Raw genomic sequence first — 57,671 nt, 5'->3', positions numbered from 1 at the left:
AACCGCCCGTGACCCCATGGAAGCTCGAAGATTTCGTCGTCGAGCCCCAGGAAGGCAAGACTCGCTTCCACGATTTCAAACTGGCCCCGGAACTGATGCACGCCATCCAGGACCTGGGCTTCCCGTACTGCACGCCGATCCAGGCGCAGGTGCTGGGCTTTACCCTGGCGGGCAAAGACGCCATTGGCCGCGCCCAGACCGGTACCGGCAAGACCGCCGCGTTCCTGATCTCGATCATCACCCAGCTGCTGCAGACGCCGCCGCCGAAAGAGCGCTACATGGGTGAACCGCGCGCACTGATCATCGCCCCGACCCGGGAGCTGGTGGTACAGATCGCCAAGGACGCCGCCGACCTGACCAAGTACACCGGCCTCAACGTGATGACGTTCGTCGGTGGCATGGACTTCGACAAGCAGCTCAAGCACCTCGAAGCCCGCCATTGCGACATCCTGGTGGCGACACCGGGCCGCCTGCTGGACTTCAACCAGCGCGGCGACGTGCACCTGGACATGGTCGAAGTGATGGTACTGGACGAAGCCGACCGCATGCTCGACATGGGCTTTATCCCACAAGTGCGTCAGATCATTCGCCAGACCCCGCCGAAAAGCGAACGCCAAACCCTGCTGTTCTCCGCGACCTTCACCGAAGACGTGATGAACCTCGCCAAGCAATGGACCACCGACCCGTCCATCGTCGAGATCGAGGCGCTTAACGTTGCCAGCGAAAACGTCGAGCAACACATCTACGCCGTGGCCGGTGCCGACAAATACAAACTGCTCTACAACCTGGTCAACGACAATGGCTGGGAGCGGGTGATGGTGTTCGCCAACCGCAAGGACGAAGTTCGCCGCATCGAAGAACGCCTGGTACGCGATGGTGTGAACGCTGCGCAACTGTCGGGCGATGTGCCGCAACACAAGCGCATCAAGACCCTGGAAGGTTTCCGCGAAGGCAAAATTCGCGTGCTGGTGGCCACTGACGTGGCAGGTCGCGGGATTCACATCGACGGCATCAGCCACGTGATCAACTTCACCCTGCCGGAAGTGCCGGACGACTACGTGCACCGCATTGGCCGCACTGGCCGTGCCGGGGCTGCGGGGGTGTCGATCAGCTTTGCTGGGGAAGATGACTCGTATCAGCTGCCGTCGATCGAGGCGCTGTTGGGGCGCAAGATCAGCTGCGAGACGCCGCCGACGCATCTGTTGCGCCCGGTGGAACGCAAACGCCCCTAAAGCTGGAATGCAGTAAACAAATGTGGGAGCGGGCTTGCTCGCGAATGCGGTGTATCAGTACCAGATTCATTGACTGACACTGCGCATTCGCGAGCAAGCCCGCTCCCAAATTGGGTTTTGTGTTTAGCCAGCTACTTCCAGCGGTCTGCAGCGGCGTGGTCGCTACTGCGCCCTTCCACCCAACGCGGCCCCTCACTGGTATTTTCCTTCTTCCAAAACGGCGCCCGCGTCTTCAAGTAATCCATCACAAACGCACAGGCATCAAATGCAGCCTGGCGATGGGCGCTGGCTGCCGCGACGAACACAATCGGCTCACCCGGTTCCAGCGCGCCCACACGGTGCAGCACCTCCAGCTTGAGCAACGGCCAGCGCTGCTCGGCCTCCACGGCGATCTTGAGCAAGGCTTTCTCGGTCATGCCGGGGTAGTGTTCAAGGAACATTCCCGACACGTCGCGGCCATCGTTGAAGTCGCGCACATAGCCGACAAAACTCACTACCGCGCCCACGCCGACATTGGCCGCATGCATCGCGTTGACTTCGGCGCCGGGGTCGAACGGCTCAGCCTGTACACGAATGGCCATGTTCAGCCTCCGGTCACGGGCGGGAAAAAGGCCACTTCATCACCGGCTTGCACCGGCTCATCGAGACCACACAATTCCTCGTTGCGCGCGCACATGAGGCTGCTCTCGTTGAGCACCGCGAACTCCGGATCACTGGCAAGGGCCAGGCGCACAGCCTCGACAGTGGCGAAATCGCCTTCCATCTCCAGCGAGTCAAAGCCCACCGCTTCGGCGTAACGCGCAAAAAACAATACGTTGATACTCATGCCTGGTCCGCCTTGAAGTGCCCGCTTTTACCGCCGAGCTTTTCCAGCAGGCGAATGCTTTCGATGGTCATACCGCGATCCACGGCCTTGCACATGTCGTAGATTGTCAATGCCGCGACGCTGGCGGCGGTGAGGGCTTCCATCTCCACGCCGGTCTGGCCGGAGAGTTTGCAGCGCGCCAGGATGTGCACAGCGTCCACGCCATCGGCACTCAGCTCGACCTTGACGCCCGTGAGCATCAGCGGGTGGCACAGGGGGATCAAGTCGCTGGTTTTTTTCGCCGCCTGGATTCCGGCAATACGGGCCACGGCAAACACGTCGCCCTTGGGGTGGGCGCCGTCGACAATCATTTTCAGGGTCTCGGGTAGCATGCGCACACGCGCTTCAGCCACCGCCTCACGGAAGGTCACGGACTTGTCGGTGACGTCGACCATATGGGCGCGGCCTTGGGAATCGAGATGAGTCAGCACAGGGATACTCCTGATCAGGAGCATCGATTGTAAACCCAACGCAGATCAAATGTGGGAGCGGGCTTGCCTGCGATGCAGGCACCTCGGTGTGTCAGTCACATCGCGGTGATGCTATCGCAGGCAAGCCAGCTCCCACAAAAGCCAGCTCCTGCACTGGCTGTGTTTTTACAGGTGAGACTCGGCGTATTCGGCCAGAATCGAACGTGGAACCCCTTGCAGCGCAATGTGCACGCCGTTCGGGAAGTCTTTGAAGCGTTCCGTCAGGTACGTCAGCCCGGAGCTGGTCGCGGACAGGTAAGGGGTGTCGATCTGTGCCAGGTTCCCCAGGCACACCACTTTGGAACCGGCGCCGGCACGGGTGATGATGGTTTTCATCTGGTGCGGGGTAAGGTTCTGGCATTCATCGATCAAAATCAGGCTCTGCTGGAAGCTGCGACCTCGGATGTAGTTGAGGGATTTGAACTGCAACGGCACTTTGCTGAGGATGTAGTCGACGCTGCCATGGGTGTTTTCGTCATCCATGTGCAAGGCTTCGAGGTTGTCGGTGATCGCCCCCAGCCACGGCTCCATTTTTTCCGCTTCGGTGCCGGGCAGGAAACCGATTTCCTGGTCCAGGCCCTGCACGCTGCGGGTGGCGATGATGCGGCGATAGCGCTTGGTCACCATGGTCTGCTCGATGGCGGCGGCCAGGGCGAGGATGGTTTTCCCCGAGCCTGCGGCGCCGGTCAGGTTGACCAGGTGAATGTCCGGGTCGAGCAGCGCGTACAGCGCCAGGCTCTGGTAGATATCACGCGGTTTCAGGCCCCAGGCTTCCTGGTGCAACAGGGGTTCCTGATGCAGGTCGAGGATCAGCAACTTGTCGACCTGGATCTCTTTGATCCAGCCCACGAAGCCCTGCTCGTCGATGATGAACTCGTTGATGTGCACGGCCGGCAGGTTGTCGATCAACTGCACCTGGTGCCAGGTGCGGCCATGGTCCTGACGGGTTTCGACTTTGCTGACCAGGTCCCAGAAGGAGCCCGTCACCGTGTGATACCCACGGGAGAGCATCGACACGTCGTCGACCAGTTGGTCGGTGCTGTAGTCCTCGGCAGCGATCCCACACGCTCGTGCCTTGAGGCGCATATTGATGTCTTTGGTCACCAGCACCAGGCGCAGGTCCTTGTCGCGTGCATGCAGGTCGATCAATTGGTTGATGATTTTGTTGTCGTTCAGATTTTCCGGCAGCAGGCTATTGGGCTCGCTGCGCTTGCTCATCAGAATCGACAGCAACCCCTTGGGTCCGCTTTTGCCGCGCTGGATCGGTACGCCGACTTCGACGTCCTCCGGCGACGCTTCGCCCAATGTCTTGTCGATCAGGCGGATAGCCTGGCGGCATTCGGCGGCAACGCTGTGGTGCCCGCTTTTGAGTTTGTCGAGCTCCTCAAGCACGATCATCGGGATGGCGACGTGGTGTTCTTCGAAGTTGAGCAGTGCGTTTGGATCGTGAATCAGTACGTTGGTATCAAGCACATAAAGGATTGGCTGGTCGGAAGAAGGGTTACGTCCATGATCATCCATACTCGGTCACCTTTGTGGGAGCCAGTCGACGCAATACCTGGGCGGTGCTGCGCCTCGATTCGACCACCGACTGCACCTGAGTGACGTCAAGCGCAGTGCCCACATGAGGAGTCTTGGAAGACGCCACCTGTGCTGCAGGTTTCGGCGATCTGACTTCGTAATACCGCAAAACCCATGACAGGAAAAAGCACTTTGACGCTTTTTTGAAGTTTATTTTTCAGGATGACGAATAGCACTAGTCGAGTGCCACGTACCCCGCTAAAGTCGGAAGTCCGCCTGCATCGAAATATCGTAAAAAATCACCCCAAAAAGGCCTCATCCCCAACAGGGCCGGGCATTTTCAGCGAAACGCCTCTCGGCAGTCCTGCCAACCCAGACCACTCTGCGCCGTCGCCTGCAACAAGATCGGCAACGCCACCCGTGCCTTGTCCTGGGTGTCATGAAAAACAATCACACCCTTGCGCCACAGCAGCATCAACGTCAGCACCCGTTGCGCCGATTCTTCGGCCTTGAGCTTGCCCGGTTCGTCCTGGGAATCAATGTCCCACAACGCCACTTGCAGGCCCTGTGCCTGGAAAAAGCCCTGGCTGTCCGCACGGCGTTGGCCATAGGGCGGACGGAACAGCGGCACGTAGTTTTCCGGCATCAGGTTTTGCGCCAGCGAGGCGCTGCGGGTAATCGAACCCTGCCAATCCACCCAATGGCTGTGGGAGCGATACTGCCAGCCCTGGGTGCCGACGCACTGGCCTTGGTACAACGCCTGCACATCGGCGACCGAACTACGCTCCACACGGGTTTGCAGGCTGCTGCCGAGGGCAAAGAACGTCGCATTCATCTTCTGCTTGCGCAAATAGTCGGTGAGCCAATCGGTGTTGCCGCTGACCGGTGCCGGGCCGCCGTCGAACGTGAGCAGGAACAAGCGATCGTTGAATTCGTCGCCATTACGTTCATGGTCGCCGAAGCGCGCGATTTCGCTGCTGATCTGCGGGAACAGCGCGGCCTTGCGCAGCAACTCGTCCAGATAACGTTCGTGGAAGACATGGCTGGGGCCGGCCCAGCCTATATAGAAGGAGTTTTCGCTGACCTCGAACTTGCCGGCCTGCTCGCGCAGGTCGTCCATGCTCTCGACCAGGTAGCAGAATGAGGCGTCCTCCTCGCAGCTTTGCTGGGCGAAGGTGTAGTTCTCCAGCAGACGCTGCCAGAGCTGGCGGCGCAGGTCATCGATGGCGGCCAGGTTGATGATCTTCAGGCCCAGGCGCTGCTTGAGCGCGGCCTCGTCCTGGTTCTCGCTGGCCAGCAGGCTGTGGGCGAACATGAGGATTTCCGCGCGCGAGGCCACATCGAACAGCGCCGGGCTGCCGAGTTTTTCCGGCCAGGTGCTGCGGTCCAGGCTGGCCACATCCACGGGCGCCGCGTGGGCATTGAGGCACAACAAGCAAGCCGACAACAAAAGCGCTATTCGCACACGGGGTCTCCCTCTCCAGAGTCACCGGCCATCATAGCGGATCGCGCCTATCGCCATCATAGGTGGAGTCAAACCGCCCAACCCCCTAGAATCCCCCCACGTTTACAGGAGACGACTTCATGCTGATGGTGATTTCCCCCGCCAAGACCCTCGATTTCGAGACCGCGCCAGCGACGCAGCGCTTTACCCTGCCGCAGTACCTGGACCACTCCCAGGAGCTGATCGAGCAACTGCGCACCTTCAGCCCGGCGCAAATCAGCGAACTGATGCACGTATCCGACAAAATCGGCGGCCTCAACGCCGCCCGCTTCGGCAGTTGGACCCCTGCCTTCACCCCCGCCAATGCCAAGCAGGCGTTGCTGGCGTTCAAAGGCGATGTGTACACCGGCTTGAATGCCGAAACCTTCAGCGATGCCGACTTCTCCTACGCCCAGGATCACTTGCGCATGCTCTCGGGCCTATACGGTCTGCTGCGGCCCTTGGACTTGATGATGCCGTACCGCCTGGAGATGGGCACCAAGCTGCCCAACGCCCGTGGCAAGGACCTGTACGCCTTCTGGGGCACGCGCATCAGCGAATGGCTCAACGAAGCGCTGGCCGAACAAGGCGACGACGTGCTGCTCAACCTGGCCTCCAACGAATACTTTTCGGCGGTCAAGCGCACTGCGTTGAATGCGCGAATCATCAATACCGAGTTCAAGGACCTGAAGAACGGCCAGTACAAGATCATCAGTTTCTACGCCAAGAAGGCGCGGGGCATGATGAGCCGCTTTGTGATCGAAGAGCGCATCAACGACCCGGCCAAGCTCAAGCAGTTTGACGTGCAGGGCTATCGCTTCAATGCCGAGCAGTCGAAGCCGGACAATTTGGTGTTCTTGCGCGATCACGCACCGGAATAAAGCGGCCGCTCCTTTCGCCGCACTGAATCTCAACTGTGGGAGCTGGCTTGCCTGCGATGGCGGTGCATCAGTCGATTCATTTCTGACTGATACACCGGCATCGCAGGCAAGCCAGCTCCCACATTTTTTTGCGCATTTCAACCAGGGAATCGTCATTATTTTGGCGTCAAAAAATATCCTGGCTCATCTCTAACAATTCTTTCACTCGACATTCGTCGATTTTTTTCGTAGTGGCACCACTTTTTTAAAACACTAGTGGCACAAAACTATCCCAGCGTGCCAACTCCCTATAACTACTGGCCCAAATAGCAAGTGCTATCAATATAGTACCAGTGCCATCTTTGCCAATATTTCAAGAAATTTCAGGAAACAGGATGAGTGGGCTGGAACTTCGTCCTAAAGCACCGCTCATACCACCGGTAACGAAATTCTCTGTTTCTGTAGGAGATGACTTACACGGCAGACCAACGGAAGTAGCGAAGTTGTCACATTAACTTTGACTCAGTGGTCACATTACCAACCGATTAGTTGAGAGCGGCGATAAGGATCAATTGCCACGAACTATAAGGCCAAGGCTGTGCTTACCCTAATGGGTCAGTGAGACAACCCAAGGCATTGATATTTAAGGCTTAAAGCCCCCTATCAAAGCCATGCGGCACTGGCGCCGAGCCCTTCTCCCAGGAAGGCTGGCTGCATTTCAGGGCAAGCCCCAATAACAAGGCCAAGTTGCGCACAACTTGAGTGCAATAGTTATTCACTCACTATTTAACATGCCTGTACGCGGTAAGTCGGCGTCTATTCGCTCAACTTCCGTGGCATCAGTGACGCTTGCAAACATGAACTCCGGCCATTAATTGGCATGATTAACACAGTCTTGAATGACAAAGAGGTAAATGCGATGCGCATCAGCATATTTGGTCTCGGTTACGTTGGCGCAGTATGTGCCGGTTGCCTGTCTGCCCGCGGCCACGAAGTGGTTGGCGTAGACATCTCCAAGGACAAGATTGACCTGATCAATGCGGGCAAATCGCCAATCGTTGAACCAGGTCTGGGCGAGCTGTTGAGCCAGGGTATCGAAACTGGCCGACTGCGTGGCACCACCAACTTCGCCGAAGCCATCCGCGATACCGACCTGTCGATGATTTGCGTCGGTACGCCAAGCAAGAAAAACGGCGATCTGGAGCTGGACTACATCGAAGCGGTATGCCGCGAAATCGGTCTGGTCCTGCGTGACAAAGCCACCCGCCACACCGTGGTTGTGCGCAGCACCGTACTGCCGGGCACTGTGGCCAACGTGGTCATCCCGATCCTCGAAGACTGCTCCGGCAAAAAAGCCGGCGTCGACTTCGGCGTTGCAGTCAACCCGGAATTCCTGCGTGAATCCACCGCCATCGCCGACTACGACCTGCCACCGATGACCGTCATCGGCGAGTTCGACAAAGCCTCAGGCGATGTCCTGCAGTCGCTGTACGAAGAACTCGACGCACCGATCATCCGCAAGGACATCGCCGTTGCCGAGATGATCAAGTACACCTGCAACGTGTGGCACGCCACCAAAGTGACCTTCGCCAACGAGATCGGCAACATTGCCAAGGCCGTCGGCGTCGACGGTCGCGAAGTGATGGAAGTGGTCTGCCAGGACAAGACCCTCAACCTGTCCCAGTACTACATGCGCCCAGGCTTCGCCTTCGGTGGTTCGTGCCTGCCTAAAGACGTGCGCGCCCTCACCTACCGCGCCAGCTCCCTGGACGTGGAAGCGCCGCTGCTCAACTCGCTGATGCGCAGCAACGAGTCCCAGGTACAGAACGCCTTCGACATCGTCTCCAGCCACGACAAACGCAAAGTCGCACTGCTGGGCCTGAGCTTCAAGGCCGGCACCGATGACCTGCGCGAAAGCCCGCTGGTCGAGCTGGCCGAAATGCTGATCGGCAAGGGCTACGACCTGAGCATCTACGACAGCAACGTCGAGTACGCCCGTGTCCACGGCGCGAACAAAGACTACATCGAAGGCAAGATCCCGCACGTGTCGTCCCTGCTCAACTCGGACTTCGACGACGTGATCAACAACTCCGACGTGATCATCCTGGGCAACCGCGATGAGAAGTTCCGTGCCCTGGCGCAGAACGCACCACACGGCAAGCAAGTGATCGACCTGGTGGGCTTCATGTCCAAGGCCACCAGCACGAGCGGTCGTACCGAAGGCATTTGCTGGTAACAGAAGAGCAGCGGCAAGTTTCGAGCCGCAAGCTGCAAGTAAACGCACTTCCACTTGCAGCTTGCGGCTTGCAACTTGCCGCTTTCATCACCTTCGGATGACGCTTATGTCCAAGTTAAAACACGTACTGCTCCAATCCGCCGGCTGGCTGTTCTTTCTGAGCCTGCTGATGGGACTCGCCCTGCTTTTGCCGGCGAGTACGTTCGACTCCGAGTCGAAGAATTTTATTTTCCTGATTGGCGCCGTCGGTATCTGGCGCTACTCGATGGGTGCTACGCATTTCTTTCGCGGCATGCTGTTCCTGTACGTGGTCTACCCGCACCTGCGCCGTAAAGTGCGCAAGCTGGGCAAGGCCGCCGACCCGTCCCATGTGTTCCTGATGGTCACCAGCTTCCGTATCGACGCGCTGACCACTGCGCAGGTGTACAGCTCGGTGATCCGTGAAGCCATCGAATGCGGCTTCCCCACCACCGTGGTCTGCTCGCTGGTGGAAATGTCCGATGAGCTGCTGGTGAAAAGCCTGTGGGAACGCATGAATCCGCCGGAGCATGTGAAGCTCGATTTCGTGCGTATCGCCGGTACCGGCAAGCGCGACGGCCTGGCCTTCGGTTTCCGCGCCATCTCCCGCCACCTGCCGGATGAACGCGCGGTGGTTGCGGTGATCGATGGCGACACCGTGCTCGCCGAAGGCGTGGTACGCAAGACCGTGCCGTGGTTCCAGCTGTTCGGCAATGTCGGCGGCCTGACCACCAACGAGTTCTGCGAAGTGCGCGGCGGCTACATCATGAGCGAGTGGCACAAGCTGCGCTTCGCCCAGCGCCACATCAACATGTGCTCCATGGCCCTGTCCAAGCGCGTACTGACCATGACCGGTCGCATGTCGGTGTTCCGCGCCAACGTGGTGACCGACCCGGGCTTTATCGCCGACGTGGAAAGCGACTCGCTGCAACACTGGCGCCTGGGCCGCTTCAAGTTTCTCACCGGTGACGACAAGTCCAGTTGGTTCAGCCTGATGCGCCTGGGCTACGACACCTTCTACGTGCCGGACGCGGCGATCCACACCGTGGAACACCCGCCGGAAAAGAGCTTCATCAAGGCCAGCCGCAAGCTGATGTTCCGCTGGTACGGCAACAACCTGCGCCAGAACTCCCGTGCCCTGGGCCTGGGTATGCGTCGGTTGGGCCTGTTCACCAGCATCGTGTTGTTCGACCAGCGCGTATCGATGTGGACCTCCCTGCTCGGCCTGACCGTGGCAATCATCGCCACCTTCAAGTACGGCGGCGCGTTCATCCTCGCGTACCTGCTGTGGATCGGCATCACCCGCCTGATTCTGACCCTGCTGCTGTCGTGCTCCGGTCACAAGATCGGCCCGGCGTACCCGGTGATTCTCTATTACAACCAGATCATGGGCGCGCTGGTGAAGATCTACGTGTTCTTCCGCCTTGATCAACAGTCCTGGACCCGCCAGGACACCAAACTGACCCGCGATTTGGCCAGCTTTCAACGTTGGTTCAACACCTGGTCGTCTCGGACCATGACCTTCTCAGCCGGCAGCATCTTCGTTGCCGTGTTGCTGATGATGGTCTGACCCTGCCAAGCCTGAATTAACTCTAGGAAATTGCCCTGATGAACAGCCAAGTAAATGCCAATGTTGTCCACGAATCCGAAGCCCAGCGCCAACATGCCCGCGTAAAAATCCCGGCCAAGCTGCGCTTCTTCAACACCGACCGTACCCAGACCGAAGCACGGGTGATCGACCTGTCCGCCGGCGGCCTGGCGTTCACCGCCACCCAGCCATTGACCGTGGGTGAAGTGCACAAGGGTCGCCTGCAGTTCGTCATCGACAACCTCGGCCTGGCCATGGACGTGGAACTGCAGATCCGCTCCTACGACCGCCAGACAGGTCGCACCGGTTGCCAGTTCCAGAACCTGGAACAGCAGGATATTTCCACCCTGCGCCACCTGATCACCTCGCACCTGTCCGGTGACATCGTGACCATGGGCGACGTGCTGGCGACCCTGCAACGCGACAACTTCACCAAGGCGCGCAAGGTCAAGGACGGCGGCAGCAACATGAGCGCCTTCGGCCGCCTGCGCGCCGTGACGTTCAGCCTGGCGATCTTCCTGGTCGGCCTCGCGGCGTTCGGTTTTGTCTTCAAGTCGGTGTACGGCATGTACTTCGTCAGCCACGCCCAGGCAGGCCTGGTCAGCGTACCGGGCATGAACGTGACCATGCCGCGCGACGGCACTGTGCAAAGCCTGCTCAAGGGTGACGGGATCGCTGCCAAAGGCGCGCCACTGGCGACCTTCAGCACCAGCATGCTCGATGTGCTCAAGGGCCACCTGGACGAAGACCAACTGCAACCGGCCAAGGTTGAAGAGCTGTTCGGCAAGCAAATGACCGGCACCCTGACGTCGCCCTGCGATTGCGTGGTGGCCCAGCAAATGGTCGCCGACGGTCAGTACGCCAACAAAGGCGACGTGATCTTCCAACTGGTACCACGCGGCAGCCTGGCCAACGTTGAAGCACGCTTTACCTACCGCCAGTTCGCCGACGTTCGCCCAGGTACACCGGTGACCTTCCAGGTGGCCGACGAAGAACAGATCCGCACCGGCACCATCGTCAGCAGCACCAGCCTGAACAGCGCCGACCTGTCCTCCGATATCCGCGTGCAGATCAAGCCTGACGCACCGCTGGACAGCACCTACGCCGGTCGTCCGGTGGAAGTGACCAGCGACCGTGGCCCGTCCCTGAACTGGCTGATCGATAAAGCCATGGCTCACGGTCTGTAAGCGAGGAGATGCCTGTGATGACTCTCTCAAAAACACCACAATCCCTGTGGGAGCGGGCTTGCTCGCGAAAGCAGTGTGTCAGCCAACACATGCATCAACTGACAGGGCCCCTTCGCGAGCAAGCCCGCTCCCACATGGGAACTGTAGCGTTGCTAGCTGTTGCGGTCAGCCTGGCCGGTTGCGCCGGCCTGCCCGACCAACGCCTGGCTAACGAAGCTTTGAAACGTGGCGACACCGTCACCGCGCAGCAGAATTACCAGCAGCTGGCAGACCTGGGTTACAGCGAGGCCCAGGTGGGCCTGGCCGACATCCAGGTAGGCACCCGCGATCCGGCGCAAATCAAACAGGCTGAAGCCACCTACCGTGCGGCGGCGGACACCTCGCCACGCGCCCAGGCCCGTCTTGGTCGCCTGCTGGTGGCCAAGCCTGGCAGCACCGAAGCCGAACACCATGAAGCCGAAGGCCTGCTGAAAAAAGCCTTTGCCAATGGCGAAGGCAACACCCTGATCCCGCTGGCGATGCTGTACCTGCAATACCCGCACAGCTTCCCGAACGTGAATGCCCAGCAGCAGATCAGCAAGTGGCAGGCCGCCGGTTATCCGGAAGCCGGCCTGGCCCAAGTGCTGCTGTATCGCACCCAGGACACCTACGACCAGCATCTGGATGATGTGGAGCGCATCTGTAAAGCCGCGCTGAACACCACCGATATCTGCTACGTCGAGCTGGCCACGGTCTACCAGAAAAAAGCCGAGCCAGAGAAACAGGCCGAGCTGCTCAAGCAGATGGAAGCCGGCTACAGCCGTGGCACCGTTACCGCACAACGTGTTGATAGCGTGGCACGCGTGCTGGGCGACGCTTCGCTGGGCAAGACGGATGAAAAAACCGCCCAGGCCCTGCTGGAAAAAATCGCACCTGGCTACCCGGCATCGTGGGTCAGCCTGGCGCAACTGCTCTACGACTTCCCCGAACTGGGCGACGTCGACCAGATGATGAAGTACCTGGACAACGGCCGCGCCGCCGACCAACCGCGCGCCGAGCTGTTGCTGGGCAAGCTCTACTACGAAGGCAAATGGGTGCCGGCCGACGCCAAGGCCGCTGAAGCCCACTTCGAAAAAGCCGTGGGCAAGGAAGTGGCCGCCGATTACTACCTCGGCCAGATCTATCGCCGTGGCTACCTGGGCAAGGTCTACCCGCAAAAAGCCCTGGACCACTTGCTGACCGCTGCACGCAACGGCCAGAACAGCGCCGATTTCGCCATCGCCCAGTTGTTTTCCCAAGGCAAGGGCACCAAGCCCGACCCGTTGAATGCCTATGTCTTCAGCCAATTGGCTAAAGCCCAGGACACGCCAGAGGCCAATGACTTGGCCACGCAGCTCGAAACCCCGCTCACTCCGGAGCAACGCGCCCAAGGCCAACGCCTGGTGCAACAGGAACTGGCCGCCCGCGGCACCCTGGCCCAGAGCACGCTGCAACTGCACGCCCTGGAAGAAGAAGACGGCGAGGAATCCCTATGAAGCTCAACCCATTCGTCAAGGCCGGTATCGGCCTGACCTTCGCCCTGCTGTGGTCGTGCCCGACCCTGGCCGCGCTGACCGAAGCCAAGAACTTCGGCCTGGAAGTCAAAGCCACCGCGCAGTCCGAAGATGACCGCGACCTCGGCACGCAGAAAGGCGGCGACGTCAACGGTATCGGCCTCGACCTGCGCCCGTGGATCTACGGTGAAAGCGGCAACTGGAGCGCCTACGCCATGGGCCAGGCGGTGGTATCGAGCGACATCATCGAGACCGACACCCTGCAACAGTCGGCCGACGACGAAAACCAGCAGACCACCAACAACGACCGCAAGGCCAAGAAAAACTACTTGGCCATGCGCGAATTCTGGGTCGGCTACAGCGGCTTCACGCCCTACCCTGGCGAGATCCTCAAGCTGGGCCGCCAGCGCCTGCGCAATGACGACGGCCAATGGCGCGACACCAACATCGAAGCGCTGAACTGGACCTTCGACACCACCCTGCTCAAGGCCAATGTCGGCGTCGCCGAACGTTTCAGCGAGTACCGCACCGACCTCAAGGAGCTGTCGCCCAAGGACAAGGACCGCCAGCACCTCTATGCCGACGCCGCCTACCAGTGGACGCCAGGCCAGTGGATCGGCCTGCGCGGTCACCACACCCATGACAACGGCAAGCTCGACTACCCGGAACCCGGCGTACCGACCGACTCGTTGGACAAGCGCGAAAACGGCGACCTGAGCTGGCTCGGTATCGAAGCCAACAGCGACGCCTACAACTGGCGCAACACCAACACCGTCAACTACTGGGCCAGCGTCACCGGCATGCGCGGCGACCGTGATTCGGTCAATGCCCTGAACGCCGACGGCACTCGCCCGACCAACGCCAAGCGCAGCGACGATGTCAGTGGCTGGGCCACTGACCTCGGCGTGCGCCTGCGCCTTGACCCGCAGTGGCAAGTGGGCGCGGCCTACTCACGCGCCAGCGCCGAGTACGAGCAGAACGGCCTGCAAAGCAACCGTTCGAACTGGACCGGCACCCAGTCCCGCGTGCATCGCTTCGGTGAAGCCTTCCGTGGCGAAATGAACAACATGCAGTCCATGAGCCTGTTCGGTTCCTGGCAGCTGCGCGAGGACTACGACGCCAGCCTGGTGTACCACAAGTTCTGGCGTGTCGACGGCAACAAGCCGGTGGGCAGCAACGGTATCGACGCCGTGCAGAACAACACCGACGACGTGACCGGCGCGATCCTGTCCAGCACTTCCCTGCCGCTTGAAGACGGCAAGAAGGACCTGGGCCAGGAGATGGACCTGGTGGTCACCAAGTACTTCAAGACCGGCCTGTTGCCGGCTGCGCTCAGCCAATCGATCGACGAGCCGTCGGCCCTGGTGCGTTTCCGTGCAGGCGTGTTCAAGCCGGGCGATGCCTATGGCTCCCAGGTTGACTCGTACATGCATCGCGCGTTTGTCGACGTGATTTGGAAGTTCTGATGGGAGCCTGCGCAATGAACCCTCAAGCCCTCAAAGGCTCGGCCCTGCTGGCGGCAGCGATGCTGCTGGCAAGCGGCGCTGCCCTGGCCGATGTCGCGCCGCAGGCTAAAGCGCCGACCATCGCCAAAGAGCTGCAACAGGCCAAGACCTACACCATCTCCAGCCCGCCGACCGCGCAGCTGGAAATGGCCAAGCCGGCCCTGCCGGACCTGTCGGGCTACACCGACGCGGCGATGGAAAAGAAGATCGTGCGCGCCAAGCCGGGCAAGATCAGCATCCGCCGCATGATGCAGGAAGACGCCCTCAAGGACTTCATCGGCGGTGACAACAAGATGGCCGAATGGGTGGTGCGCCAGCATGGTATTCCCCAGGCGATCTTTGTCGACGACGGCTACATGAACCTCAAGGACTTGCTGGGCAAGGTGCCCAAGCAGTACCTGAGCGAGACCTCGCCGGGCGTGTTCCTCGCCAAGCTGCCGATCGTGGTCGGGCGCAAGGGCATCCTGGAAATCGACAAAAAGACCCAGGAGCTGCGTCTGTCCCAGGAAGCCGGTTCGTTCCTGATCAACGACGGCCAGTTGTTCGTGCGTGACACCAAAGTCACCGGCTGGAGCGAAAAGGCCAACGGCCCGGCGCTGTTCAAGTCGCCCAAGGAGTTTCGCCCGTTCCTGCTGGCCTGGGGCGGCACCGAGACTTACATCTCCAAGACCAAGATGGCCAGCTTCGGCTACGCCAACAGTAAGTCGTACGGGGTGAGTATTTCCCAGTACACGCCGAACATGGCCAAGGTGCTCAAGCGTCCCGAGCCGACCGGTTGGATCATCGACTCCGAGTTCTCGGACATGTGGTACGGCTTCTACTGCTACGAGACCACGAACTTCGTGATCAAGGGCAATACCTACAAGGACAACATCGTCTACGGCATTGACCCCCACGACCGTTCCCACGGCCTGATCATCGCGGACAACACCGTCTACGGCACCAAGAAGAAGCACGGCATCATCATTTCCCGTGAAGTGAACGACAGCTTCATCTTCAACAACCGCAGCTACGACAACAAGCTCTCGGGCCTGGTGCTCGACCGTAACAGCGTCAACAACATCGTGGCTGACAACGAGTTCTACCGTAACCACACCGACGGCATCACGCTCTATGAGAGCGGTGACAACCTGCTGTGGGGCAACAAGGTGATTGCCAACCGTCGCCACGGTATCCGCGTGCGTAACAGCGTGAACATCAAGTTGTACGAGAACACCTCGATGGCCAACGGCCTGACGGGTTTGTACGGCCACATCAAGGACTTGACCGACACCGACCGTGACATCGCCCTCGACCCGTTCGACGCCAAGGTCTCGCTGATCGTGGTCGGCGGTGAACTGGCGGGTAACGGGAGTGGCCCGCTGTCCATCGACTCGCCATTGAGCGTTGAGCTGTACCGCGTGTCGATGCTGGCGCCGACCAAGTCCAGCGGCATCAGCTTCAACGGCGTGCTGGGCGATCGCCAGGAAGAGATTCTCGACCTGCTGGTACGCCAGCAGAAAGCCGTGCTGATCGACCCTGTCGAACGCCAGACCGAATTGCAGGACTGAGGATGACCCTTATGCACCCACACATGATCAAACTGCTGAGCCTCTCGGGTCTGACCCTCGGCCTGCTCGCGGCCAGCCAAGGCGTACGCGCCGACGAAGTCAAGGCACCGACCTTCACCGCCGAGCCGTGCTGCAGCCTGTGCCCGGCCGCCCACGATGCAAAGAACTACACCACACGCTACCAGCAGAACTTCACCACCCTGGTGCAAGCCCAGGGCGACTGGCTGTTCCGTACCCAGGAAGACCTGCGTACCGAGTTCGACACCACCCCGTCCGGCTACAAACGCATGCAGCAGTTGCACGATGCGTTCAAGGCCAAGGGTGTTGAACTGGTGGTGGTCTACCAGCCGACCCGTGGCCTGGTGAATCGCAACAAGCTCAACCCGGAAGAGAAGGCCAAGTTCGACTTTGACAAGGCGCTGGGTAACTACAAAACCATGCTCGGGCGTTTCGCCAAGATGGGTTACGTAGTGCCGGACCTGTCGCCGCTGACCAACGAACAGCTTCCGGATGAACTGCCGGCCCACGATTTCTACTTCCGTGGCGACCAACACTGGACGCCGTACGGCGCCCAGCGCACCGCAAAAATCGTCGGTGCCAAAGTGCGTGCCATGCCTGAGTTCGCCGATATTCCCAAGCGCGAATTCGAAACCAAGCGCTCCGGGCGCATGGGTAAGACCGGCACCCTGCACAACATGGCCGGCCAGCTGTGCGGCACCAGCTACGCGATCCAGTACATGGACCAGTTCACCACCGAGCCCAAGGGCGAAGCGGGCGACGGCGACCTGTTCGGCGATTCGGGCAACCCGCAGATCACCCTGGTGGGTACCAGCCACAGCGGCAAGAACTACAACTTCGCCGGCTTCCTGGAACAGGAAATCGGTGCTGACATCCTCAACGTCGCCTTCCCCGGCGGTGGCCTCGAAGGCTCGATGATCCAGTACCTGGGCAGCGATGAATTCCAGAAGACCCCGCCAAAGATCCTGATCTGGGAGTTCTCGCCGCTGTACCGCCTCGACCAGGAGACCATCTATCGCCAGATGATGTCGCTGCTCGACAACGGCTGCGAAGGCAAGACCGCGCAGATGACAGCCAGCACCACCTTGAAACCCGGCAAGAACGAATTGCTGGTTAACAGTTCGAACAAAGACCTGCGTAACGCCAATCACCAGGTTGATATCCGCTTCGCCGACCCGTCGGTGAAAACCCTGCAAGCCACCCTCTGGTACATGAACGGGCGCCACGAGGACATCAAGATCGAGAAACCCGAAACATCCGATACAGACGGGCGTTTCGCCTTTGAACTGCGCACCGATGAAGACTGGGCCTCGCAGAACTTGCTGGCCGTGGAAGTGCAGGGTCCGGAAGCGGGCGCTGCCGCGCAGAAAGTCGAAGCGAAAATTTGCACACGCAACGTATTCCCTAGCGGCGGTCAGAAGACTGCTTCGCTGCCGTGAAGTAAGTGCGCAATGAGGTTACCTATGCAGAACATATTGATTCCAACGCTGCTGGGCCTGGCGATGTTCGCCGGCTCAGTCAACGCCGCCGCGCCACTGCGTCCACCCCAGGGCTACTTCGCCCCGGTGGAAGCGTTCAAGACCGGCGACTTCAAGAATGACTGCGACGCCATGCCGGCGCCGTACACCGGCTCGCTGCAATTTCGCAGCAAGTACGAAGGTTCGGACAAGGCCCGTTCCACGCTGAATGTGCAATCCGAAAAAGCCTTTCGCGACAGCACCGCCGACATCACCAAGCTGGAAAAAGACACCAGCAAGCGTGTGATGCAGTTCATGCGCGACGGTCGTCCGGAGCAATTGGAATGCACGCTCAACTGGCTGACCAGCTGGGCCAAGGCGGATGCGTTGATGTCCAAGGACTTCAACCACACCGGCAAGTCCATGCGCAAATGGGCGCTGGGCAGCATGGCGTCGGCCTATGTGCGCCTGAAGTTCTCCGAGTCGCACCCGCTGGCCAACCACCAGCAGGAAGCGCAACTGATCGAAGCCTGGTTCAACAAACTGGCCGATCAGGTGGTGAGCGACTGGGACAACCTGCCGCTGGAAAAAACCAACAACCACTCCTACTGGGCCGCCTGGTCGGTGATGGCAACGTCCATCGCCACCAACCGTCGCGACCTGTTTGATTGGGCCGTGAAGGAATACAAGGTCGGCGCGAACCAGGTCGATGACCAGGGCTTCCTGCCGAACGAACTGAAGCGTCAGCAACGCGCCTTGTCGTACCACAACTACGCGCTGCCGCCGCTGTCGATGATCGCCAGTTTTGCCCTGGTCAACGGTGTGGACCTGCGCCAGGAAAACAACGGCGCACTCAAACGCTTGGGTGACAAAGTGCTCGCCGGGGTGAAAGACCCGGAGATCTTCGAGCAGAAGAACGGCAAAGAGCAGGACATGAAAGACCTGAAGGAAGACATGAAGTTTGCCTGGCTCGAACCGTTCTGCACCCTCTACACCTGCGCCCCGGATGTGATCGAGCGCAAGCACGGGATGCAACCGTTCAAGACTTTCCGCCTCGGGGGCGACCTGACCAAGGTCTACGACCCGACGCATGAAAAGGGCAATAAAGGTTCCTGAACCTGGGGGAGCGGGCTTGCCCGCGATAGCTATCTGACATCCTACATGGATGTCGACTGACACACCGCTATCGCAGGCAAGCCAGCTCCCACACTGAAACATGTACACCCTCCCGGATTTGATGGGGGGGTTTGGGGGGGCTCTGGCCCTTGACTGTTGGTTAAACATGGAGAGATCGGGATGGTTTTCTCGTCCAATGTGTTCCTGTTTCTGTTCTTGCCGATCTTTCTCGGCTTGTACTACTTGAGCGGGCAACGCTATCGCAACCTGCTGCTGCTGATTGCCAGCTATGTGTTCTACGCCTGGTGGCGAGTGGACTTCCTGGCGCTGTTCGCCGCCGTGACGCTGTGGAACTACTGGATCGGCCTCAAGGTCGGGGCAGCCGGTGTGCGCACCAAGCCGGCCCAACGCTGGCTGTTGCTCGGCGTGGCGGTCGACCTGTGCATCCTCGGCTACTTCAAGTACGCCAACTTCGGCGTCGACAGCATCAACGTGATGATGAAGTCGGCGGGCCTGGAGCCCTTTATCCTCACCCACGTGCTGTTGCCGATCGGGATCTCGTTCTACATCTTCGAGTCCATCAGCTACATCATCGACGTGTACCGCGGTGATACCCCAGCAACCCGCAACCTCATCGACTTTGCGGCGTTCGTGGCGATCTTCCCGCACCTGATCGCCGGCCCGGTGTTGCGTTTTCGCGACCTGGCCGACCAGTTCAACAACCGCACCCACACCCTCGACAAATTCTCCGAGGGCTGCACGCGGTTCATGCAGGGTTTCATCAAGAAAGTCTTTATCGCCGACACGCTGGCGGTGGTGGCCGACCATTGCTTCGCCCTGCAAAACCCCACCACCGGCGATGCCTGGCTCGGTGCGCTGGCCTATACCGCGCAGCTGTACTTCGACTTCTCCGGCTACAGCGACATGGCCATCGGCCTGGGCTTGATGATGGGTTTCCGCTTCATGGAAAACTTCAAACAGCCCTACATCAGCCAGTCGATCACCGAGTTCTGGCGGCGCTGGCACATCAGCCTCTCCACCTGGCTGCGTGACTACCTGTACATCACTCTGGGCGGCAACCGCAAAGGCACGCTGACCACCTACCGCAACCTGTTCCTGACCATGCTGCTCGGTGGCCTGTGGCACGGTGCGAACATCACCTACATCGTGTGGGGTGCGTGGCACGGCATGTGGCTGGCGATTGAAAAAGCCATCGGCCTCAACACCTCGCCGCGCAGCTTCAACCCGGTGCGTTGGGCCTTCACCTTCCTGCTGGTGGTGATGGGCTGGGTGATCTTCCGCGCCGAGAACCTGCACGTCGCCGGCCGTATGTACGGTGCGATGTTCAGCTTTGGCGAGTGGTCGCTGTCGGAACTCAACCGCGCCAACCTCACCGGCCTGCAAGTGGCAACCCTGGTGGTGGCGTATGCAACGCTGGCGTTCTTCGGCCTGCGCGATTTCTACACCAATCGCCCTGCGGAAAAAGCCAAGCCTGCCGACCCGAGCCTGATCAAGGCCGTACCGGGCGACAACCCCGGCAACATCCACGAGCCAGGCTTCACCGTTGGCCAGGATGCCGCTGTGCAACCGGCCTACTGGACCGCTGACTGGCCACGCTACGCCATGCGCGCTGCGGTGCTGCTGCTGTTCGTGGCGTCGATTCTCAAACTGTCGGCGCAGAGTTTCTCGCCGTTCCTTTACTTCCAATTCTGAGGGAGCCGACCATGACACGATCATTGCGCGTCCTCTATATCGGCCTGTTCCTGGTGGTGCTGCTGGCGCTCGGCGCCTGGTCGCTGCGCAGTTTCTTTGGCTTCAGCACCAATGCCGACGCCACCGTGCTCAACGGCCGCTGGACCAAGGCCGTCGAGACGCACTACGACGACCAGTTCCCGATCAAGCGCATCGGTACCAACCTGTGGGCGGCGCTGGACTACAAGCTGTTCAATGAAGGCCGCCCCGGCGTAGTGCTGGGCCGCGATCACTGGTTGTACAGCGACGAGGAGTTCAACCCCGCCGTCAATGAAGACCAGAACCTGCAAGGCAACTACGCGCTGGTCGAAGGCGTGCGCCAGAAACTCAAGGCCCAGGGCATTCAACTGGTGATGGCAATCGTGCCGGCCAAGGTGCGCCTCTACCCGGAACATTTGGGTGAAGTGAAACCGGCCAGCATCCACGCCAACCTGTACCAGGACTTCCACGCCCGTGTGGCTGCCGACAAGATCATCGCCCCGGACCTGCTCGGCCCGCTGCAACAGGCCAAGCTCGGCGGCAAGCAAGTGTTCCTGCGCACCGACACCCACTGGACCCCGGACGGCGCTGAAATCGCCGCCAAGCAGTTGGCCAAGACCATTGCCGACAAGACCCCGCTGAGCGGTGAGCCGCAACGCTTCGTCACCGAGGCCGAGAAGACCGAACCGCACAAAGGCGACCTGCGCCTGTTCCTGCCGCTGGACCCGCTGTTCGAAAACCTGATGCCGCCTAAAGAGCCGCTGGAAAAACGCGTCACGCACCTGGCCGAAACCAAAGACGACGACGCCCTGTTCAGCGACAGCGAAACCCCAGTGGCCCTGGTAGGCACCAGCTACAGCGCCAACCCCAACTGGAACTTCGTCGGTGCCCTCAAGCAAGCCTTGGGCAGCGACGTGGTCAGCTACGCCGAAGACGGCCACGGCCCGATCCTGCCGATGCTCAGCTACCTGAAAAGCGATGACTTCAAGAACAGCCCGCCACAGGTGCTGATCTGGGAGTTTCCTGAACGTTATCTGCCCATAAACAACGAAATCGGTGATGCCGACCCCGCATGGGTTGCGCAGCTTAAACAAGCCGGTTCGCGCCAACAGAACATGGCACTGAACACCCCGATTAAACACGAAAAATCCGAGACGCCCGACCGGGCGCAAAACTGAAAGAGAGGTAATTCACATGACTTTCACTACAACTCCTCGTCGTCTCGCTAAAACCCTGGCTATCGCGGCCGGCCTGAGCTTCGTATCGATGTCCGCCTTCGCCGGTGGCGACGCCGCCCTCTACGGCCCAACCGCGCCAAAAGGCTCAAGCTTCGTGCGGATCTACAACGCCAGCAACCAGGAAGTCAGCGCCACCGTTGGTGCGACCAACCTGAGCGATGTGGCCCCACTGGCCAGCAGCGACTTCAGCTTCATGCCCGGCGGTGACTACAGCGCCAAGGTCGGCAGCCAGACGGTGCCGGTCAAACTCGCACCTGACCACTACTACACCTTGGTCAACAGCGGCAGCGGCCAGCCACAGCTGATCGAAGAGCCACCGTTCAAGAACAAGCAGAAATCCCTGGTGCGCGTGCAGAACCTCAGCGACAAGGCCCTGACCCTGAAAACCGCTGACGGCAAGACCGATGTGGTCAAGGCCGTTGCCGCCAAAGGTCGTGGCGAGCGTGAGATCAACCCGGTGAAGGTGAGCCTGGCGCTGTATGACGGCGACAAGAAAGTCGGCGATGTGAAGCCAGTGGCCCTGGAGCGTGGTGAGGCAGCGGTGCTCTACGTCACCGGTTCCGGTTCGAGCCTGTCGCCAGTGTGGGTGAAACGCCCTGTGTCGACCCGCTGATTAGATTTTCGACCTGGCTCCGCTCCCCTGTGGGAGCTGGCTTGCCTGCGATGGCATCACCTCGGTGTCCCTGACCAACCGAGTCGTCTGCATCGCGGGCCAGCCCGGCTCCCACAGGGACCGAGGAGTCCGGTCGGACCGAGACAAAAACAAGAGTGAAACGACAAACCTTCGTAGCTCTGACCCAAATCGATTCAAGGAGAAACACCCATGATTCCAGTCATCCTTTCCGGTGGTAGCGGCTCACGTCTTTGGCCGCTTTCCCGTAAACAGTTCCCTAAACAATTCCTGGCCCTGACCGGCGAACACACGCTGTTCCAGCAAACCCTGGAACGCCTGGTGTTTGAAGGTATGGACGCTCCAATCGTGGTCTGCAACAAGGACCACCGCTTTATCGTCAACGAGCAACTGGCCGCCCGCAAGCTGGAAAGCCAGCGCATCCTGATGGAGCCGTTCGGCCGCAACACCGCGCCGGCCGTGGCCCTCACCGCGATGATGCTGGTCAATGAAGGCCGCGACGAGTTGATGCTGGTGCTGCCGGCCGACCACGTGATCGACGACCAGAAAGCCCTACAGCGTGCCCTGGCACTGGCCACCGTGGCCGCCGAGCGTGGCGAGATGGTGCTGTTCGGTGTACCGGCTACCCGTCCGGAAACCGGTTATGGCTACATCAAGTCCACCAACGACTCGCTGCTGCCCGAGGGTGTGAGCCGCGTCGAGCAGTTCGTGGAAAAACCCAATGAAAAACGCGCCATCGAGTTCGTCAAAAGCGGCGGTTACTTCTGGAACAGCGGCATGTTCCTGTTCCGCGCCAGCCGTTTCCTCGAAGAGCTGAAAAAGCACGATCCGGACATCTACGACACCTGCCTGCTGACGCTTGAGCGCAGCGAACAGACCGCCGACACCGTGACCTTCGACGAAGCCACCTTCGCCTGCTGCCCGGACAATTCCATCGACTACGCCGTGATGGAAAAAACCCAGCGCGCCTGTGTGGTGCCGCTGAGTGCCGGCTGGAGCGACGTGGGTTGCTGGGCATCGCTGTGGGCCGTCAACGACAAAGACGTGCACGGCAACGTGAGCAAAGGCGACGTGGTGATCCAGGACAGCCGCAACTGCATGATCCATGGCAACGGCAAACTGGTGTCGGTGATCGGCCTGGATAACATCGTGGTGGTGGAAACCAAGGACGCGATGATGATTGCCCACAAGGACAAGGTCCAGGGCGTCAAGCAGATGGTCAACACCCTGAACGACCAGGGCCGCAGCGAAACCCAGAACCACTGCGAAGTCTATCGTCCGTGGGGCTCCTACGACTCGGTGGACATGGGCGGGCGTTTCCAGGTCAAGCACATCTCGGTCAAGCCGGGCGCGTGCCTGTCGCTGCAGATGCACCACCACCGTGCCGAACACTGGATCGTGGTCAGCGGTACTGCCGAAGTGACTTGTGACGAGAACGTGTTCCTGCTCACTGAGAACCAGTCCACCTACATCCCGATCGCTTCGGTGCATCGCCTGCGCAACCCGGGCAAGATCCCGTTGGAGATCATCGAAGTGCAATCGGGCAGCTACCTGGGTGAAGACGACATCGAGCGCTTTGAAGATATCTACGGTCGCTCGACGCCGGTTGAACGTGGCGTGTCGGTGAAAACTATCGCGCAATAAAACAGTCGTACAAGAAGCCCTCGCCCAGCCCATTGCGTCCCCTATCCGCAGTGGGTTGGGTGGGGGCTTTTTTCATTTCCGCGACGACCTAAGCCTGTGACGGCCCCTTCCAGTTCTTAGGGGAATAGGCGTTGTAATTGCCAGTACTGCCAGTGGTGCTACCCGAGTTATCATATTGCGCCTTACCCACTTCTTGAGCAGCCTTGCCCAAGTAGACCAAGCCCGCACCAAAGGCTTTTGCGGCTATTCCGCCACTTGAACCAAGCTTTTTCCCAAGGCCTTGCGCGGCGGCTCCGCCCACCATCAAACCCGCTCCCGTCGCTTTCTCCTTTTGGGCTCCGCCCCCTATAAAACCGGCTCCCGGCGCTTTCTCCTTGTTCTCATTGTTATGCAGCGCTGTGGGGAAAAGCGCACCGGCACCTCGCAGAACCGTTTGTCCCAGGCTGGTCAGCTTTTGATGTTGCATGCGGGGCTTCACATCAACGTCTTTCTCTGCACTTAGGTCGGCAGTTCCAGCGTTGGTAGGCGTTGGCGCGGACTGAGGAGCGATGAGAGAGGTCAAGGCTGACGCAACTGGGGATGCAGTGACCGGCGCAGTTAGGGCTGAAGCATTCATGGTTTTTTCTCACATAACAGAACATTTTTATTACCCTCCTGGATAATCTGCATTTCCCTATAACGGCTCTGTGGGAGAAATGAGCGAACCGGTTCCCTCCAATCAAAAAGTCCTACCGCCAATAGTCATCAATGCCATGCCGCAGGTAGGATGTCTTATCCGTATCCGAGACTGTCACCATGTTCTTCGGCGTTCTCCTGATCATCACCTGGCTGATCCTGCTACTGCGCTACCCCGCCAAGGCGCTGCCGGTTTCCCTCGCTGCCGCTGTCGGCCTGGGCTGCGTGGCGATCTGGGTGGTGTGGCTGGACAGCCGCGAAGCCTCGCAGCTGGCACACCTGGAACTGCGCATCACCTTCACCCCGCAAGAATGCCCCGCCGACCGACCGCTCAAGCTGACCCTCAACAATGGCAACGACGTACCACTGACCGAACTGCGCTGGCGCGTCGCCGCCTATGCACCGGGCGACTCGGTCAACCTGGCCGACAACGTCTACGCCGCCCCGCGCTATCGCGGCCCTGGCGAGCTGCAGGCCGGCGCCACATGGGACGATTGCCTGCCCACCCCGCCTTTGCGCCCTGGCTATCGCCCGCAAACCCTGGAATTTCGTGCCGAGCACCTGCAGGGCAGCTTTTCGGACTGACAAACCTCATACAGGCGTATCTGCAAGCCTCTAAGAATGAAGCTTAAGTGCCTGGTTGTACGGCAATGCTCCCTTGGCTGGCTATAATCGGACGCGTCCAAGCCCACCGACCCACCTGCCCGAAGGACTGCCCCATGCCCAACGTACTCATCACCGGCTGTTCCAGCGGCATCGGCCGCGCCCTGGCAGATGCGTTCAAATCCGCCGGCTATGACGTGTGGGCCAGCGCCCGGCGGGAAGAAGATGTCGCTGCCCTCCGCGCCGCCGGTTTCAATGCGGTGCAGCTGGACGTCAACGACAGTGCCGCCTTGAAACACTTGGCCGAGCAATGGGGCGAGCTGGACGTGCTGGTCAATAATGCCGGCTACGGTGCCATGGGCCCCTTGCTTGACGGCGGCACCGAGGCGATGCAGCGCCAGTTCGAAACCAATGTGTTCTCCCTCGTCGGTGTGACGCAGGCGCTGTTCCCTGCATTGCGGCGCGGCAAAGGCCTGGTGGTGAATATCGGCAGTGTGTCCGGTGTGCTGGTGACACCCTTTGCCGGCGCCTACTGCGCATCAAAAGCGGCCGTGCACGCTTTGAGCGATGCACTGCGTATGGAACTGGCACCCTTTGGCGTGCGGGTCATGGAAGTGCAACCCGGCGCCATCGATACGAGTTTCGCGAAAAACGCAGGCGCCCAGGCAGAGCTGCTGATCAACGAGCAATCGCCGTGGTGGCCGTTGCGCGAGGGCATCCGCGCACGCAGCCAGGCCTCCCAGGACAAACCAACCCCGGCCAACGTGTTTGCAGCGCACGTGCTGAAGGCCGTGCAACAGCCACACCCGCCTCGGCTGTTGCGCTCGGGCAATGGCAGCCGGGCATTGCCGTTGATGGCGGCGTTGTTGCCCAAAGGGTTGTTGGAGACGGTATTGAAGAAACGCTTCGGGCTGGGCGGTTCGCTCTAATCCTTCAAAAAATCAATAAACGCCCGCACCTTCAGCGGCAAATGCCGGGTGTCCGGATACAGTGCGTAGATTCCTTGTGGGGCGAAGCGATGATCCGGCAACAGGCGCACCAACCGTCCCGCGTCCAGGTCGTCCTGTACCAACCATTGCGGCAACACCGCCACGCCATGCCCGCGGATGGCAAAGGCCTGGAGCACTGCCGCGCTGTCGGCCATGAGCGCCGTTGGGCCGGGGCGGTATTGATGCTCGCCGCCTTGAGGGTCGGTCACACTCAGTTCCGTCAAACGACCGTGCCCCAGCTTGGGGAGCTGCTCCAACGCGTCCAGTGAGTCCGTCGCGGCAAACGCGGGTGCCGCCACGGCGAACACCTCGAACGTGGACAGTTGCACCGCGCGATGATTTGAATCCAGCAAGCGCCCCAAGCGAATTGCCACGTCAAAACGCTCGGAGATCAGGTCCGCGTGAGTAGAGGATGTGGATAAGTGTATGTGCAGGTCTGGATGCAGGCGGCGGAAGGCTTCGACCGCCGGTGCAACCTTGGCCAACGCGTACTCGATCGTGGTGGTAATGCGCAATGTCCCTTTGAGCTGGGCATGCTCAGAACGCGCTTCTTCTACCGCCAATCGCGCCTCTTCGAGCATCCGCGTGCAACGCAGGTAGAAGCGCTCACCGGCATCGGTGAGCGCCAGTTGGCGGGTGTTGCGGATCAACAAGGTGACGCCCAGTTCAGCTTCCAGGCGCTTGAGGTTGAAGCTGACGACGGCACGGGTCTGGCCCAGCAGGTCGGCGGCCGCGGTGAGCGAGCCGGCCTCGACCACGGCCTTGAAGGTGTCGAATCGGTCCAGGCTGACCATTTGCTGCGCGCCCCTTTTGTCAAAATATTTTTGACAAACTAGCAGGCAAACCGGCGTATCCAAAACATTGTGTGCGGCCTACCCTGCCCGCCTCACTCGCCGGACCGCACCCATGACCTACCGCTCGAAAGTCGCCTGGATCTTTTTGCTGGGCTTTGCCCTGGACCTGGTGAACATGTTTGTCGCCACGGTTGCCTACCCGGATATCGCTCGCGAACTGCAGGCCTCGGTCACGCAACTGGCGTGGATCAGCAATGCCTACATGCTTGGCCTCACCGTGATCATTCCGTTCAGCGTGTGGCTGGCAGCGATGGTGGGTGAACGCGGCTTGATTGCCGCCAGCTTGCTGTTGTTCGCCGGCGCCTCCTTACTGGTGGGCCAGGCGAGTTCGATTGAAGCGCTGATCGGTTGGCGCGGCCTGCAAGGGGTGGGCGGTGGCTTGCTGATTCCCGTGGGCCAGGCGATGGCCTATCGGTATTTTCCGCCCGCTGAGCGCAGCCAACTGACGGCGCGGGTGATGTCGGTGGCGTTACTCGTGCCGGCGCTGTCCCCTGCATTGGGCGGGTTGATTGTCGACAGCGTGTCTTGGCGCTGGATCTTCTACGCCAACTTGCCCTTGGCGTTGATCACGCTGCTGCTGGCCCTGCTGTGGATAAAACCTGACAGGCCCACGAATGCCCGACCTGCCTTGGACGTGGGCAGTATTTTCCAACAGGCCCGCAGCCCGATGCTGCGCACCACGATGCTGATTTACCTGTGTATCCCTGGCGTATTCATCGGCACCAGCCTCATTGCCATCCTCTACCTGCGCGGGCTCGGCTATGACGCCACACAGACTGGCGCATTGATGCTGCCGTGGGCGCTGGCTTCAGCCCTGGCGATTTACCTCAGCAAGAAGCTGTTCAATCGCTGCGGGCCGAAGCCATTGCTGTTGGCCGGCATGGCCTTGCAATGCGTCGGCATTCTGTTGCTCAACGTACCGACCCTGATTGTGCCGGCCTATCTGTTAATGGGGTTGGGCGGCAGCCTGTGCAGCAGTACTGCGCAGACCCTGGCGTTTCTCGACACCCCTGCCGAACGCATGGGCCACGCCAGTGCCTTGTGGAACATCAACCGACAGGTGAGTTTCTGTCTCGGCGCGGCCGCACTGAGTGCGCTGTTGTCGGCCTTGGATTCTTTCGCCATAACCTTCACGATGGCGGCTGGCCTGACCCTGCTGCCTTTTTTTGCAGTGCTGCGCCTGGACACTTCCAGAGTCCGCACATTGCTTCACCCTGCCAGCGAGCCTCACCCATGATCGACTACAGCGATTTTTTTGAAGAAGTGATCCAGACCCACGTCGAGATCGAACAGTGGTTTGCCGGCGTTGCGCCGCAAGGCACCCTGGAGAGCTTGCTCGCGCGTTTCTCGCCTGAGTTCAGCATGGTCGCCCCCGCCACTGGCACCAGGGTGAATGCGGCTGGGGTCAATGCTTTATTCACGCGTCTGGGCGGCATGCGCCCGGGGTTGAAGATCACCTTGAGTGAAATGACCGGGATTGACCGGCATGCGCGCGGCGCAACGGTGACCTATCGCGAGCATCAGATCGATGCCAGCGGCACCCAGACCGATCGCCGCGCCACGGTAGTGTTCGAGAAGCAGGCCAGCGGCGCGCTGCTGTGGCGCCACCTGCACGAAACGTTCATCAAGGCATAACGCGGTCAAGCAGTAGGCGCCGGCTGGCCGGCGATAGCGACCTGTCATGTTGCGCAAGCCTCAAGGGCCCCATCGCCGGCAAGCCGGCTCCACAGGGTTATGGGTTGACGATGACGGTGCAGGTGATGCCCGCCGCCAACAACACCCCTTCCGGCACCTCATCGATATGAATCCGCACCGGCACCCGCTGGGCCAGGCGCACCCAGTTGAAGGTCGGGTTCACATCGGCAATCAGTTCGCGGCTTTCGGGGTTGTCGCGGTCGTAAATGCCGCGCGAGATGCTTTCCACATGACCCTTCAAGGTCTCGCCGCTCATCAATTGCATATCGGCTTTATCGCCAACTTTCACATGGGGCAGCTTGGTTTCTTCGAAGAAGCCATAAACCCAGAACGAGTTCATATCCACCACAGCCATTTTGGCTTCGCCGATGCGGGCGTAGTCACCGCGATGCACGTTCAGATTGGTGACATAACCATCCACCGCCGCCACCACCTGCGTGCGTTTCAAATTGAGTTCGGCTGCTTCCAGTTGCGCCAGCGCGTGTTGGTAATCGGCCAGTGCCGAGTCGGCGATGTTGCTGGCGTCGTCGCGGTTTTCCTTGGAGATCACCAGCGCATCGAGGTCAGCCCGGCGATGGGCGTTGACCTTGCGCATCTCCCAGGTGGCTTTGCGCGACGCCACCAGCGATTGCGCCTGCTTGACCGCAATGCGGTAGTGCTCGGGGTCGATCTGCATCAACAGGTCGCCCTTTTTTACCAGTTGGTTGTCACGCACCGGCACGTCGACCACTTCGCCGGTGACGTCGGCGGCGACGTTGATGATATCGGCGCGCACACGCCCGTCGCGGGTCCACGGGGTTTGCATGTAGTGCACCCACAACGTGCGGCCAATCCAGATCGCCAAGGCCAGTACCAGCAAGGTCGCGAGCAGGCTGAAAAACTTTTTCATCGGGGCATTCTCAACGGTAGACGGTCAGCGCCAGGGCGCCGAACAGGCAAACGAACAGGCTCAGGCGCAGCAACGCCGGGTGCCAGAAAAAACGGTACAGGTCGAACCCGGCCAGGAAGCGATCAAGCGCCCAGGCCAACACGGCCGCGATCAGGAACATCAGGGTCATGGTTGGCATGTACACGCCATGGAAGGCGATTTCACGGGGCATGCGGGGATCCTTTAAGGGCGGCCAGCGGCGATTGCGGGTCCAAAAGCGAAGTGCGGATAAAGTGCAGGTAGCTCTTCACCCGACGCAGGGCCGAGGTATCGAAGTGCGGGGCAAAAGGCTCGTCGGTGGCCTGCACGCGGCTGATAGCGTGGTCGACGGCGATCAGGCCGCGCTCCAGGTTGCTCGCGCTGGGTTGCAGGAACAGCCGCACCAGCGAGCGGCCCATCACGCGGATCGCCTGGCGCCACGGCTGGGACTCCGCGTACGCCGGGTGCACCGGCAAAATCGCCTGTTCCTTGCGCAACTCGATGATCGCGTGGCCGACCTCCAGCACCACGAACATCCAGCGCAGCAGGTCGCGTTGCACTTGCGGCTGGCCGACGGCGAGGCCATAGGCCTGGTGCAGCAGGTCACGGGTACGGCTTTCGAAACTTGAGGCCAGGCCCTTGAGCTTGCCACTGATCGCGTACACCACTTGCTCGCGCAGGTCCTGCTCCAACCGGCGCCATAGCCAGCGGCTGTTGGGCGGCAAAATGATCGCCCCCGCCGCCGCGCACACCAGCATGCCGATGACCATGGCGATGTAGTCGTTGATGAAGGTGTAGGGGTTGTAGACCGTCAGGTTGTCCGGCACCGAGCCGGTGCTGAAGAAGATCAGCAGCCCCACGCCGACACCCGCGTATTGCGGGCGCGAAGCGAGGAATGCGCCAAAGATGATCACCGGCGCAAGCATCACGCACAACAGCGGGAAACCGTCGATCCAGGGGAACACGAAGAACATTTCGACAAACCCCACCAACGCGCCGATCAACGTGCCGCAGGCCATCTGGAACGCCATGCGCTTGGGGTTGGGCGTGGCGGCGGACAGGCCGACCGTGGCGGCGGCGATCAAGGTCATGGTGGCGCCGCTGGGCCAGGCGGTGGCCACCCAGTAACTGCCGAGCACGATCAGGATGAACGACGCACGGATGCCCGAGGCGGCGCAGGCCAGCCAGTTGGTCTTAGGGATAAAGGTTTCGTCCCACTGCTCGCGCGCATGGCTGTGATCGGCAAGGGACGCGTGGGTTTGCGCGTAGTTGTGCAGGTCATCGACAAAGCGGTAAAGCAGCTCGTAGGCGGTGTGGAAGTCCAGTTGTTCGGCTTCGGTAGGCTCCCCCCCCTGGAACGCCGCACGCAGGCTGCGGACCTTGGCGGGCAAGCCGTCCTTGTAGGCGCTCAATTGCGCCACCAACCTTGCGGCATCAGGGCTGGTGAGCGCGCGAGCGGAGAAACCATCGAGCACGTCGGCAAGGTCTTGCAGGCCGGGCTTGATCGCCGCCACCACATGGTCCGCTTCGTCCGTGCGCAGCCGTTCAAGCAACTGGTGCAAGGCATTGAAGCGCGTGGTGATGCTCATGAACTCGCTGTTGAGGCGGCTGAGCCGGCCGTTGCGTCGACGCATATGTGGGTCTTCGAACACCGTGACACTGCGCAGCCCTTCCAGGCCCACCGCTTCGGCGATGAAACGCACATTGCTGGCCTCGAAACCTTCGCGCTGGCTGCGCCCACGCAGGCCATCGGTGACGAACAGCGCGAACACGCCAAAGCGCTGGTACAAGGCGTTGCGCATGGCGGCGCTGGAGGTTTGCGGCAGGATCGCGGCGCTGACCAGAGTGGAACACAGAATCCCCAGGGAAATTTCCAGCACTCGCCAAACCGCCGCCATAAAGGCCCCATCCGGATGCGCCAGGGCCGGCAGGCCGACCATCGCCGCCGTGTAGCCGGCCAACACAAAGCCGTAGGCGCGGAAGTTGCGATTGCGCGTCGCGCCCGCCGTGCAGATGCCCACCCAGATCGCCAGCGCGCCGAGAAACAGCTCCGTGTTCTGCGCAAACAAGGCGATCAACAGCACCATCACCGCCGACCCCGCCAGGGTGCCGAGGAAGCGATAGAAGCTCTTGGCAAACACCTGGCCGCTCTGGGGCTGCATCACGATAAACACGGTGATCATCGCCGTGCGCGGTTGCGGCAGCTCCAGGCGCATGGCCAACCACAGCGTGAGGAACGCGGCGACCAGCACCTTGAAGATATACACCCAGGTCACGCCATCACTGCGTGCCCAGTCGAAAAAACCACGGCGCCACTCAAGGGCATACAGCCAGCGCAGCGGTGCAGGCAAGGGCGTCATCAAATCCTACTCAGTGATCGAACGCGGCAAGCGCCGCCGGGGTCTTGCTCGGAAGGGTCTTGGCGTCTTGAGGCACATCGTTGCCGGCACCGAGGCCGCCGCCCAGGGCCGTGACCAATTCAGCGTGGGCACTCAGGCGCGCGGCCTGGACCTGTTGCTCGATCTGCTGCTGATGGAACAGCAACGTCTGCGCATTCAGCACATTGAGGTAGTCGGTAAGGCCGCGCTGGTAGGCGATCATCGCGATGTCGTAGGTCTTCTGCGCCGAGGCCACCGATTGCGCGGCGAAGGCGGATTGCTTATCCATGGATTCGCGGCGGATCAACTGGTCGCTGATGCCCTTGAGCGCGTTGACCAGGGTCTGGTTGTACTTGGCGACAGCGATGTCATAACCGGCGCTGGCTTCGCCCAGCTCTGCGCGCAGGCGCCCGCCGTCGAAGATCGGCAAGGTGATCGCAGGACCGACGCTGTAGTTGAATTTCTTGCCGGCCAGGAACTCCAGCATGCCGCCGCCGGTGGCCACGTAGCCGAGGCTGCCGACCAAGTCGACGTTGGGGTAGAAACCGGCGTGGGCCACATCGATGCCACGGGCCTGGGCCGCAACTTGCCAGCGGCTGGCGACCACGTCCGGGCGTTGGCCGAGCAATTGCGCAGGCAGTCGCGACGGCAGTTTCAGGGGCGCGGCGAGGGACAGGGTCGGGCGTTGCAATGTCGCGCCCTCCCCCGGCCCCTTGCCCGCCAGCGCTGCGAGTTGGTTGCGGCTCAGGGCGATCTCTTCGTCCAGGGCGTCCAGTTGGCGATGGGTTTCCGGCAACGGCGTTTCGGCCTGGCTGACATCAAAGTGGGTGCCGATCCCGGCGTTCAGGCGTTTGTTGGCCAGGTCGAGAATCTGCTGCTGTTGCGCCAAGGTGGCCGCGACGATATCGCGATTGGCGTACTGCAACGACAGCTGGATATAGGCGCGCACCACGTTGTTCTGCAATTCGAGCTGGGCCTGGCGCGCTTCGGCGGCGCTCATGTGCGCCAAGTCGACGGCACGTTCGGTGGTGTTGCTTTCGCGGCCCCACAGGTCGAGGGCGTAGCTCAGGCCCAGGGAGGCATTGTTGTCCCAGGTGTTGGCTCCGCTCAGCTCGCCGGGGCCGTAGAACTGATCCTTCGGCCAGTTGTGGCGCTTGAGGGTGGTGTCGCTGTTGATCTGCAACGACTCGGCCGCCTCGGCGATCCCGGCCATGGCCCGTGCTTCACGCACCCGCGCGGCGGCCATGGCCAGGCTCGGGCTGTGTTGGGTGGCGAGGTCGACCCAGCGGTTGAGCTGGGGGTCGCCGTAGGCTTGCCACCATTGTGCGGTGGGCCAGTGGGCGTCTTGGGCAGCGCTCTGGATCGCTTCGTCGGTGGCCAGGTCACTGGCGTTGAGGGACTGGCCTTGGGGCGCGATTCCTCCGGTTCCGATGCAGCCGCTGATTGCTAACGATAAAGCCCAAACACTGAGAGTCTTAAGCTCTCTGCTGATGCGACGCGGCACGGCAAGCGTATTCCTGAGAGGGTGGAGCGGGAAAGGTGGCGCAATTCTAGGCGGCGGCATGAACGACGATAAGCTGGCATTCCTGTGAATCTTTGTTACCGTTCAGGCGATAATCCGTTGGTAGGGATCACTGGACGGCGTAACTTTCTGTCACAATTTGTTATCTCCCCTGAGAACACTCCATGGACACTTTGCAAAACATGCGCGCCTTCAGTTGCGTGGCCGAAGCCGGCAGCTTCACCGCCGCCGCCGTGCAACTGGACACCACCACTGCCAACGTCTCGCGCGCGGTCTCCAACCTTGAGGCCCATCTGCAAACCCGCTTGTTGAACCGAACGACACGACGCATCGCGCTGACCGAAGCTGGCAAACGCTATTTGCTGCGCTGTGAGCAGATCCTCGCCTATGTCGAGGAAGCCGAAGCCGAGGCCAGCGACGCCCATGCGCGCCCTGCCGGGCAATTGAAAGTGCACACCATGACCGGTATCGGCCAGCATTTCGTCATCGACGCCATCGCCCGCTATCGCCGTACTCATCCGGACGTCACCTTCGACCTGACCTTGGCCAACCGCGTGCCGGACCTGCTCGACGAGGGCTATGACGTGTCCATCGTGCTGGCCAGCGAGCTGCCGGACTCGGGCTTCGTGTCCCAGCGCCTGGGCATCACCTACAGCATTGCCTGTGCCTCGCCGGACTACGTCAAGGCCAAGGGCTGCGCCCATCGCCCCAATGACCTGCTCAACCATGCCTGCCTGCGTCTGGTCAGCCCGGTGATCCAGCTGGACAAATGGACCTTCAATGGTCCCGAAGGCCAGGAAAGCGTGGCGATCAATACTTCGCCGTTCCTGGTGAACTCGGCCGATGCGATGAAAACCGCGATCACCAGTGGCATGGGCATCGGGCTGCTGCCGGTGTATGCGGCGATCGAAGGTTTGCGCAATGGCACGCTGGTGCGGGTGATGCCCAACTACCGTTCCCAGGAACTGAACCTGTACGCCATCTACCCGTCGCGCCAATACCTGGATGCGAAGATCAAGACTTGGGTGGAATACTTGCGTGGTTCGCTGCCGGAGATTCTGGCGGCGCACCAGGCGGAGCTGGTGGCGTATGAGTTGAGTGGCAGCCTCAGCGGCGCGCGGATGGCTAACTGATATTTATCAGACGATAAAGATCCAGTGTGGGAGCGGGCTTGCTCGCGAATGCGGCGTGTCAGGCGACACATCTGCTGCTGACGCACCGCATTCGCGAGCAAGCTCGCTCCCACATTTTGAACTGTGCCCACTTGATTCCAGTGATCTCCTGACAACCGTAACGAGGAATGTTAGCGTGCTTGGCATTCTTCCGTAGTCGATGAGCCCGCCTGCAATGAAAAAGACTGTCCTCGCTTTCAGCCGCGTCACCCCGGAAATGATCGAACGCCTGCAACAGGACTTCGAAGTGATCGCGCCCAATCCCAAGCTGGGCGATATCAACGCACAGTTCAATGAAGCCTTGCCCCACGCCCACGGTCTGATCGGTGTGGGTCGCAAGCTGGGACGCGAGCAATTGCAAGGCGCGAGCAAGCTGGAAGTGGTGTCCAGCGTGTCGGTGGGCTACGACAACTATGACGTCGCGTACTTGAACGAACGCGGGATCATGCTCACCAATACCCCTGACGTCCTCACCGAAAGCACCGCCGACCTGGCCTTTGCCTTGCTGATGAGCAGCGCGCGTCGTGTGGCCGAGCTGGATGCCTGGACCAAGGCCGGGCAGTGGAAGGCCAGCGTCGGTGCGCCGTTGTTTGGCTGCGATGTGCATGGCAAGACCCTGGGCATCGTCGGCATGGGCAATATCGGCGCGGCCGTGGCCCGGCGTGGGCGGCTGGGATTCAACATGCCGATCCTGTACAGCGGTAACAGCCGCAAGCCGGCGCTGGAGCAAGAACTGGGCGCGCAATTTCGCAGCCTGGATGAACTGCTCGCCGAGGCGGATTTCGTCTGCCTGGTGGTGCCGTTGAGCGACAAGACCCGTCACCTGATCAGCACCCGCGAGCTGGGGCTGATGAAGTCCAGCGCGATCCTGATCAATATTTCCCGTGGCCCGGTGGTGGACGAACCGGCGCTGGTCGAGGCGCTGCAAAGCCAGCGTATCCGTGGCGCCGGGCTCGATGTGTATGAACAGGAGCCACTGGCCGAGTCGCCGCTGTTCCAGTTGAGCAATGCCGTGACCCTGCCGCACATTGGCTCGGCCACGAACGAAACTCGCGAAGCCATGGCCAACCGCGCCCTGGACAACCTGCGCAGCGCCCTGCTGGGCCAGCGCCCGCAGGACCTGGTGAACCCACAGGTGTGGAAGGGCTGACACCCGCTTATCCTCGGTAGGCACTCGGCTTGCCGGCGATGGCGATCGGGCGGGCTTCATCGCCGGCAAGAACTAGGCGTCCCCCCGGCGCCTACAGTTTTGGGTGTACGGGTCGATAACCTTCCATAGAAGATCGTCATCCCTGATCCACAGAAGGTTTTTATGTCCACCACCAAAGCCCGCGCAGACTCACTCTCGCTTCTGCTCTTTACCTTGCGCAGCGGCAAGCTGATGGCGATCAACCTGCTGAAAGTCAGTGAAATCATCCCGTGCCCGCCGCTGACCAAGCTGCCGGAGTCGCACCCGCACGTCAAAGGCATCGCCACCCTGCGCGGTAACTCGCTGGCGGTGATCGACCTGAGTCGCGCCCTCGGCGAAATGCCCCTGGCCGACCCGGACGGTGGCTGCCTGATCGTCACCGATGTGAGCCGCTCCAAACAGGGTTTGCATGTGCAGGCGGTGAGCAAGATCGTGCATTGCCTGACCACCGACATTCGCCCACCACCCTATGGCTCCGGCGGTAACCGCGCGTTCATCACCGGGGTCACCCAGGTGGAAGGCGGCCTGGTGCAGGTGCTGGATATCGAAAAAGTCATCCACGGCATCGCGCCGGCGCCGATCGAAGCGGCGCCGACCGACCTCACCATGGAAGAAGCCGAAGTACTCGGCCACGCACGCATCCTGGTGGTAGACGACAGCCAGGTCGCGCTGCAGCAATCGGTGCACACCCTGCGTAACCTCGGCCTCACCTGCCACACCGCGCGCAGCGCCAAGGAAGCCATCGACGTGCTGCTGGAGTTGCAAGGCACGGCCGAGCAGATCAACGTGGTGGTGTCGGACATCGAGATGTCGGAGATGGACGGCTATGCCCTTACCCGCACACTGCGCGAAACCCCGGATTTCCAGCACCTCTATGTGTTGCTGCACACCTCGCTGGACAGCGCGATGAACAGCGAAAAAGCCCGCCTGGCCGGCGCCGACGCGGTGCTCACCAAGTTCTCCTCGCCCGAGTTGACCAAGTGCCTGGTGGTGGCCGCGCAAACGGTGGCGCAAAAAGGCCTGTGAGCGAATATTTCCAACTGCTGCGCCGCGACCTTATCGGCAGCCTGCCCGCCCCGCAGTGGCCGGCGGGCACGCAGTTGGATCATTACCGTAACGACCTGGCCCCGGCGATTCACGCCGTATTGCGCCTGACCCAGGATCAGGGTGGCGGTCGCGTTCCCAACCTGGAAACCTGGCAGCAGCAGTTCACCACCGATGCCGAGTTCGACCCCACGCTGTGCCTGGTGGCCAGCAACAACGACGGCATTCTCGCCGTGGCGCAGTGCTGGACCAGCGCGTTTATCAAGAACCTCTCCGTGCACCCCTGCGCCCAGGGCCAGGGATTGGGCCGCGCATTGCTCTTGCACTGCTTTCACGCCTTCAAGCAACGCGGTGAACCCTATGTGGACCTCAAGGTGTTGGAGAGCAACCTGCGTGCCCGCCAACTGTACGAAAGCGCGGGCATGAGATTTGTCCTGCGCGATGTGGTGCCACGGGACTGACAGGCACTGGCGTGTAACTTGCTTCCAGAGAGCTAAAACGGTGAACAGAGGTAAAAACCCGTCACTGTTCCTGCGTACCCTCTGACCTTGCCTGGTGACAGATCCGCCATGAACACTCAATTTTCCTGCGTCGGTTGTGGTAAATGCTGCTCCGACCACCACGTGCCCCTGACCCTCGAAGAAGCCCGCCTGTGGGCGGCGGACGGCGGCAATGTCATCGTTCTGGTGGAGGGGTTCCTGGGCACTGGCCTGGGCCTGCCGCAGCAGCAACGCGAGCATGCCGAGCGTCGCTCGGTCATCGTGCCCAGCGGCAATACCCAGGCATTTGTGGCAATCACCTTTGCCGCCTACAACGCCGGACGCTGCCGGAATCTTGACGAAGACAATCTGTGCCGCATCTATGAACGCCGCCCGCTGGTGTGCCGCATTTATCCGATGGAGATCAACCCGCATATCCCGCTGAACCCCGCCGCCAAGGATTGCCCGCCGGAGTCCTGGGAACAGGGCCCGGCGCTGATCGTCGGCGGTGAGTTGATGGACCAGGAACTGGCCGAACTGATCCGCCGCTCACGCCAGGCCGACCGTGACGATGTACAGACCAAAGAGGCGGTGTGCGCCCTGCTGGGCATTCGCACCACAGCCCTCAAGGGGGATGGGTTTACCGCTTACCTGCCCGACATGGGCGCATTTGCCCAAGCCATCGAGCTGGCGGTGCAACGACCGTCCGTGGTCAGCGAGTGGGTGTTCCATGTGTCCGGCATGGACATCGCGGAGCAGGTGCTGGATGCCGGGGCGCAGATTGCGACTGAGGTGCCGGCCAACTATGCGTTTATTTCACTGCGCGCCGCCTAGACGCGCAGGTTTGCAGTGAGTCAGAGGCTGGCCATGCACTCGATCTCGATCCGCGCATTCAGCAACAGCTTGCCAGCAAAAGTCGTCCGGGCTGGCAGGCGGTCAGCCTGGAAGTAGCTGGCATAGACGCTGTTCATTTGTGCAAAGTCCTTGAGGTCGGCAAGAATCACCCTGCACTGGGCAACTCTATCCATCCCGATACCCTTGGCCATCAGAACGCCGCGTATGTTCTCGAGAGCCTGCGCCGTTTCTGCACGAATACCGCCAGGTACCAGACGACCGTTTTGATCCAGCCCCAACTTCCCGGAAATGTAGAGGGCCTGACCGACTTGCACCGTTTCCGAGAAGGGCAACCCACCCTCTGCCGGCGTATACGTCATCCTGGCCGGCTCAAGAGGCGCAGCGCCCAGATAACGCTCGGTAATGGCCGCATACTCGCCGCTGTCTTTCATGCGTTGCAGCGCCTCGTTGAGCGCCGCCGTGAGATCAGGATTGGTTTTGCGAGTGGCAATGGCTACGCCGCGGCCCAACATGTCATCGACCACCGTTGGCCCGGCAAAGGCGAACGCAGCACCTTCAGCGGTGTTCAACAGCGCTTCGCTGATTTCGACGGTGTTTTGCAACGTGGCGTCAATTTCACCGGCCTGCAAGCTACGGATCAAATCAGTGTTGAGGCCAAAGCTGCGCACAATCACCCCCTGGGTCCCCCACCGCGTCAAGGCAAAGGCTTCACGGCTGGTTCCCGCCAGCACGCCCACGCGCTTGCCCCTGAGTGCCTGGGCGGTTGGCAGCAGGTTGGAGCCCTTAGGAGCCACCAAACGGCTTTGAAGGGCATAGAGGTCATGGGTGAAGTCGACGAGTTCACGCCGCGCGGCTGTCGCCGTCATGGGCATGATCGCGTCGAACCGGCCAGCCTGGAGCGCCGCGAGGTTGGTCGCATAAGGCTGCTCAACCCACACGCAACGCGCATCAAGCGCTGCACACAGGGCATTCCCCAGTTCTATATTCAGCCCCACGAGCTCACCCTGGGCATTGCGGTATTCAAAGGGCGGCACATCTGCCTCTACACCAAAGCGGATTTCACGCCACGGACTCTCGGGAGCAGGCGCCACAGCACATCCTGCCGCGGACAAAAGGGTCAGAAAAAACGTCACCAGCGCCAGCAGTCGTCTTGAAGTCTTCATAAGCCTGTCCTGTGCAAAAGGTATGGGGCAGACGGGCTCCGTGAGTCATGGCCCGTATGCGCCCGTTGTTCTAACAAGCACTGACCGGTGTTTTAACTTCAACACGTCTGTTTGAATGGTAGGAAAGCTCCTAAATAGCAGTAGCCGTTGAATTGGGTTACCGCTGCTGCCCCCAGAACTCCTGCGCCAACTGGCGTAAATCCTCCGCCAGCGCCGCCACATCGCCTGAACTGAGCTGGCTCTGCTGCCCGGCGCTGACCGTGGCCTCCCCGGCATTGCGAATGCCAACGATATTGCGGTTGATGTCCTCGCTCACCGTGCTCTGCTCTTCCACGGCGGTTGCTATCTGCTGGCTCATGGCGGTGATTTGCGTGACACGCTGACTGATGCCGTCCAGCGCTGCGGCGGCCCGCTGTGCCTGCTGGACGCTGGCTTCGACATGCTCGCTGCTCTGCGCCATCGCTTGTACCGCATCCCGTGCGCCGCCTTGCAGGGTGCTGATCATGCGCTGGATTTCATCGGTCGATTGCTGGGTGCGCTGGGCCAGGCCGCGCACTTCATCGGCCACCACGGCGAAGCCACGCCCCTGCTCACCCGCCCTCGCCGCTTCGATGGCGGCGTTCAGCGCCAGCAGGTTGGTCTGTTCGGCAATCGTGCGGATCACTTCCAGCACGCCGCTGATTTCGCCACTGTGGCTTTCCAACTGGTGAATGACTTCGGTGGCGCGTGCCAACTCCTGGGACAGGCGCAACACGGCATCACGGCTTTCATCCACGCGCTGATGGCCTTCGCGGGTCTCGTTGCCGGCCTGGTCGGCCGCCTTGGACGCCTGCTGGGCATGGTTGGCCATTTCGGCCACGCTGGCGGCCATCTGGTGGATGGCTGCGGCTATCTGGTCGGTCTGAGTCTGTTGGCCGAGGCTGCTGGCGTGGCTGCTGTCCAGGTGCCGCACCAACTGCGCAGCGTGGCCCGACAGCCGCTGGGAGGCGTCGCCGATACGCCCCACCACCGCTCCTACCTGGGCTTCGAGCATTTGGAAGGCGAATTCGATTTGCCCGCACTCGTCCCGGCGCCCGGTGTAGATTGCCTGGCTCAAGGGGTTGTCGGCCACCCGGCGTGCACGCTGCTGCAGGTGGGACAGAGGTCGCAGGATCGCCTGCGCGCCAACCGCACCGACCGCACACCCGGCCACCAGGGCCAGTAACTGCCAGCCCAGCGCGTAATTCGCCAAGCCCAAGCCCAGGGCTCCGGTGACACCGCAGGTGAAGGCGACCCAAGCGAACAGTTTCATGCCCAAGCCAAGCACCGGCCAGGCTGGCCGTTTGCCCGCTCGCAAGCGCGCATAGACCCGCTCTGCTGCAGCGATCCGACGCGCATCCGGCTTGGTACGTACCGATTGGTACTCCACGGCGGCCCCGTCCCGGCTCACGGGCGTGGCATACGCGCTGACCCAGTAATGGTCACCGTTCTTGCAGCGGTTTTTCACCATGCCCATCCACGAACGCCCCGCCTTGAGGGTTCGCCACATATGGGCGAACGCCTCGGACGGCATGTCCGGATGACGCAGGATGTTATGTTTCACGCCGAGCAGCTCATCGCGGTCGTACCCGCTGATGTCGATGAAGTCCTGGTTGGCGTAGGTAATCGCGCTGGTCAGGTCGGTGGTCGAAAGGATGTTAGCGTCGGGGGCAAAGTCCACATTCCGACCGGTGACCGGCAGATTGATCTTCATGGAGAAGCGCGCTCGTAATTGTTGGAGGAGTCGGCAGGGCGTCGACTCTAAGCGCACCAAGGGGGCAAATACTGATCCAGCTCATGTTCCGCGCAATTAATTAGCCATCACGGTAGGTCGAGGCGATAAGGCGCAAGGATCCGCTGGTATTCACCATTGTGCATCAGCTGTTCCAGCGCACGGTTTAGCTCGGTACGCAGCGCGGTGTCAGTCTTGCGTAACGCGATCGCCACACCGTTGCCCAGCAGTTCGTTGGAAACGGCGGGGCCGAGGAAGTCGAAATCCTGGCCGGCAGCCGTGTCGAGCAGGGCCTCACGGATTTCCACGGTGCCCTGCAGCGTCGCATCGATATCGCCTGCCACCAGGCTGCGGACCAGTTCGTCGTTGAGCCAGAAGCTCTTGATGATCACGCCTTTGCGCGCCCATTTCGCATGCGCAAAGGCTTCGCGATTGCTGCCCAGCAACACGCCGACACGCTTGCCCTTGAGCGACCTTGGCGTCGGCATAAGGCCCGAGGTTCGGCGCGCGACCAGGCGCGTGGTGAAGGGGTAGAGGTTTTCGGTGAAACTCACCCAGCGCCGCCGCAAAGATGTCGGGGCTATGCCCATGATTGCATCGAATTGCCGCGCTTCCAGACCTTCGAAGTTTTCAACCAGCACCTGGTCAACCCAGGTACAGCGCACATTCAACTGCTGGCAAAGGGCGTTGCCCAACTCGATATTCAGACCGACCAACTGCCCTTGCGGGTTGCGGCTCTGGAAAGGGGCAAATTGCGCGGCAACGGCGAAGCGGATTTCACGTCGCGGTTGATCAAGGCCTGCGACGGCATCCACCGCCAGTAATAGGGCAAGCGCTACACAGAGATGTATCAGGGGCACAGGAAACGTCCTTTTCCGGAAAGAGCGCCCTCCGCTGCACGCCCGTTAACCAAACCGGGGTGAAGCGGAAGCCGTGCAAGCTTTCAAGAAACGGTCGCAGACCTACAAGCAGAAACATCAACGGAGGCTGTAGGCAATATCCGTCAAATGTTACAGATGATTAATCTTAACGTTTACCCATGGAACGGCGTGTACCGGGCGGGGCCATACCCGGGCTCTTGGTGTGGCCGTTCTTGGCGCCGTTCTTGTACCAGGGCTGGGCGGCATTCTTGGCTCCGGCCAGTTCACCCGGTTTGAAGGGGAATTTGAACGCCGGGATCTCGGCTTTTTCAACGCCTTCGGCGCTGGCCGGATCGACGAGGTCGTCCGCTTCAACAGGGGGTTGTGTCGGGGAAGTCATAAGGGCTCCGGCGCGGGTATTGGTGTAAAAGCGCGAGTATAGCGGGGCCGGAGGGCCAAGCGGTAAGCTTCAAGCGGTAAGTTTAAAGCACTAGCTGTCATGGCTGTCAGTTTGACGTCACGATCCTGACCGGGTCGCCGCGCTATAAAGCTTTTATCCAAATCTCAACTTGCAGCTTGCAGCTTGAAACTTGCAACTGCGCCTCTGGTGTCCGTCGATGCACATTCAACGAAAAACCGCCCTGATCGTGGGGGTCCTCGTGGTGTTGGCCGTTGCAACCTGGGCACTGACCCGAGCGGCCAAGTCCAAACTGGCGGCACCCACCGCTATTCCCGTGCGGGTGGTGAGCGTGGCGCAGCAGGACATTCCGCGCTTTGTCAGCGGGATTGGCTCGGTGCTGTCGCTGCACAGTGTGGTGATTCGCCCGCAAGTGGACGGCATCCTCACTAAATTGCTGGTCAAGGAAGGCCAGTTGGTCAAGGCCGGTGACCTGCTGGCGACCATCGATGACCGCTCGATCCGTGCCAGCCTGGATCAGGCCAAGGCCCAACTGGGCGAAAGCCAGGCGCAGTTGCAGGTAGCGCTGGTCAACCTCAAGCGCTACAAGGAGTTGAGTGTCGACGACGGCGTGTCCAAGCAGACTTATGACCAGCAACAAGCCCTGGTCAACCAGCTCAAGGCCACTGCCCAAGGCAACCAGGCCGCAATCGATTCAGCTCAGGTACAACTTTCCTACACTCAGATTCGCTCGCCGGTCAGCGGACGCGTCGGTATTCGCACCGTGGATGAAGGCAACTTCTTACGCACCGCCGATACCCAGGGCCTGTTTTCCGTGACCCAGATCGACCCGATTGCCGTCGAGTTCTCCCTGCCGCAACAAATGCTGCCCACCTTGCAGGGCCTGATCGCGGCGCCCACAAAAGCCAGCGTCGATGCCTACCTGGGCGCCGACACCGATGGCCAGACCGGCGACTTGCTTGGCGAGGGTCACCTGAGCCTGATCGACAACCAGATCAGCTCCACCACCGGCACCCTGCGCGCCAAGGCCGAATTCAACAACGCCTCGCAGCGCCTGTGGCCGGGGCAACTGGTGACCATCAAGATCCAGACCGCCCTCGACAAAAACGCCTTGGTGGTGCCACCGACCGTGGTGCAGCGCGGCCTGGATTCGCACTTCGTGTACCGGGTCAACGGTGACAAGGTCGACGTGGTGCCGGTGCAAGTCACCTACCAGAACAGCGACGTGAACATCATCAAGGGCGTGCAGGCCGGGGATGTGCTGGTCAGCGACGGCCAGTCACGGCTCAAGGCGGGTGCGCAGGTGGAAATACTCAAGGAGCCGCCGCAAGTCATTCAGACCGTTGATGCCAAGGTGCAGCCATGAGCCGTTCGCCGTCAGCCTGGTGCGTCGACCACCCGGTCGCGACCCTGCTGCTGACCTTTGCCCTGGTGCTGCTCGGGCTGATTGCCTTCCCGCGCCTGGCGATCGCCCCACTGCCGGAAGCGGAATTTCCGACGATCCAGGTGACTGCCACGCTGCCCGGCGCCAGTCCGGACACCATGGCGTCATCCGTGGCCACGCCGCTGGAGGTGCAATTCAGCGCCATCCCTGGCATGACCCAGATGACCTCCAGCAGCGCCCTGGGCTCCAGCCTGTTGACCCTGCAATTCACCCTGACCAAAAGCATCGACACCGCCGCGCAGGAAGTGCAGGCGGCGATCAACACCGCGTCCGGCAAGCTGCCCAGCGACATGCCGAGCCTGCCGACCTGGAAGAAGGTCAACCCGGCGGACAGCCCGGTGCTGATCCTCAGCGTCAGCTCCAACAGCATGCCCAGCACCGAGTTGAGCGACTACGTGGAAACCCTGCTGGCCCGGCAGATCAGCCAGATCGACGGCGTAGGCCAAATCAACATCACCGGCCAGCAGCGCCCGGCAATCCGCGTCCAAGCATCGCCGGACAAACTCGCCGCCATCGGCCTGACCCTGGCCGATATCCGTTTGGCCATCCAGCAATCGAGCCTGAACCTGGCCAAGGGCGCGATCTACGGCGAGAACAGCGTGTCGACCCTGTCGACCAACGACCAGTTGTTCCACCCGGAGGACTACGCGCAGCTGATCGTGTCCTACAAGGACGGGGCACCGGTTCAACTGCGGGATATCGCCAAGGTCATCAACGGTTCGGAAAACGCCTACGTACAGGCCTGGTCCGGCGACACACCCGGGGTCAACCTGGTGATTTCGCGCCAGCCCGGCGCGAACATCGTCGAGACCGTGGACCGCATTCAAGCCGAGCTGCCGCGCCTGCAAGCGATGCTGCCAGCGTCGGTGCAGGTCAGCGTGTTGACCGACCGTACCAAGACCATCCGCGCGTCGCTGCATGAGGTGGAAGTGACGCTGCTGATCGCCATCCTGCTGGTGGTGGCGGTGATGGCGCTGTTCCTGCGGCAGTTGTCGGCGACGATGATTGTGTCCAGCGTGCTGGGTGTGTCGCTGGTCGCCAGCTTCGCGTTGATGTACCTGATGGGTTTCAGCCTGAACAACCTGACGCTGGTGGCGATCGTCATCGCGGTGGGCTTTGTGGTGGACGATGCCATCGTGGTGGTCGAGAACATTCACCGCCACCTGGAAGCTGGGCTCGACAAGCGCGAAGCGGCGATCAAAGGCGCCGGGGAGATCGGCTTTACGGTGGTGTCCATCAGCTTCTCGCTGGTGGCGGCGTTTATTCCGCTGCTGTTCATGGGGGGCGTGGTTGGGCGTTTGTTCAAGGAGTTTGCCTTGACGGCGACCTCGACCATTCTGATCTCGGTGGTGGTTTCGCTGACCTTGGCGCCGACCCTGGCCGCGCTGTTCATGCGCGCGCCCAGCCACCCTGCGCACGACAAACCGGGCTTCAGCGAACGGCTGCTGGCCGGCTATGCGCGCAACCTGCGCCGTGCCCTGGCCCATCAACGTACGATGGCGGCAATCTTCGTCGTGACGTTGGCCCTGGCCGTGGTCGGCTACGTGTTCATCCCCAAGGGGTTCTTCCCGGTGCAGGACACCGGCTTTGTACTCGGCACCAGCGAAGCGGCGGCCGACGTGTCCTACCCGGACATGGTGGCCAAGCACAAGGCCCTGGCCGAAATCGTCAAGGCCGACCCGGCAGTGGAAGCGTTTTCGCATTCGGTCGGTGTGACCGGCAGCAACCAGACCATTGCCAACGGCCGCTTCTGGATCGCCTTGAAGGACCGCGGCGACCGTGACGTGTCCGCCAGCCAGTTCATCGATCGCATCCGCCCGAAACTGGCCAAGGTGCCGGGTATCGTGTTGTACCTGCGCGCCGGGCAAGACATCAACCTGAGTTCCGGCCCAAGCCGTGCTCAGTACCAATACGTGCTCAAGAGCAACGACGGCCCGACGCTCAACACCTGGACCCAGCGCCTCACCGAAAAACTGCGCGCCAACCCGGCGTTTCGCGACCTGTCCAACGACCTGCAACTGGGCGGCAGCATCACCCACATCAGCATCGACCGCCAGGCCGCCGCGCGCTTTGGCCTCACCGCCACCGATGTGGATCAGGCGCTGTACGACGCGTTCGGCCAGCGCCAGATCAACGAATTCCAGACCGAGATCAACCAGTACCAAGTGGTGCTGGAATTGGATACCCAGCAACGCGGCAAAGCCGAAAGCCTCAACTACTTTTACCTGCGCTCGCCGCTGACAAACGAGATGGTGCCGCTGTCGGCGCTGGCCAAGGTAAACCCGCCTACCGTGGGGCCACTTTCGATCAGCCATGACGGCATGTTCCCGGCCGCCAACCTGTCGTTCAACCTGGCACCGGGCGTGGCCTTGGGCGATGCAGTGATCATGCTCAACCAGGCCAAGAATGAAATCGGCATGCCGACCACCATCATCGGCAACTTTCAGGGCGCGGCCCAGGCATTCCAGAGTTCGCTGGCCAGCCAACCGTGGCTGATCCTGGCGGCGCTGGTGGCGGTGTATATCATCCTCGGCGTGCTGTACGAGAGCTTCGTGCACCCGCTGACGATCATTTCGACCTTGCCCTCGGCAGGGTTGGGCGCGCTGATCATGCTGTCACTGATGGGGCAGGACTTTTCGATCATGGCGCTGATCGGCCTGGTGCTGTTGATCGGCATCGTGAAGAAGAACGGCATCCTGATGATCGACTTTGCCCTGGAGGCTCAGCGCGTCAGGGGCCTGTCGCCGGAAGATGCGATCTATGAAGCCTGCGTCACGCGGTTCCGGCCGATCATCATGACCACCCTCGCCGCCCTGCTCGGCGCGGTGCCGCTGATGCTCGGCGCCGGCCCTGGTGCGGAAATGCGCCAGCCGCTGGGTATCGCAGTGGTTGGCGGGTTGCTGGTGAGCCAGGCGCTGACGCTGTTCACCACACCGGTCATATACTTGTACCTTGAGAAGTTTTTCCACCGGCCCACACCAACGCCTGCGTTGGCGACCACAGACTGAGGCCCGGCCCTGGAGCCAAAAGACTCATGCGCGTACTGATTATTGAAGATGAAGAAAAAACCGCCGACTACCTGCACCGTGGCCTGACGGAGCAAGGCTACACCGTCGACGTGGCACGCGAAGGCGTCGAGGGTTTGCACCTGGCGCTGGAGAACGACTACGCGGTCATCGTGCTCGACGTGATGCTGCCAGGCCTCGATGGCTTTGGCGTGCTGCGTGCCCTGCGCGCGCGCAAGCAGACGCCGGTGATCATGCTCACGGCCCGCGAGCGCGTGGAAGACCGCATTCGCGGCCTGCGCGAAGGCGCCGACGATTACCTGGGCAAACCGTTTTCCTTCCTGGAACTGGTGGCACGCCTGCAAGCCCTGACCCGCCGCAGCGGTGGTCATGAACCCGTGCAGGTGACGGTCGCCGACCTGTGGATCGACCTGATCAGCCGCAAGGCCAGTCGCAATGGCTTGCGCCTGGACCTGACCGCCAAGGAGTTCTCGCTGCTCAGCGTGTTGGCGCGGCGCCAGGGTGAGATCCTGTCCAAGACCGCGATTGCGGAGATGGTCTGGGACATCAATTTCGACAGCGACGCCAACGTGGTGGAAGTCGCGATCAAGCGCCTGCGCGCCAAGCTCGACGGGCCGTTCGAACAAAAGCTGCTGCACACCATCCGTGGCATGGGGTATGTGCTGGAGAGCCGAAGTGTCAGCTAACTCCATCGCCCTGCGCCTGAGCGGCATGTTCACCCTGGTGGCGCTGCTGATCTTCGTATTGATCGGTGGTGCGCTTTATCAGCAAGTGGACCGGGGGCTGGGCTTGTTGCCAGGCGCCGAGCTGGATGCGCGTTATAGCGTGCTCGAATCTTCGGTGAACCGCTTCGGCACGCCGGACCATTGGGTGAAGATCAAGGCCAAGCTCAAGCTGCTGGGTGAGGAAGACAAACGCATTCGTTTCTGGGTGGTGAGCAGCGATCCGAATTATGAATATGGCGAGCCGGACGCGCAGATCCGCGCGTTTGCCGAAGGGCCTACCGGCAAGCGCGATTTGCGCCTGCCGGGCCACCATCACCCATTCAAAGTGCTGGTGAGCCAGTTCCCGGCCAAGGAGCAGCGCCCGCCCCTGCGCTTCATGATTGCCATCGATACCGAGAACTTCCGTGCAACCCAGCATCATTTGCTGGTGGCGTTGATCAGCCTCGCATTTGTCGGTGTGGTCCTGGCGGCGCTGTTGGGGTTCTGGGTTTCACGCATCGGCCTGAAGCCGCTGGGCAAGCTGTCGGACGAGGCGCAAAAGCTCGCGCCACCAAAACTCTCCGGGCGCCTTGAACTGTCGCCGCTGCCGCCGGAGCTGAGCCAGTTCGTCAATTCGTTCAACTCCACCCTCGACCGCGTCGAGCAGGCCTATTCACGCCTGGAATCGTTCAACGCCGACGTCGCCCACGAACTGCGCTCGCCCCTGACCAACCTGATCGGCCAGACCCAAGTGGCGCTGACCCGAGGGCGTTCGGCCGAGCATTATTTCGAGGTGCTGCAATCGAACCTTGAAGAGCTGGAGCGCCTACGTTCGATCATCAATGACATGCTGTTCCTGGCCAGCGCCGACCAGGGCAGCAAGGCCACCAAGTTGATCGAAAGCTCCCTGGCCGACGAAGTAGCCACCACCCTCGACTACCTGGACTTCATTCTTGAAGACGCCCAGGTCAAGGTACAAGTAAAGGGCGATGCCACGGTGCAGATCGAAAAAGCCCACCTGCGCCGTGCGCTGATCAACCTGCTGAGCAACGCGGTGCAGCACACCGCGCCTGGGCAGGTGATCGTGGTGAATATCGAGGTGCAAGAACATCAGGTGGCGATCGGCGTCACCAACCCCGGCGACGTCATTGCCAGCGAACACTTGCCACGTCTGTTCGAACGGTTTTATCGGGTGGATGCGTCACGCAGCAACAGCGGCGCCAACCATGGCCTGGGGCTGGCCATCGTCAAGGCGATTGCGCTGATGCACGGCGGTGATGTGTTCGTGCGCAGTGAGGGCGGCGGCAATACCTTTGGCATCACTTTGCCCGTCTGACACTGCCGGCGATGGCGGTGTTCGGGTCGACGTGTGCATGACTGAGCCACCGCTATCGCCGGCAAGCCGGCTCCTACAGGGACGGTGATGGGTTTGTTGCGATTTGGGCAACAGTCATTATCTTGTTACACTCTGTACCGTACCGCTCGCCTGCGTTAATTTGACGCATCGATGAGCGCGACGGCAAAGGCAGCCTCCCGCTTACCCGAATTTCCCTCGACTTATTTCCAGGGCTCTACACTGGGAATCTGTCTTAAAGCCGCTGACTTCAGCGGCTTTTTTTTGCCGTAAAAAAAGGCCAGGCACCCCCACGACATTGGCCGTTTTCCGATTGACCAAAGGAGCTACACCGGTGAAGAACTCGCTGACGTTCACCCCGTTATTTCTCGCAATTGCAGCAACGATCACCCCTCTTGCCCATGCGGCAGACACCACCCCCGCCGACGGTTTCGTCGAAGGCGCCCACCTCAATATCAACACCCGCAACTACTACATGAACCGCGACCGTCGCGACATCCACACCGATGACAGTAAGGAATGGGGCCAGGGTTTCATCGGCACCTTCGAATCCGGCTACACCCAGGGCACCATCGGCTTCGGCCTGGACGCCCATGCCATGCTCGGTCTGAAGCTGGACGGCGGTGGCGGTACGGACGGTTCCAGCATCCTTCCGTACGGCAGTGGCAACGGTAAGGCGCCCGGCTCGTTCTCGACGGCGGGTGGCGCCTTGAAAATGCGCGCGTTCGATACCGAGTTGAGGGCCGGCGACCTGTTCCTCAATAACCCGGTGATCGCCGGCGGCGCAACCCGCATGCTGCCGCAGACCTTCCGTGGCGTGAGCCTGACCAACCACAGCCTCGACGGCTGGATGTTCGAAGGTGGCCAGGCCAGCTTCACCAAGCTCTATAACCAGAGCGGCCACCGCCGCATCGGCACCAGCTACGGTGCGCTGCCCAGCAATACCGATAGCCAGCACATGAACTGGGCCGGCGTGTCGTTCAGCGGCATCGACGGGCTGACCAGCAACCTCTACGCCTCCGAGCTCAAGGACGTGTGGAACCAGTACTACTACGACCTGGACTACACCTATGTGGTGAACGAGATGATCAGTCTCAACCCCGGTCTGCACTACTACCATACCCAGGACACCGGGCAGTCGCTGCTGGGGGATATCGACAACAACACCTACAGCCTGCACTTCACCGTGGACGTCGGCCATCACAGCGTCACAGCGGCATACCAGCGGGTCAACGGCAACACACCGTTCGACTACATCGCCCAGGGCGACAGCGTGTACCTGGACAACTCCCAGCAGTACTCTGACTTCAACGGCCCCAATGAGCGCTCGTGGAAACTCAAGTACGCCTATAACTTCGGCGGCCTGGGCCTGCCCGGCCTGACCTCGGCCGTGTCCTATATCAGCGGCAAGACCGACCTGACCAAGGTCGACCCGCAAAGCCGTGGCTATAGCGCGTGGTACAGCGCCGACGGTAAAGACGCCAAGCATTGGGAACGGGACATCGACCTGAAATACGTCGTGCAGGACGGCAAGGCCAAGGACTTGGCGGTGCGCCTGCAATGGGCGGTCAACCGTGGCAGCAATGGTTACTCGGCGGTGGATCGGGATGTGGATGAATACCGGGTGATCGTCGACTACCCGATCAACGTGTTCTGACAGACGTCTTTTTCTTTTTAACCAAGCATTTAATTTTCATCGGGTAGAACTAAACTGCCAGCATCCTCACCGCTGAAGTCTGCCCGATGAGTCCACGCCCTGTTCGTACCTCACCCGCACATCCTGAGTTGTTACTGATGCTGGGCAGCGGGCTCAGCGTTGCCCTGATTGTGATCATTGTCGCGGTGCTGTTGATTCGCGAACACGCCAGCACGCTTGAGGCGGCCAAGCGATCGACCACCAATATCGCCCAACTGATCAACGCCGACGTGCTGCGTAACGTCGAGTTGTATGACCTGTCGCTCAACGGGCTGATTGCGGCCACGCAACGTGAAGACCTGTCCGGGGTTGCTGCCAATATCCAGCACTTGGTGCAGTTTGATTTATCCACGGCGGCGCCTTTCAAGGGCGAGGTCTTGCTGCTGGATGCCAACGGCAAGGTTATCGCCGACTCCTCCACACTGCGGCCCACGCCACGTAATTTTGCCAGCCGCGATTATTTCCAGGTGCATGCCAAGGACGCCAACGCCGGCCTGTTTATCAGTCGACCCTTCAAGATCCATTGCGACTGCGACCAGGTCTGGCGCATGGCATTCAGTCGACGTGTGTCGGGCCCCAAGGGGGAGTTTCTCGGCGTAGCGGTCGCGACCATGCGCCTGGCGTATTTCGACCAGCTGTTCAACACCCTGACCATCGGCAATGGCAGCAGCGTCAACCTGCTGAACAACAACGGCATTCTCCTGGCCCAGCAGCCGCTGCTCGAACGCGACATGATCGACAAGGACCTGAGTGACCGGCCTAACTTCAAGCGAATACTGCGCGACGGAAGCGGCAGCTTTCAGGCGATCTCTGCCATCAGTGGTAAAGAGCGCCTGTATACCTTTACCAATGTCGGTGCCCTGCCATTGATCGTGGTAGTAGCGTTGTCCAGCGAGGACGTATTCGCACCCTGGAGACGCGCGGCACTGCTGACCAGTGGTGCCACCGGGGTGCTCTGCGCCGGATTGTTGTGGCTGACCTGGTTGCTACGCCGGGAACTGCGAAGGCGGCGTCGCGCTGAACGAGTACTGTCAGAACTGGCAGCCACCGATGCATTGACCGGCCTGGCCAACCGGCGCGTTCTGGATGAACGCCTGCGCCTTGAGTGGGACCGCGCTCAGCGCTCCACCGAGCCGCTGACGGTGCTGATGATTGACGTGGACCACTTCAAGGCCTTCAACGACCGCCACGGCCATCACGGTGGCGACGACGCATTGCGCAGCGTGGCCCAGGTGATCGGCAGCAACATCCGCCGACCGGCCGACCTGGCCGCACGTTATGGCGGCGAAGAGTTCGCGGTGGTGTTGCCGGTGACCGACGCCAAGGGCGCCTGGGTGATCGCCGAGCACATCCGCAGCGCCATCGAGTACTTGCCGAGGGTTGGAGGTGATGAGCAGCCGATTACCGTGAGCATTGGCATGAGTACTTGGGACAAGCGTAGCCGTCAGTCGCTGGAGGCGTTGTTGCTAAGTGCGGATCAGGCGCTCTATGAAGCCAAGCACACCGGGCGCAACCGTATCGTGGATGCTTCGGTCCTTTAATGAAGACGGCGTTTCTGCGGTGAGCGGGCTTAATGTTGTGAACAGGCTTGGTGTGGTGAGCGGGCCTATTGTGGTGAGCAGGCTCACCACAATAGGCCCGATCGCCACTAAGCACCCTAAAATTCAGGCATAAAAAAAGGCCACCCGAAGGTGGCCTTTCAAAACTAAAGAAAGAGAGTTGTTACTTACACCGCCGCAACGGGACGCATGTAAGAGATCGGTGCGGTGCTGGCATCTTCGAAGGTCACGACTTCCCAAGCGTCTGTCTGCTCAATCAACTTGCGCAGCAGCTGGTTGTTAAGGGCGTGGCCCGACTTGAAGCCTTTGAACTCGCCTATCAGGCTATTGCCCAGCAGGTAGAGGTCACCGATTGCATCGAGGATCTTGTGCTTCACGAACTCGTCTTCGTAGCGAAGGCCGTCTTCGTTCAGTACACCATCCGCGTCGACCACAATGGCGTTTTCAACGCTGCCGCCGAGTGCGAGGTTGTGCTTGCGCAGGTACTCGATGTCACTCATGAAACCAAAGGTACGGGCGCGGCTGACTTCTTTTACAAACGAAGTGCTGGAAAAATCCACGCTTGCACTTTGGGTGCGGTCACGGAATACCGGGTGATCGAAATCGATCTCAAAGCTCACTTTAAAGCCTTCGAACGGGACGAAGGTGGCGCGCTTGTCGCCGTCTTCTACTGTCACTTCCCGCAGAATGCGAATGAACTTCTTGGCTGCGTCCTGTTCTTCCAGGCCGGCAGATTGAATCAAGAATACGAAGGGTCCAGCGCTGCCATCCATGATCGGGACTTCGGACGCGGAGAGCTCGACGTAGGCGTTATCGATGCCCAGGCCAGCCATGGCCGAGAGCAAGTGCTCCACCGTGTCCACTTTGACGTCACCGTTGACCAATGTGGTCGACATAGTGGTTTCGCCAACGTTTTCCGCGCGAGCAGGAATCTGCACCACAGGGTCCAGGTCGGCACGCACAAACACGATGCCGGTGTCGACAGGTGCAGGCTTGAGGGTCAGGTATACCTTCTCCCCGGAGTGCAGACCTACACCTGTGGCACGAATAATATTCTTCAGGGTGCGTTGTTTAATCATGGCTTGGACCGCTTCAGCGCAAATTGCGAACTGGTATCAACAAAGGCTGGCGATAATAGCAGACCAGACCTTTGCTGAACACCAATCACCTTCATAGCCCTGATACATTCCATTAATCGGCCTGACGACGCAGGAATGCCGGGATGTCCAGGTAGTCCAGATCATCTTGCGGATTCGGGCTACGGGACGCCGCAGCACCGGCCTGAGCCTGATTGCGCATCACGGTCGGACGGTCCAGGTCACGGTAGTTCACCGACGGCAGTTCCTGGCGCGAAGGCGCTGGAGCGGCAGCCGCTTGGCTGGCGTGGCTGGCTTGGCTGTTATGCAGGGTGTTGTCGATGACCTTCACAGGCTTCTCGATTTTCGCGCCCAGGCCGGTGGCGACCACGGTCACGTGCAGCTCGTCGCGCATGTCCGGATCGATAACGGTACCGACCTTGACCATGGCGTGCTCGGAAGCGAAGGCTTCAATGATGCTACCCACGTCGGAGTACTCACCCAGGGACAGGTCAGGACCGGCGGTGATGTTCACCAGGATGCCGCGTGCGCCTTGCAGGTTCACGTCTTCCAGCAACGGGTTGCGGATGGCCGCTTCGGTGGCTTCACGCGCACGGTTCGGACCGCTGGCGCAGCCAGTGCCCATCATCGCCATGCCCATTTCGCTCATCACGGTGCGTACGTCGGCAAAGTCGACGTTGATCATGCCTGGGCGCTTGATGATGTCGGAGATACCGCGAACGGCACCGGCCAGTACATCGTCAGCCTTGGCGAACGCGGACAGCAGGCTTGCGTCCTTGCCCAGGATAGTCAGCAGTTTCTCGTTGGGGATGGTGATCAACGAGTCGACGCTTTCAGACAGCAGACGGATACCTTCGTCGGCGATCTGCATGCGCTTGCGGCCTTCGAACGGGAACGGACGGGTCACGACAGCAACCGTCAGAATCCCCATTTCCTTGGCCACTTCGGCAATGATCGGCGCAGCACCGGTACCGGTACCGCCGCCCATGCCAGTGGTGATGAACACCATGTTGGTGCCTTGCAGCACTTCAGCAATACGCTCGCGGTCTTCCAGCGCGGCTTGACGGCCGACTTCCGGGTTGGCGCCAGCGCCGAGGCCCTTGGTCACGGCTGTGCCCAATTGCAGGATGGTCCGCGCGCCGATGCTTTTCAGCGCCTGGGCATCAGTGTTGGCGCAGATGAATTCAACGCCTTCAATGTTGCTCTTGACCATGTGATTGACAGCGTTGCCGCCGCCACCGCCGACACCGATCACTTTGATGACCGGGCTTGCGGGGATGTTGTCTACGAGTTCGAACATGTTCCCTCTCCTTTCGTTTTCTCTAGTTTTTTCGCCTACTGCTTACAACGGTGTCGCGGTAAATCTTAAAAATTGCCTTTGACCCATGCCTGCAAACGCTCGAACAACGGCGCTTTCGCCTCGTCGTCGCTGCGGTAGCTGTCACGGTTACTCGGGCCCGACAGGGAAATGCCGTCGGTCTGCTTTTGCAGCCCGTACAACAGCAAGCCCACACCGGTGGAATAAATCGGGTTGCGTACTACGTCGCCCAAGCCTTTGACGCCATGGGGCACGCCCAGGCGGACTGGCATGTGGAAGATTTCCTCGGCCAGTTCGACCGCGCCTTCCATCTTCGAGGTGCCACCGGTCAGCACGATGCCGGCCGGGATCAAATCTTCGTAGCCGCTGCGACGCAGTTCCGCCTGGATCAGGGTGAACAGTTCGTCGTAGCGCGGCTCGACCACTTCGGCCAGGGCCTGGCGCGACAGTTCACGCGGTGGACGATCGCCCACGCTTGGTACCTTGATGGTCTCGCCGGCACCGGCCAGTTTGGCCAGGGCGCAGGCGTAGCGAATCTTGATTTCTTCGGCGTACTGGGTCGGTGTACGCAGCGCCATGGCGATGTCGTTGGTCACTTGGTCGCCAGCAATCGGGATCACGGCGGTGTGACGGATCGCACCCTCGGTGAAGATCGCGATGTCGGTGGTGCCGCCGCCGATGTCGACCAGGCACACGCCCAGCTCTTTTTCGTCGTCGGTCAGCACCGAATAAGCCGAGGCCAACTGTTCAAGAATGATGTCGTCGATTTCCAGGCCGCAGCGGCGCACGCATTTTTCAATGTTCTGTGCGGCGTTGACGGCGCAGGTCACCACGTGGACCTTGGCTTCCAGACGTACGCCGGACATGCCCAGCGGCTCACGAACGCCTTCCTGGTTGTCGATCACGTAGTCCTGGGGCAGCGTGTGCAACACGCGCTGGTCAGCCGGGATCGCCACGGCCTGGGCAGCGTCAAGCACGCGCTCAAGGTCGGCGGAGCTGACTTCGCGGTCGCGGATTGCCACGATGCCGTGGGAGTTCAGGCTGCGAATATGGTTGCCCGCCACGCCAACGAATGCCGAGTGGATCCGGCAACCGGCCATCAGCTGCGCTTCTTCGATGGCGCGCTGGATCGACTGCACGGTGGACTCGATGTTCACCACCACGCCCTTCTTCAGGCCCCGGGACGGATGCGTGCCAATACCGACGATTTCGATGACGCCGTCTTCACCGACCTCGCCCACCAGCGCCACCACTTTGGAGGTGCCGATATCGAGACCGACGATCATTTTGCCGCTTTGCACGTTTGCCATGGGTCCTGCCTCTTCTTAATTCTTCGCGACAGCGGGTTGCGCTGCCGTGGGCGCAGCCGGTTCACGCCAGCCGACGGCAAGGCCGTTGGCGTAACGCAGGTCGACGCTCGCAATGTTCGTAATCTGTTCTTTCAAGGTCTTGTCATAGATGGCAATGAAGCGGCGCATCTTTTCCACCAAGCGGTCGCGTCCCAGCAACAACTGGATGCCCGGGCCGGAACTGCCTGCCCCGGTCGTCAAAAACCAGCTACCCCGTTCACGCAGTTCCAGGCGTGCAATGGAGAAGCCCATTGGCCGCAGCATCTGGCTCAAGGCCTGGTACTGCTGCATCACTTGCTGCTGCGCCCGCTGCGGCCCGAACAACTGCGGCAGGTGCTCGTAGTTCGCCAGCTCACGCGGGGTGAACGCCTGGCCCTGGTTGTTCAACAGCGCTTCGTCGCCCCAACGGGCCACGGGCAGCTGTTCTTCCAGACGGATCGTCACTTGGTCCGGCCATACGCGGCGGACTTCGGCGTGGGCGATCCACGGCATCTGTTCCAGCTCCGCGCGCATACCGGCCAGGTCGATGGTAAAGAAGCTCGCCGCCAGGTACGGGCCAATGCGCTGCTGTACCGCTTGCTGGCTGATGTAGCTCAAGTCGCCCTGCACGCTGATCTTGGTGATCGGCCGGTCGGCATACGGCAACAGACGCTGCGCGCCCTCGTAGGTTCCGAAGCCCAGCACCACCAGCAACACCGGCCAGAACAGCGCCTTGAGGAAACCAAAGTTGGCTTTCGGCAGGCGCGCCGACATCGGCTCTTTAGCCACCATTCGGCTGGCACCCCGTGGCACCGGCTTGCGGCTCGGTGCTTGTGGGGGCTGATGACGAAGCGATGCGCCTTTCATGTCTTAGCCTCTTGGCTCAATGCTGTCGGCCAGGATCGCCAGCACCAACTGCTGGAAGTCCAGACCGGCCGCACGGGCTGCCATAGGTACCAGGCTGTGGTCGGTCATGCCCGGTGCGGTGTTGACTTCCAGGAACCAGAAATTCCCTTGGTCATCCTGCATCACGTCTGCGCGCGCCCAACCGGCGATACCCAGCGCCTCACAGGCTTTAGCCGTGAGGTCCATCAATTCCTGTTCTTTGCTTGCGTCAAGGCCGCACGGGATCCGGTACTGGGTATCGGAAGCCAGGTACTTGGCGTCGTAGTCGTAAAAGGTGTGGGGCGTGCCCAATGCGATAGGCGGCAATACCTGGCCACGCAGGGTGGCGATGGTGTACTCGGGACCCTGGATCCACTGTTCCACCAACACTTGCGAATCGTAGGTACTTGCCGCTTTCCATGCGTCGATCAATTCGGCGGCCGAGTTCACTTTAGCCATGCCGATACTGGAGCCTTCATGGGCAGGTTTGACGATCAAAGGCAGGCCCAGTTCCTTGGCTGCAGAAATACAATCGTCTTCGCTGCACAGCACACTGTGACGCGGGGTTGGAATGCCCAGGCTGTGCCACACCTGCTTGGTGCGCAACTTGTCCATCGCCAGCGCGGAAGCAAGGATGCCGCTGCCGGTGTAAGGGATGCCGGCGCACTCCAACAGGCCTTGCATGCTGCCGTCTTCACCGCCACGGCCGTGGAGGATGATGAAGGCGCGATCGATCTTCTCGGCCAGAAGGCGAGCGAGGAAGTCATCGCCCACGTCGATGCCGAAGGCGTTCACGCCGGCGCTTTGCAGGGCTTCGAGCACAGC

49 protein-coding genes and 1 pseudogene (2 of these 50 only partly in view) are annotated in these 57,671 nt (G+C 61.0%); 29 read left to right on the top strand and 21 right to left on the bottom strand.

The features are described 5' to 3' along the window. Nucleotides 1–1,232 carry the 3' portion of an ATP-dependent RNA helicase RhlB gene (gene rhlB, locus KUA23_RS05190; protein ID WP_177409526.1) on the top strand. Its footprint begins 256 nt before the window's first position, so only the last 1,232 of its 1,488 coding nucleotides appear in the window; its start codon lies beyond the left edge, outside the window; its stop codon occupies nt 1,230–1,232. A gap of 131 nt (nt 1,233–1,363) precedes the next feature. Here rhlB and moaE read toward each other — a convergent pair whose 3' ends face one another. From moaE to KUA23_RS05165, 5 genes are all read right to left on the bottom strand, one after another. Beyond that, a complete protein-coding gene (moaE, locus tag KUA23_RS05185) occupies nt 1,364–1,813 on the bottom strand; it encodes a molybdopterin synthase catalytic subunit MoaE (RefSeq protein WP_078046997.1) in 450 nt (149 codons plus the stop codon). Nucleotides 1,814–1,815: 2 nt separating this feature from the next. Then, on the bottom strand, nt 1,816–2,058 hold the full coding sequence (gene moaD, locus KUA23_RS05180) for a molybdopterin converting factor subunit 1 (protein WP_016978209.1): 243 nt from the start codon (nt 2,056–2,058) through the stop codon (nt 1,816–1,818). Beyond that, nucleotides 2,055–2,528: a cyclic pyranopterin monophosphate synthase MoaC gene (gene moaC / locus KUA23_RS05175; protein ID WP_016978208.1), complete on the bottom strand. Its 474-nt coding sequence runs from the start codon at nt 2,526–2,528 to the stop codon at nt 2,055–2,057. Before moaC ends, moaD begins: the two co-directional genes overlap by 4 nt. A 165-nt stretch (nt 2,529–2,693) precedes the next feature. After that, the gene (locus KUA23_RS05170) at nt 2,694–4,088 is read right to left on the bottom strand and encodes a PhoH family protein (protein ID WP_012722339.1); all 1,395 of its coding nucleotides are present in this window, start codon (nt 4,086–4,088) and stop codon (nt 2,694–2,696) included. A 340-nt stretch (nt 4,089–4,428) separates the two neighbouring features. After that, entirely contained in the window at nt 4,429–5,553 is a 1,125-nt protein-coding gene (locus tag KUA23_RS05165; protein ID WP_099494089.1) for a polysaccharide deacetylase family protein, read from the bottom strand. A 119-nt stretch (nt 5,554–5,672) separates the two neighbouring features. On the opposite strand from KUA23_RS05165, the gene yaaA reads away from it, so the two are divergent. From yaaA to KUA23_RS05100, 13 genes are all read left to right on the top strand, one after another. Continuing rightward, nucleotides 5,673–6,452: a peroxide stress protein YaaA gene (gene yaaA, locus KUA23_RS05160; protein ID WP_099494088.1), complete on the top strand. Its 780-nt coding sequence runs from the start codon at nt 5,673–5,675 to the stop codon at nt 6,450–6,452. An 898-nt stretch (nt 6,453–7,350) separates the two neighbouring features. After that, nucleotides 7,351–8,667, top strand: coding sequence for a nucleotide sugar dehydrogenase (locus tag KUA23_RS05155; protein ID WP_078046994.1), 1,317 nt, complete (start codon nt 7,351–7,353; stop codon nt 8,665–8,667). 106 nt (nt 8,668–8,773) lie between these two features. After that, nucleotides 8,774–10,255 carry a mannuronan synthase gene (gene alg8, locus KUA23_RS05150; RefSeq protein WP_034102288.1) on the top strand — a complete coding sequence of 494 codons (1,482 nt, stop codon included), beginning with the start codon at nt 8,774–8,776 and terminating at the stop codon, nt 10,253–10,255. 38 nt (nt 10,256–10,293) lie between these two features. After that, nucleotides 10,294–11,460 carry an alginate biosynthesis protein Alg44 gene (locus KUA23_RS05145; protein WP_078046993.1) on the top strand — a complete coding sequence of 389 codons (1,167 nt, stop codon included), beginning with the start codon at nt 10,294–10,296 and terminating at the stop codon, nt 11,458–11,460. Between the two features lie 89 nt (nt 11,461–11,549). After that, nucleotides 11,550–12,974: an alginate biosynthesis TPR repeat lipoprotein AlgK gene (gene algK / locus KUA23_RS05140; protein WP_371857037.1), complete on the top strand. Its 1,425-nt coding sequence runs from the start codon at nt 11,550–11,552 to the stop codon at nt 12,972–12,974. Then, entirely contained in the window at nt 12,971–14,458 is a 1,488-nt protein-coding gene (locus KUA23_RS05135) for an alginate export family protein (protein ID WP_078046991.1), read from the top strand. The genes algK and KUA23_RS05135 overlap by 4 nt, the downstream gene beginning before the upstream one ends. Continuing rightward, nucleotides 14,458–16,047 (top strand): mannuronan 5-epimerase AlgG, encoded by a 1,590-nt coding sequence (gene algG / locus KUA23_RS05130; RefSeq protein ID WP_252993534.1) that lies wholly within the window; start codon nt 14,458–14,460, stop codon nt 16,045–16,047. Before KUA23_RS05135 ends, algG begins: the two co-directional genes overlap by 1 nt. An 11-nt stretch (nt 16,048–16,058) precedes the next feature. Then, nucleotides 16,059–17,504, top strand: coding sequence for an alginate O-acetyltransferase (locus KUA23_RS05125; RefSeq protein WP_078050870.1), 1,446 nt, complete (start codon nt 16,059–16,061; stop codon nt 17,502–17,504). A 24-nt stretch (nt 17,505–17,528) separates the two neighbouring features. Next, the gene (locus tag KUA23_RS05120) at nt 17,529–18,638 is read left to right on the top strand and encodes a mannuronate-specific alginate lyase (protein ID WP_252993533.1); all 1,110 of its coding nucleotides are present in this window, start codon (nt 17,529–17,531) and stop codon (nt 18,636–18,638) included. 180 nt (nt 18,639–18,818) lie between these two features. Further along, nucleotides 18,819–20,351: an MBOAT family O-acyltransferase gene (locus tag KUA23_RS05115; protein ID WP_252993532.1), complete on the top strand. Its 1,533-nt coding sequence runs from the start codon at nt 18,819–18,821 to the stop codon at nt 20,349–20,351. A gap of 11 nt (nt 20,352–20,362) precedes the next feature. Continuing rightward, nucleotides 20,363–21,547 (top strand): alginate O-acetyltransferase, encoded by a 1,185-nt coding sequence (locus KUA23_RS05110; protein WP_252993531.1) that lies wholly within the window; start codon nt 20,363–20,365, stop codon nt 21,545–21,547. Nucleotides 21,548–21,563: 16 nt separating this feature from the next. After that, nucleotides 21,564–22,220 (top strand): alginate O-acetyltransferase AlgF, encoded by a 657-nt coding sequence (locus KUA23_RS05105; RefSeq protein ID WP_033899560.1) that lies wholly within the window; start codon nt 21,564–21,566, stop codon nt 22,218–22,220. A gap of 210 nt (nt 22,221–22,430) precedes the next feature. Next, the gene (locus KUA23_RS05100; protein ID WP_078046987.1) at nt 22,431–23,882 is read left to right on the top strand and encodes a mannose-1-phosphate guanylyltransferase/mannose-6-phosphate isomerase; all 1,452 of its coding nucleotides are present in this window, start codon (nt 22,431–22,433) and stop codon (nt 23,880–23,882) included. Nucleotides 23,883–23,970: 88 nt separating this feature from the next. On the opposite strand, the gene KUA23_RS05095 is transcribed toward KUA23_RS05100, so the two are convergent. Then, nucleotides 23,971–24,348, bottom strand: coding sequence for a hypothetical protein (locus tag KUA23_RS05095; RefSeq protein ID WP_252993530.1), 378 nt, complete (start codon nt 24,346–24,348; stop codon nt 23,971–23,973). A gap of 329 nt (nt 24,349–24,677) precedes the next feature. On the opposite strand from KUA23_RS05095, the gene KUA23_RS05090 reads away from it, so the two are divergent. Both KUA23_RS05090 and KUA23_RS05085 read left to right on the top strand, forming a co-directional pair. Next, the gene (locus tag KUA23_RS05090) at nt 24,678–25,142 is read left to right on the top strand and encodes a multidrug transporter (RefSeq protein WP_252993529.1); all 465 of its coding nucleotides are present in this window, start codon (nt 24,678–24,680) and stop codon (nt 25,140–25,142) included. A 134-nt stretch (nt 25,143–25,276) separates the two neighbouring features. After that, nucleotides 25,277–26,089, top strand: coding sequence for an SDR family oxidoreductase (locus KUA23_RS05085; RefSeq protein ID WP_078046984.1), 813 nt, complete (start codon nt 25,277–25,279; stop codon nt 26,087–26,089). On the opposite strand, the gene KUA23_RS05080 is transcribed toward KUA23_RS05085, so the two are convergent. Further along, nucleotides 26,086–26,943 (bottom strand): LysR family transcriptional regulator, encoded by an 858-nt coding sequence (locus tag KUA23_RS05080; protein WP_100491457.1) that lies wholly within the window; start codon nt 26,941–26,943, stop codon nt 26,086–26,088. The genes KUA23_RS05085 and KUA23_RS05080 overlap by 4 nt on opposite strands. A gap of 112 nt (nt 26,944–27,055) precedes the next feature. On the opposite strand from KUA23_RS05080, the gene KUA23_RS05075 reads away from it, so the two are divergent. Both KUA23_RS05075 and KUA23_RS05070 read left to right on the top strand, forming a co-directional pair. After that, nucleotides 27,056–28,240 (top strand): MFS transporter, encoded by a 1,185-nt coding sequence (locus KUA23_RS05075; protein ID WP_252993528.1) that lies wholly within the window; start codon nt 27,056–27,058, stop codon nt 28,238–28,240. Next, on the top strand, nt 28,237–28,638 hold the full coding sequence (locus tag KUA23_RS05070; RefSeq protein WP_078046981.1) for a DUF4440 domain-containing protein: 402 nt from the start codon (nt 28,237–28,239) through the stop codon (nt 28,636–28,638). The genes KUA23_RS05075 and KUA23_RS05070 overlap by 4 nt, the downstream gene beginning before the upstream one ends. A gap of 97 nt (nt 28,639–28,735) precedes the next feature. Here the strand turns inward: KUA23_RS05070 and KUA23_RS05065 are convergent, their stop codons facing one another. The 4 genes from KUA23_RS05065 to KUA23_RS05050 are packed head-to-tail and all read right to left on the bottom strand — an operon-like array spanning nt 28,736 to nt 33,487. Further along, nucleotides 28,736–29,587 carry an efflux RND transporter periplasmic adaptor subunit gene (locus KUA23_RS05065; protein WP_252993527.1) on the bottom strand — a complete coding sequence of 284 codons (852 nt, stop codon included), beginning with the start codon at nt 29,585–29,587 and terminating at the stop codon, nt 28,736–28,738. 10 nt (nt 29,588–29,597) lie between these two features. Further along, on the bottom strand, nt 29,598–29,798 hold the full coding sequence (locus tag KUA23_RS05060) for a DUF1656 domain-containing protein (protein ID WP_012722318.1): 201 nt from the start codon (nt 29,796–29,798) through the stop codon (nt 29,598–29,600). Next, the gene (locus KUA23_RS05055) at nt 29,788–31,965 is read right to left on the bottom strand and encodes an FUSC family protein (RefSeq protein ID WP_346356376.1); all 2,178 of its coding nucleotides are present in this window, start codon (nt 31,963–31,965) and stop codon (nt 29,788–29,790) included. Before KUA23_RS05055 ends, KUA23_RS05060 begins: the two co-directional genes overlap by 11 nt. A 10-nt stretch (nt 31,966–31,975) precedes the next feature. After that, on the bottom strand, nt 31,976–33,487 hold the full coding sequence (locus tag KUA23_RS05050; protein WP_099494080.1) for an efflux transporter outer membrane subunit: 1,512 nt from the start codon (nt 33,485–33,487) through the stop codon (nt 31,976–31,978). 182 nt (nt 33,488–33,669) lie between these two features. On the opposite strand from KUA23_RS05050, the gene KUA23_RS05045 reads away from it, so the two are divergent. The 5 genes from KUA23_RS05045 to KUA23_RS05025 all read left to right on the top strand — a co-directional run bounded on the left by KUA23_RS05045 (nt 33,670) and on the right by KUA23_RS05025 (nt 38,223). Then, entirely contained in the window at nt 33,670–34,638 is a 969-nt protein-coding gene (locus tag KUA23_RS05045) for a LysR family transcriptional regulator (protein ID WP_078046977.1), read from the top strand. A 214-nt stretch (nt 34,639–34,852) separates the two neighbouring features. Further along, nucleotides 34,853–35,827 carry a 2-hydroxyacid dehydrogenase gene (locus KUA23_RS05040; protein ID WP_252993526.1) on the top strand — a complete coding sequence of 325 codons (975 nt, stop codon included), beginning with the start codon at nt 34,853–34,855 and terminating at the stop codon, nt 35,825–35,827. Nucleotides 35,828–35,989: 162 nt separating this feature from the next. After that, complete coding sequence (locus tag KUA23_RS05035; protein ID WP_078046975.1) at nt 35,990–36,892, top strand: chemotaxis protein CheV; 903 nt, start codon at nt 35,990–35,992, stop codon at nt 36,890–36,892. After that, on the top strand, nt 36,889–37,371 hold the full coding sequence (locus tag KUA23_RS05030; RefSeq protein ID WP_252993525.1) for a GNAT family N-acetyltransferase: 483 nt from the start codon (nt 36,889–36,891) through the stop codon (nt 37,369–37,371). Before KUA23_RS05035 ends, KUA23_RS05030 begins: the two co-directional genes overlap by 4 nt. Nucleotides 37,372–37,479: 108 nt before the next feature. Continuing rightward, complete coding sequence (locus KUA23_RS05025) at nt 37,480–38,223, top strand: YkgJ family cysteine cluster protein (RefSeq protein ID WP_100491461.1); 744 nt, start codon at nt 37,480–37,482, stop codon at nt 38,221–38,223. A 20-nt stretch (nt 38,224–38,243) separates the two neighbouring features. On the opposite strand, the gene KUA23_RS05020 is transcribed toward KUA23_RS05025, so the two are convergent. From KUA23_RS05020 to KUA23_RS05005, 5 genes and pseudogenes are all read right to left on the bottom strand, one after another. Next, a complete protein-coding gene (locus KUA23_RS05020) occupies nt 38,244–39,407 on the bottom strand; it encodes a transporter substrate-binding domain-containing protein (protein WP_252993524.1) in 1,164 nt (387 codons plus the stop codon). A gap of 157 nt (nt 39,408–39,564) precedes the next feature. Continuing rightward, complete coding sequence (locus tag KUA23_RS05015) at nt 39,565–40,638, bottom strand: methyl-accepting chemotaxis protein (protein WP_428847455.1); 1,074 nt, start codon at nt 40,636–40,638, stop codon at nt 39,565–39,567. 219 nt (nt 40,639–40,857) lie between these two features. Beyond that, nucleotides 40,858–41,139, bottom strand: a pseudogene (locus KUA23_RS30235) (PAS domain-containing protein); the annotation flags it as partial. Between the two features lie 107 nt (nt 41,140–41,246). Further along, the gene (locus KUA23_RS05010) at nt 41,247–42,017 is read right to left on the bottom strand and encodes a transporter substrate-binding domain-containing protein (protein ID WP_078046970.1); all 771 of its coding nucleotides are present in this window, start codon (nt 42,015–42,017) and stop codon (nt 41,247–41,249) included. A 166-nt stretch (nt 42,018–42,183) separates the two neighbouring features. Then, nucleotides 42,184–42,417 carry a hypothetical protein gene (locus KUA23_RS05005; protein ID WP_099494074.1) on the bottom strand — a complete coding sequence of 78 codons (234 nt, stop codon included), beginning with the start codon at nt 42,415–42,417 and terminating at the stop codon, nt 42,184–42,186. Between the two features lie 217 nt (nt 42,418–42,634). Here KUA23_RS05005 and KUA23_RS05000 point away from each other — a divergent pair, with 217 nt between their 5' ends. The 6 genes from KUA23_RS05000 (at nt 42,635) to KUA23_RS04975 (ending at nt 52,200) form a co-directional block, all read left to right on the top strand. Continuing rightward, complete coding sequence (locus KUA23_RS05000; protein ID WP_252993522.1) at nt 42,635–43,801, top strand: efflux RND transporter periplasmic adaptor subunit; 1,167 nt, start codon at nt 42,635–42,637, stop codon at nt 43,799–43,801. Continuing rightward, nucleotides 43,798–46,887 carry a multidrug efflux RND transporter permease subunit gene (locus KUA23_RS04995; RefSeq protein WP_346356375.1) on the top strand — a complete coding sequence of 1,030 codons (3,090 nt, stop codon included), beginning with the start codon at nt 43,798–43,800 and terminating at the stop codon, nt 46,885–46,887. Before KUA23_RS05000 ends, KUA23_RS04995 begins: the two co-directional genes overlap by 4 nt. 26 nt (nt 46,888–46,913) lie before the next feature. Further along, nucleotides 46,914–47,591 carry a heavy metal response regulator transcription factor gene (locus KUA23_RS04990; RefSeq protein ID WP_078046966.1) on the top strand — a complete coding sequence of 226 codons (678 nt, stop codon included), beginning with the start codon at nt 46,914–46,916 and terminating at the stop codon, nt 47,589–47,591. Next, nucleotides 47,581–48,945, top strand: a complete 1,365-nt coding sequence (locus KUA23_RS04985; protein ID WP_100491465.1) for a heavy metal sensor histidine kinase — start codon at nt 47,581–47,583, stop codon at nt 48,943–48,945. Before KUA23_RS04990 ends, KUA23_RS04985 begins: the two co-directional genes overlap by 11 nt. Nucleotides 48,946–49,297: 352 nt before the next feature. Beyond that, nucleotides 49,298–50,620, top strand: a complete 1,323-nt coding sequence (locus KUA23_RS04980) for an OprD family porin (RefSeq protein WP_252993521.1) — start codon at nt 49,298–49,300, stop codon at nt 50,618–50,620. A gap of 86 nt (nt 50,621–50,706) precedes the next feature. Then, nucleotides 50,707–52,200 (top strand): sensor domain-containing diguanylate cyclase, encoded by a 1,494-nt coding sequence (locus tag KUA23_RS04975; RefSeq protein ID WP_252993520.1) that lies wholly within the window; start codon nt 50,707–50,709, stop codon nt 52,198–52,200. 185 nt (nt 52,201–52,385) lie between these two features. Here the strand turns inward: KUA23_RS04975 and lpxC are convergent, their stop codons facing one another. From lpxC to KUA23_RS04950, 5 genes are all read right to left on the bottom strand, one after another. After that, the gene (gene lpxC / locus KUA23_RS04970) at nt 52,386–53,297 is read right to left on the bottom strand and encodes a UDP-3-O-acyl-N-acetylglucosamine deacetylase (RefSeq protein ID WP_003171886.1); all 912 of its coding nucleotides are present in this window, start codon (nt 53,295–53,297) and stop codon (nt 52,386–52,388) included. A 112-nt stretch (nt 53,298–53,409) separates the two neighbouring features. Beyond that, nucleotides 53,410–54,615, bottom strand: a complete 1,206-nt coding sequence (gene ftsZ / locus KUA23_RS04965) for a cell division protein FtsZ (RefSeq protein ID WP_017526184.1) — start codon at nt 54,613–54,615, stop codon at nt 53,410–53,412. Between the two features lie 65 nt (nt 54,616–54,680). Further along, entirely contained in the window at nt 54,681–55,943 is a 1,263-nt protein-coding gene (ftsA, locus tag KUA23_RS04960; protein WP_010213031.1) for a cell division protein FtsA, read from the bottom strand. A 15-nt stretch (nt 55,944–55,958) separates the two neighbouring features. Next, a complete protein-coding gene (locus KUA23_RS04955; protein ID WP_016974963.1) occupies nt 55,959–56,828 on the bottom strand; it encodes a cell division protein FtsQ/DivIB in 870 nt (289 codons plus the stop codon). A gap of 3 nt (nt 56,829–56,831) precedes the next feature. Then, a protein-coding gene (locus tag KUA23_RS04950; RefSeq protein WP_252993519.1) for a D-alanine--D-alanine ligase crosses the window boundary here: on the bottom strand, nt 56,832–57,671 show its 3' portion. Its footprint extends 117 nt past the window's final position; the window shows 840 of its 957 coding nt (coding positions 118–957); the start codon falls outside the window, past its right edge; it ends in the stop codon at nt 56,832–56,834.

Source organism: Pseudomonas pergaminensis, assembly GCF_024112395.2.
GTDB classification, from domain to species: Bacteria; Pseudomonadota; Gammaproteobacteria; order Pseudomonadales; family Pseudomonadaceae; genus Aquipseudomonas; species Aquipseudomonas pergaminensis.
This window is presented reverse-complemented; position numbering and strand designations above follow the sequence as displayed.

What these genes read in the sequence shown, in the direction of transcription:
- KUA23_RS05135 (WP_078046991.1), top strand. Translation starts at nt 12,971, where the DNA reads ATGAAGCTCAACCCATTCGTCAAGGCCGGTATCGGCCTGACCTTCGCC.
- algG (WP_252993534.1), top strand. Translation starts at nt 14,458, where the DNA reads ATGGGAGCCTGCGCAATGAACCCTCAAGCCCTCAAAGGCTCGGCCCTG.
- moaD (WP_016978209.1), bottom strand. Translation starts at nt 2,058, where the DNA reads ATGAGTATCAACGTATTGTTTTTTGCGCGTTACGCCGAAGCGGTGGGC.
- KUA23_RS05000 (WP_252993522.1), top strand. Translation starts at nt 42,635, where the DNA reads ATGCACATTCAACGAAAAACCGCCCTGATCGTGGGGGTCCTCGTGGTG.
- yaaA (WP_099494088.1), top strand. Translation starts at nt 5,673, where the DNA reads ATGCTGATGGTGATTTCCCCCGCCAAGACCCTCGATTTCGAGACCGCG.
- KUA23_RS05040 (WP_252993526.1), top strand. Translation starts at nt 34,853, where the DNA reads ATGAAAAAGACTGTCCTCGCTTTCAGCCGCGTCACCCCGGAAATGATC.
- KUA23_RS05095 (WP_252993530.1), bottom strand. Translation starts at nt 24,348, where the DNA reads ATGCAACATCAAAAGCTGACCAGCCTGGGACAAACGGTTCTGCGAGGT.
- KUA23_RS05110 (WP_252993531.1), top strand. Translation starts at nt 20,363, where the DNA reads ATGACACGATCATTGCGCGTCCTCTATATCGGCCTGTTCCTGGTGGTG.
- KUA23_RS05090 (WP_252993529.1), top strand. Translation starts at nt 24,678, where the DNA reads ATGTTCTTCGGCGTTCTCCTGATCATCACCTGGCTGATCCTGCTACTG.
- KUA23_RS05055 (WP_346356376.1), bottom strand. Translation starts at nt 31,965, where the DNA reads ATGACGCCCTTGCCTGCACCGCTGCGCTGGCTGTATGCCCTTGAGTGG.
- KUA23_RS04955 (WP_016974963.1), bottom strand. Translation starts at nt 56,828, where the DNA reads ATGAAAGGCGCATCGCTTCGTCATCAGCCCCCACAAGCACCGAGCCGC.
- KUA23_RS05020 (WP_252993524.1), bottom strand. Translation starts at nt 39,407, where the DNA reads ATGAAGACTTCAAGACGACTGCTGGCGCTGGTGACGTTTTTTCTGACC.
- KUA23_RS05035 (WP_078046975.1), top strand. Translation starts at nt 35,990, where the DNA reads ATGTCCACCACCAAAGCCCGCGCAGACTCACTCTCGCTTCTGCTCTTT.
- KUA23_RS05075 (WP_252993528.1), top strand. Translation starts at nt 27,056, where the DNA reads ATGACCTACCGCTCGAAAGTCGCCTGGATCTTTTTGCTGGGCTTTGCC.
- KUA23_RS05170 (WP_012722339.1), bottom strand. Translation starts at nt 4,088, where the DNA reads ATGGATGATCATGGACGTAACCCTTCTTCCGACCAGCCAATCCTTTAT.
- KUA23_RS05120 (WP_252993533.1), top strand. Translation starts at nt 17,529, where the DNA reads ATGCAGAACATATTGATTCCAACGCTGCTGGGCCTGGCGATGTTCGCC.
- algK (WP_371857037.1), top strand. Translation starts at nt 11,550, where the DNA reads ATGCATCAACTGACAGGGCCCCTTCGCGAGCAAGCCCGCTCCCACATG.
- KUA23_RS05045 (WP_078046977.1), top strand. Translation starts at nt 33,670, where the DNA reads ATGGACACTTTGCAAAACATGCGCGCCTTCAGTTGCGTGGCCGAAGCC.
- KUA23_RS05085 (WP_078046984.1), top strand. Translation starts at nt 25,277, where the DNA reads ATGCCCAACGTACTCATCACCGGCTGTTCCAGCGGCATCGGCCGCGCC.
- KUA23_RS05080 (WP_100491457.1), bottom strand. Translation starts at nt 26,943, where the DNA reads ATGGTCAGCCTGGACCGATTCGACACCTTCAAGGCCGTGGTCGAGGCC.
- moaE (WP_078046997.1), bottom strand. Translation starts at nt 1,813, where the DNA reads ATGGCCATTCGTGTACAGGCTGAGCCGTTCGACCCCGGCGCCGAAGTC.
- ftsA (WP_010213031.1), bottom strand. Translation starts at nt 55,943, where the DNA reads ATGGCAAACGTGCAAAGCGGCAAAATGATCGTCGGTCTCGATATCGGC.
- KUA23_RS04975 (WP_252993520.1), top strand. Translation starts at nt 50,707, where the DNA reads ATGAGTCCACGCCCTGTTCGTACCTCACCCGCACATCCTGAGTTGTTA.
- lpxC (WP_003171886.1), bottom strand. Translation starts at nt 53,297, where the DNA reads ATGATTAAACAACGCACCCTGAAGAATATTATTCGTGCCACAGGTGTA.
- KUA23_RS04990 (WP_078046966.1), top strand. Translation starts at nt 46,914, where the DNA reads ATGCGCGTACTGATTATTGAAGATGAAGAAAAAACCGCCGACTACCTG.
- KUA23_RS05145 (WP_078046993.1), top strand. Translation starts at nt 10,294, where the DNA reads ATGAACAGCCAAGTAAATGCCAATGTTGTCCACGAATCCGAAGCCCAG.
- KUA23_RS05125 (WP_078050870.1), top strand. Translation starts at nt 16,059, where the DNA reads ATGCACCCACACATGATCAAACTGCTGAGCCTCTCGGGTCTGACCCTC.
- KUA23_RS05105 (WP_033899560.1), top strand. Translation starts at nt 21,564, where the DNA reads ATGACTTTCACTACAACTCCTCGTCGTCTCGCTAAAACCCTGGCTATC.
- KUA23_RS05070 (WP_078046981.1), top strand. Translation starts at nt 28,237, where the DNA reads ATGATCGACTACAGCGATTTTTTTGAAGAAGTGATCCAGACCCACGTC.
- KUA23_RS05005 (WP_099494074.1), bottom strand. Translation starts at nt 42,417, where the DNA reads ATGACTTCCCCGACACAACCCCCTGTTGAAGCGGACGACCTCGTCGAT.
- KUA23_RS05155 (WP_078046994.1), top strand. Translation starts at nt 7,351, where the DNA reads ATGCGCATCAGCATATTTGGTCTCGGTTACGTTGGCGCAGTATGTGCC.
- KUA23_RS05065 (WP_252993527.1), bottom strand. Translation starts at nt 29,587, where the DNA reads ATGAAAAAGTTTTTCAGCCTGCTCGCGACCTTGCTGGTACTGGCCTTG.
- KUA23_RS05025 (WP_100491461.1), top strand. Translation starts at nt 37,480, where the DNA reads ATGAACACTCAATTTTCCTGCGTCGGTTGTGGTAAATGCTGCTCCGAC.
- KUA23_RS05060 (WP_012722318.1), bottom strand. Translation starts at nt 29,798, where the DNA reads ATGCCCCGTGAAATCGCCTTCCATGGCGTGTACATGCCAACCATGACC.
- KUA23_RS04995 (WP_346356375.1), top strand. Translation starts at nt 43,798, where the DNA reads ATGAGCCGTTCGCCGTCAGCCTGGTGCGTCGACCACCCGGTCGCGACC.
- KUA23_RS05115 (WP_252993532.1), top strand. Translation starts at nt 18,819, where the DNA reads ATGGTTTTCTCGTCCAATGTGTTCCTGTTTCTGTTCTTGCCGATCTTT.
- alg8 (WP_034102288.1), top strand. Translation starts at nt 8,774, where the DNA reads ATGTCCAAGTTAAAACACGTACTGCTCCAATCCGCCGGCTGGCTGTTC.
- ftsZ (WP_017526184.1), bottom strand. Translation starts at nt 54,615, where the DNA reads ATGTTCGAACTCGTAGACAACATCCCCGCAAGCCCGGTCATCAAAGTG.
- KUA23_RS05100 (WP_078046987.1), top strand. Translation starts at nt 22,431, where the DNA reads ATGATTCCAGTCATCCTTTCCGGTGGTAGCGGCTCACGTCTTTGGCCG.